The sequence below is a fragment of the Spirosoma areae genome (assembly GCF_054781775.1).
Window position 1 is genome coordinate 1 of sequence record NZ_BAAGTT010000034.1, and the last position, 57,671, is coordinate 57,671.

Here is a 57,671-nt window from a genome sequence, read left to right on the forward strand (position 1 = left end):
CGGTCCCGCGCAACGGCGGACCGTCCGCGTTACATGTAAATTGTTTTATTTACTTGCCGTCAATGCCGACTGAAATTCTTTATAGGTACCCGTTTTATACTGGTCGAATGGTTCTTTCTGGTGGTAGTTTTTACCGAAATAGGTAATAATCTGGTGAAAAGTGCGCGGTTCCAGATAGCCGGCAATGGGTTGAATCAGATTAAATTTCTCATCCAGAAACACCGTTGTGGGGTAACTCATCTGGTTTTTTAACAGGGCTGCGGCCAGTTCATGAACGCCCCGGCTACCCCCGCTGATGTATTTAAAGGTCTGCTTACCGAGGGTTACGTCCTGAGTTTGCTCGGCATTGAATCGAACAGCGTAGTAATTCTCGTTGACATAATCGACAATCGCGGGTTTGGAGAAAGTTTCGCGGTCCATCACCTTACACCAGCCGCACCAGTCGGTGTAAACATCGACCACAAATTTTTTCGGCTTTTTCTGAGTCAGGGCGTATGCTTCCTGAACGGTTAGCCAGTTGATGTGTTTACGCTCGCCAACGGTTTTAGGCGGACCAGAAGTTACGCTGAACTGTTTAGTGGGCAGCGTTGTGCGAAAGGCACTAATCGTCAGGAGGACGAAGGCGGCAAAAAAGAGGAGCAGACGGTTCATAGAGGTTGTTATTTTGATTGATAACGTTCGGTGGCGTATAAAATTAGCAAAATCGCGCTCGTTTAAACATAAGGGATTCAGCGGAACAGGCAGAGAACGCAGCGTTTTTTTGCCTGTATATTCTTGCATTTAGCTGGCTTTGACTGCCCGCAGGATGTCACGTTTGTGCAGAGGACCGGGATGTTTCTCGACAATCAGGCCAGCCGCCCGCATGTTTCTCTGCACGTAACTCCTTGAACAATAAGTGGTCAATATACCTCCCGGTAACAACAATTGGGCCATTTGTGCAACTATTTCAGGTTCCCAAAGTTCGGGTTGAGCCGTTGGTGCAAAGGCATCATAATAGATTAGGTGAAATCTGTCGTCGGTTTCAAAATCCTGCAAACGACGTTCTATCTTGGTCAGGCTAAAATAGGGATTGATGTCCACGGATTCGTTCCAGGGCGATTCGTGTAGTTTGGCCAAACAGTTGGTTTTAAGCAGTTCATCGAAGTTAAGCTGATGCGCGTCTCCTACGGCTATCGGATAAGCATCCAATGCTGTGTAGCACACCCAGCGTTGGTACGTAGTGGCCTCGCGGGCAGTCAGCAGTGCGTTTAGTCCCGTGCCGAACCCCATTTCAAAGATTCGCAACTTAGTATCAGCGAATTTCTCAAAGGCGGCAAACAAGCCTAATTCGATATAGACTCGCTGCGATTCCTGATACGCGCCATGAATAGAGTGATACGTTTTCTCGAGCATCTGATTGATGACCGTATGTGACCCGTCGGCAGTTATCATCAAACGAACGTTTGCCGTCATAAACTATCAGTTTTTGGATTATTTTTGTCATCAATTAGTGTATAGTGACACTGCACAACAACAAATGGTACAATTCCATTATTCATTATACATTTACCGATACACATTAGTTTATTAACAACAATGATTCAACGCATTCAGACATTATTTTTGTTTCTTATTGCCGTTGCTATGGGCATTGCCCTGGCAAATCCACTCTGGGAAAAAGTTGGTATTAACTCGTCCGAAATGGCGCATTTGACGGCTTTAGAATATAGTCAGCAGGAGGCTGTTATTCAGCAACCAGGACTTCCAGCACAGACTATTCCCACAACCGTTGTAACGTCGGTCTGGTATCTGGGTCTTCTGTTGGCTTTAGTAGCTTTGTCATCGCTCTATGCCCTTTTTCAATACCGCAACCGACTGACCCAAACGGCTTTATGTGCTGTTAATGCCATTATGCTTACGGCTATTATGGGTATTGTGCTGTATCGGACGCTCTACGCGGGCAAAGCATTCGGTAATCCGGCTGACCAGGGCACATTTCTAACGGGTTTCTACGCCATCATTGCCGCGCTGGTTTTCAACGCGCTGGCGAATCGATTCATTCGGAAGGATGAAAAATTAGTGCGCGGCTCAGACCGGCTTCGGTAGTTAATTTAGTAGTGAAGAATGTCGAATGAAGCGTGAAGAATAGGTGTCGTGTCAGCTTATTCTTCACGTTTCATTCGACATTCTTCATTCTTATTAAGTATCTTGAACATCAACGATAACCTCACTCAAGATGCAAAAACGTTTATTCTTCTTTCTTTGCCTATCTTCATCCATTGCGGGCCAACTTTTCGCTCAATCAACTACGGGAACCAGCGCGTCAAGTAGCATTGCCGCCTTTACGGCGGGTATGGAACGCAATGCCGGTTTCCTGACGTATTACTGGGATGCCAAAAAAGGCAAAATCTGGCTTGAGATCTCATCATTCGATACGGAGTTTCTATACTACCCGACCCTGGCGCAGGGCATCGGCTCCAACGACATTGGTCTCGACCGGGGTCGGCTGGGACAGGAGCATGTCGTGAAATTTCAGCGCAGCGGCAACAAGGTTTTGCTGATTGAACCAAACTATGCTTACCGTGCCCTTAGCAGCGACCCGCTCGAACGCCGGGCGGTAGATGAGTCATTTGCAAAGTCGGTTCATGCCGGATTCGAGATTGCGGCTGAAGAAACGGACGGTCCGACGGGTCGGAAAGTTATTGTTGAGCTGACACCGTTTTTGATGCAGGATGCCGTTGGGGCAGTGCAGGCCATAGCCCAAACTAAACAGGGTAGCTACAAATTCGACCCGGTGCGGAGCGCGATGTACCTGCCCCGCACGAAAGCCTTTCCGCAAAATACGGAGTTCGAGACGATGATTACCCTCACCGGCGAGGGAGCCGGGCCATACCTGCGTGAGGTGGTGCCTACACCCGCAGCCGTGACCATGCACCAGCATCATTCGTTTGTGCAACTGCCGGATGCCGACTATAAACCCCGGCTGTTCGACCCGCGCATTGGCTATGGCGGCATCGAGTTTTTCGACTATGCCTCGCCCGTTAGCCAGCCCATCAGGAAACGCTACATTTCGCGGCATCGGCTGGCCAAAAAAGACCCGTCGGCGGCTGTTAGCGAGGCCGTTAAGCCCATTGTGTATTACCTCGACCCCGGCACGCCCGAACCCATCCGCTCGGCCCTGATGGAAGGCACAGCCTGGTGGAATCAGGCGTTTGAAGCGGCTGGCTACAAAAACGCGTTTCAGGTAAAACTGCTGCCACCCGATGCCGACCCAATGGATGTCCGCTACAATCTGGTGCAATGGGTGCATCGGTCCACGCGGGGCTGGTCGTATGGAGCGAGCATCATCGACCCGCGTACCGGTGAAATCATCAAGGGCAAAGTCACACTCGGCTCCCTGCGCGTTCGGCAGGATTACCTGATTGCACAGGGCTTAATCGGTACTTTTGACGGGACCTCGCGCGATAGCTCTCAGACCGACCCGATGCTCGCTATGTCGCTCGACCGGCTACGGCAATTAGCTGCTCATGAAGTAGGGCATACGCTCGGATTACCACACAACTACATCGCCAGCATGCAGAACCGGGCGTCCGTCATGGACTACCCAACGATGGTGGCGAAGGTAAAGGGGGCGAGTATAGACCTGTCGGATGCGTATGCCAAAGGCATTGGCGAGTATGACAAATGGAGCATTCGCTATGGCTATGAGCAATTTCCAGCCCGGCCTGGATTGGCAGGCACAAACGAAAAACAGGAATTAGAGAAGTTAGTGAAGCAGATGCACGCGGCTGGCCTGACGTTTCTGACCGACCAGGATGCCCGGCCCGAAGGTTCCGTTCACCCCGGCACGCACTTGTGGGACAATGGCGCGAATGCCGTAGATGAACTTCGGCGCGTGATGGACGTTCGGCGGGTGGCGCTGGCAAATTTTACGGAAAAGAAAATTCCGGTCGGAACGCCGATGGCCACGCTCGAAGAGGTATTTGTGCCAATGTACATGTTTCATCGCTATCAGGTCGAGGCAGCCGCTAAAGTGCTGGGCGGGCAAACCTACACAAACGCGCTCCGGGGCGACGGGCAGGCCGTTCTATCGGCGGTTCCGGCAGCCGAGCAAAAACGGGCGTTGGATGCTTTGCTGGCTACCCTCGATCCGGCTTTTCTGACTGTTCCGTCCCCGGTTCTGGCTATGATTCCACCCCGCCCCTTCCGGTTCGATCCGAATCCCCGCGAGGTATTCAAACGTCGGACGGGCTTAACCTTCGACCCAATGGGACCACCCGAAGCAGCGGCAGGTATGACCCTGCGCTTATTGCTGCACCCGGAGCGATGTGCCCGGTTATCGCATCAACGGTGGACCATCAACGGGTTGCTGCCAAGTCTTGATCAAGTGATTGAGCAGTTGATTACGTCGACTTATGGCACCTCAAAAGACTATCGACAGGTCAAAAAAGACATTACTTATACGGGCGCCATTCGGCGTATGCTCCACCAGAAAGTGCTGGAACGGCTGATGCAATTAGCTATCGACAAAGACGTAGATGGTGCTGTCCGGGCCTCAGCGCATGAGGGCATTATGCGGATAAAAAGCCAATATGCTGTTGAACCAACCATTAATATACCAACGGGAAGAACGCTTAATAACGAAGCATCGCCGGGCGCAACCTCCGATTATCTATATTGGCTAATCAGCCAATATGAGACGAATCCCATGTCAATTCCTCTGACTACTCCTTCTTCCCCGCCCGATGGTGCGCCCATCGACCCCGGCCAGGAATGGCTTTCGCCCGATTGTGACTGGCGATAGCTACCCTGACCCTTCATAAAAAAGCGCCCCAATCATCTGGGGCGCTTTTTTTGTGCTACACATTAGCGCTACTTTTCCGTCGTTTCCTGGCAGGCATCGACGGTCATACCGGTCATATCGCGTTTGGCTGTACTTTCTGTCACTTCCGACAACTCCAGACGGGTGCGGGTAATACTCGATTTCTGGTCACCCTTCACGTAGTACTTCTTCCCGGCTTCGACATCCATATCAAGGCCGGTTTCTTTCTTGAAGATTTCTACGCCCCCACGGTGTGCGGTTAAGGATAATTTACCGGGTTTGGCTTTGTATTCGATGTAGCGGTTATTGCTGAGTTTACAAATTCGCTCCCCATTAGCGAAGATAGCATAGTTCAGTCCCGACCCAAAAAACTGGCCACCCCGGTAAATATAGACCGTTGCAAAATCGGCATGAACACGCGTACCGGGTAAATCAGAACGAAAAGCTGTCGACAAAAGGAACAGACAGAGGGCAAAAAGGTAGGTTGTTTTTTTCATTTCGATTAGAATAGCTTGGTTTTCAGTCGGCTAAACTAAAAGGCAGATTAATCCCCCGCAACAGACCAGAAATAAATCATACAAATGCAGGATGCTGAAGCTACCGATTCGAGATAAAATTCTCGAAATCCCCGAAAAATCATGCAAATGGATAAGAGGCTGCTATGATGTTCCATGTTTCAGTAAACTCACCATCGTATTAACTGGAATATGGAACTTGAAACATGGAACATTTTAACAACTACACCCCAATATTCAACGTACTCAGCACCCCGTTCATGTTCCGAACGGCATCCGCCGATTTGCTGAAAGCAGCCTGCTCGTCGTCGTTTAGTTTGTAGTCGATGATTTCTTCCCAGCCCGTGCGGCCCAAAACGACCGGTACGCCGAGGCAAATGTCTGACTGTCCATATTCCCCTTCCAGCAACACGCAGGATGGAATTACACGCTTCTGGTCGCGCAGGATGCTCTCGACCATGTAAGCCCCGGCGGCCCCCGGCGCGTACCAGGCCGATGTACCAATCAGGCCCGTCAGTGTAGCGCCACCCACCATTGTGTCGGCGGCCACTTTTTTCAGCGTTTCGGCGTCTAAAAACTGACTTACGGGCACCCCGGCTTTGGTAGCTAAGCGCGTGAGGGGAATCATGGTCGTGTCGCCATGACCACCGATAACCGATGCCTGTAAATCGTTCGGTGAGCAGTTCAGCGCCAGCGACAGGTAGGTTTTAAACCGGGCCGAATCCAAGGCTCCACCTAAGCCGATAACCCGGTTTTTGGGCAACCCCGACGATTTCAGCGCGAGGTACGTCATCGTGTCCATCGGGTTGGAGATAATAACAAAAATCGCGTCGGGCGAGTGTTTCAGAATGTTTTCTGTTACGCCTTTCACGATGCCCGCGTTGATACCAATGAGGTCTTCGCGGGTCATGCCCGGCTTACGCGGTATCCCCGATGTGATAACAACGACATCGGAGCCCGCCGTTTTTTCATAATCATTGGTAGCGCCCGTCAGTTTCACGTCGCAGTCGAGCAGCGTCGACGCCTGTAGCATATCGAGCGATTTCCCTTCGCTAAGACCTTCTTTAATGTCTAACAGAACGACTTCGTGGGCGATTTCACGGCGGGCGATGTTGTCGGCACAGGTGGCCCCAACGGCCCCGGCACCTACTACGGTAACTTTCATACAGTATTCGGAATTAAAGGGTTAACAAGCGAGCGCAAAAGTAAGGCCCCGGTTCAAGACAAACCAATAGGGTTCGGAATAAAACTTCTGATGCTGTTTCTCGTTAATAGACTATTCAGCACAATTTTTTGTTAGATCGTCACCACAACTTGCTTTGCTGTTCCGGCCCTGATTGGAATGGCGTACAAACGAATGACAAACCAACGTCTCATAACGCGGATTTTATCCTCCATTTTCTTTAAACGGGCGAATATCGGTGCCGTTCGCTATGCCCGAAATACCCGAAGTTTATTAGAGTTGATCCGGGAAGCACTCAACAAAAGCGGAGGATTATCAGGAGCGAACATTTCCGCTTTTCGGGAGCAGTTGAGCATTGTTACGCGGCTGCTGAAGGCTTACGCATCGGGCGAGTACCGTCAGTTGCCCTGGAAAACCCTGATTCGGATCATTGCGGTGCTGATTTATTTTGTGTCACCCATCGACATCCTGCCCGATTTTCTGCCCATCATTGGTTTATCAGACGATATTGCGCTGATGCTCTGGCTGTTTAGCGGTATTCGGGATGATATTGAGAAATTCCGGCAGTGGGAATTCACGGCGACGAAGCCGCGCGAGGAAGCCCCCCACCGGACGGAAACGATTAAAATTGGATGAAAAATTGTTCCAGGATTCATATTTTAGGTTCCAGGTTTTCATGCGTTAATCAGAAACTTTGAACCTGGCACCTAAAACATGAAACCGAATTAACTGTTGGTGCGTAAGTTTCATTTAGTTTTAATAGATTGTACGAGAGAGTTTTGTTAATTTTGCATACATTCAAATCCTCAGAATCATGATTTCAGCGAGCATTTTTGCAATTATGGGTTTGGGCGGTCAGGAAATGATTTTTATCTTCCTGGCATTGCTCCTGTTGTTCGGCGCGAAGAAAATTCCAGAACTCGCACGGGGTCTTGGCAAAGGCATCAAAGAGTTCAAAGACGCTACGAAAGACGTTCGCGAGAACATCGAAGAAGGTCTGAAACAACCCGAAAAATAAGTAAATGGTATAACCAGCAGACAATCAGGCGGTCCCAATCTGGAGCCGCTTGATTGTCTGTTTTTATTGGTTTACAGCCCCCTAACCCCCAAAGGGGGAAGTGCTGCCGCATAGTTGCTGTCGCATCTTTTAATGTTGCGGCAGCACTTCCCCCTTTGGGGGTTAGGGGGCTGTAAATCGTAAACTGTTCTCTGTGAACCCTTACCGTAGCTTTTCTTCCGTTCAGGCCGACCTCCAGGCCGGAGCCATTACCTGCCGCCAATTGGTGGAGCAGTATCTCGCCCGCATTGCCGAGCATCAGCATCTTAACGTTTTCACTGAAGTATATGCCGATGAGGCCCGGCAACAGGCTGATGTCGTCGACCTGAAAATAGCATCCGGCACGGCGGGGCGACTGGCTGGCATGGTCATTGGCATTAAAGATGTGCTCAGCTATGCTGGTCATAGCGTTCGGGCTGGAAGCCGGATTCTGGAAAATTTCACGGCGCAGTTTACAGCTACGGCCGTGCAGCGGCTATTGGATGAAGACGTTATTATCATTGGTCGGCAAAACTGCGATGAGTTTGCCATGGGGTCCTCGAATGAAAATTCGGCGTTTGGCCCCGTCCGCAATGCCGCCGACACGAGCCGGGTGCCGGGCGGGTCGAGTGGCGGGTCGGCGGTAGCGGTGCAGGCTGGGCTTTGTTTAGCCAGTATCGGCTCCGATACGGGCGGATCGGTTCGGCAGCCAGCCGCCTTTTGTGGCGTGGTGGGCCTGAAACCAACCTATGGGCGCATCAGCCGCTGGGGTCTCATTGCTTATGCCTCTTCCTTCGATTGCGTCGGTCCCATTGCTAACACGGTTGATGATGCAGCCCTTTTGCTCGAAATTATGGCAGGGCCTGATGAGTTCGACAGCACCGTGTCGAGTCAGCCCGTTTCGACTTATTCAAAGGCAACGTTACCCAGTCATACCAACGGACTGCGTCCCCTTCGCGTTGCCTATTTGCGTGATGGTGTAGAGAGTGCGGGTGTCGATGTGAGCATCCGGGAAGCTACGCTCGCTAAAATCAACGCCCTGAAAGACGCGGGCCATACGGTAGAACCCGTCGACATTTCGCTTCTAAAGTATCTGCTGCCCACGTATTACATCTTAACCACCGCCGAAGCCTCGTCGAATCTGTCGCGCTTTGATGGTGTACGGTATGGATACAGAAGTCAACCGACCGGGACATCTGTTTTGGACCTTTTGTCGTTGTACAAAAAAAGTCGGACAGAAGGGTTTGGCGCAGAAGTACGACGGCGGATTTTACTCGGCACCTTTGCGCTAAGTGCCAGCTATTATGATGCTTATTACACAAAAGCGCAGCAGGTTCGGCGGCTGATTCGGCAGGAAACCGAACGGCTGTTTGAGGAGTATGATTTTTTACTATCGCCTACCACGCCAACGACGGCGTTTCGGCTGGGCGAAAAAACCGGTGATTCGCTGCAAATGTACCTCGCCGATATTTTCACAGTGCAGGCCAACGTGGTAGGTTATCCGGCCATATCCATTCCTAACGGCACTAATGCCGATGGCTTGCCAATTGGTTTGCAACTGATGGCTCCGCCCTTTGCCGAAGGGAAATTGGTGGCGCTTGGGAACTATGTAATGCGGCTTTCCAGCCGCATTGTTTAACCAAAGAGTAGCGGTTCTCCAGCCGCATTACGTAACGATAACAAGACCTATATGAACTACCTGAACCGTAGCCTGTTGAGACTGGGGCTGTTGAGTGCGGTAGTGGGACTGACAACAGCAGCCCGCGCCGAAACTACGATTCAATTAGACAGTACAATCGTCAGAAAAGATACCGTTGCGGCCGTGCCGACAGTGCCTGACAGTTTGCTGCGGGAACGATTAGCTACGTTGCAGAAGGCTATTCCACTGAATTACCACAAGGCGGTTCAGGCGTATGTGGATTACTTCACCTTTCGCAGGGCGAGCTACACACGGACTATGCTGGAGAAGATGCCGCTCTTCTTTCCCCTGTATGAACGAATGCTGGCGCAGTATGGCCTGCCCGATGAACTGAAATACCTCTCGATTGTGGAGTCGGCACTGAACCCACGCGCTATTTCACGCGCTGGGGCGGGCGGGCTTTGGCAAATTATGCCCGGCACAGGCCGTGACCTGAAACTTTATCAGGACGATTATGTAGACGAGCGGATGGATCCCGTTAAAGCCACCGAAGCGGCCTGCAAATACCTCCGCGATTTGTACAACATCTTCGGCGACTGGGAGTTGGCAATGGCGGGTTATAACTGCGGGCCAGGTGCCGTAAAACGGGCCATGCGTCGGTCAGGTGGAGATTCGTTCTATTCCATTTATGACGCGCTGCCAAAAGAAACCCGTGGCTATGTGCCACAGTTTGTTGCCTTCATGTATCTGATGAATCATGCCGGTGACCATGGTATCGTTGCGGAGAAGTACGAGTATCCCATTCCGCACGATACCATTCAAATCAGCGGTTATTTTAACCTCGAAAGCTTCGCCAAACATAGCACCATGCCGCTGGCCGATTTGCAGAAAATGAACCCGGCTATCACGACAACAATTCTGCCCGACTATACAAACCGGTATCCCCTGCGAATTCCCCGCGAACAATATGCTTATTTTTCGAGCCGACGTCGGACCATCCTGGATTCGTCCAGTCAACGGCCCGGCGTTATGGACCATATTCTGCTGGCCAATGCCGAAGATGTTCGGTACGGAAGCGACTCGGCGGGTGTCTGGACTGACTTGGGACGCAACCCACTGGCGCACATACGTTTAGAGGAAAACCCTGCTGAGACTGCCCAGGTTGCCGTAGCTGAACCCGACGATGAACCCGAAGAAGATTTAGAAACGGTGGTTCTGCGAAAGCCCCGCAAACAAACCTATGTGGTCAGAAAAGGCGATAACTTAGGCGACATTGCCGACCGCTATAACGTTGAACTCTACGACCTCAAACGCTGGAACCACCTGCGGTCAACCCGGATCCAGCGGGGGCAAAAGCTGGTGATTCTGAAAGAAGTCGCCGAAACGCGCGCCGAACGGCTGGCCAGTCAGGGAACTGCCAAAGGCCGCCAAAAAGCCGAGAGTATTGCCAAAACGAAGCGCTACAAGCCCCGTTATCATCGGGTGCAGGATGGCGATACCCTCTGGAACATTGCCCAACGCTACGACGGCCTGACCATCGACCGGCTTAAGAAACTAAACCACATCCGAACCAATGCGCTACGGCCCGGCCAGAAGTTGATTGTTGGCTAACATTGTTTCAGGTTTCATGTTCCAGCCGGGTCGTCGGTGTAGCTCTATAAGGGTCCACACGGTTCTGCAACTTGAAGCATCGAACGTGAAGCAGAACCCACGATTTAACTAAGAAAAGTCGTGGGTTTTTCGTATCTTTAGGTACACATAATAAGCTCAGAAACAGGCTTTTCCAAATTAAGAATGATTGCTTATTTAGACGGAATTCTGTCCTATAAAGAACCTACCTACGCCATCATCGACGTTCATGGCGTGGGCTATGCTGTACACATATCCCTGCAAACCTATTCCGTTTTGCCGGGCGGTGGCGACCGGATAAAGCTATTTATTCACCACCTGTTCCGCGAAGACAATCAGGCCCTATACGGCTTTGCCAACGCCGACGAAAAGTCGCTCTTTCTTGATTTAATTGGTGTTTCGGGCGTTGGGCCGAATACCGCGCTCGGTATGCTGTCGGCCATGCAGCCGGGCGATTTGCGGCTGGCTATCCTGGGCGAAAACGTGCGTGCTGTGCAGGCCATCAAAGGGATTGGCGCTAAAACGGCCCAACGAATCATTCTCGAACTACGCGATAAAATGAAGCGGTCGGGTGTCGTATCCAATGGGCCGACTTACCGCCAACAGACTGCGGATCCCGTTCGGGAAGAGTCACTGGCGGCATTGGTAGCGTTAGGTTTTCCTAAAGCGACTGCCGAAAAAAGTGTGGACGATGCCCTGAAAGCCGAACCAAACCTGACTGTTGAAGAGGTGATTCGGCGGGCGTTGCGATAAAACAGATATGGTGTCAGATTGGAACCGCTCAGGCGGCCCCACTGACACCATGTCTGTTTTATCCAGTTTATTTGGCGTTAGTCAACTCCGGCAGCCTTCTTTTTTTTGTTTTTAGCCATCGCTTTCAGTTCCTTGGCATCGCTTTTCATTACTTTCTTTTCGGCCTTCTCCATTTTTCGATCAGCCTTGGCCATTCTCGTTTTAGGGTCAGAAACGCCTTTCACTTCCAGGCCTTTGTGTGTTCTGGCTTCCATTTTATACTCATGGGCCTTCGCCACTTTTTTCTCGGCCTTCATTTCCTTTTTGGCTGCTTTTGCTTCCTGAACGGCCTGTGCGAAACTGGATTGCGCTACTACCAATAAGGCGCAGGCAGTAGCAGCAATAATTAGCTTTTTCATAACAATTGGTGGTTTAATGACCTGCTCACCGTTTAGCGAGCCTTTCAATCCTATCTAACCAACTACAAAACCTTTTGTTTAATTAACTGGTAATCAAGGGTATATTCCATTAAACCCATAGGACTATGGTCATTATTGACTATAGTCCTGGTTACCATGAATGAAAAGTAAAGACGCTTAACAGCGAAATCCCTAACCGATTGAATGTCGGTTAGGGATTTCGCTGTTAATTTACCGGACTGCCTTTCAGGTAAGTTTCCAGATAATTTGTGTACTGCTGATACAACAGCAACTGCGTAGCGGCACTGTAGGCAACCCCGTGTGCACCAGGCGGATAAATCCGCAAATCAGCATCTTTGCCTGCATCTTCCAGGGCATTCATCAGTTGAAATGTGTTGCGAACGTGTACGTTCTCGTCCATGGTGGAGTGAGCAATGAACATTTTCCCGACCAGGTTTTTCGCATAAGGCGACACCGCGCTGATTTTGTATTTCTCTTCGTTTTCGGGTAGCAGCCCCATGTAGCGCTCGGTATAAATAGCGTCGTAGAGCCGCCAGTCGGTGACGGGTGCGCCAACGAGCGAAAGTTTAAATACACCAGGGTGAGTCAGCATGGTGTAGCTGCTCGTATAGCCACCATAGCTATGGCCCCGGATGGCCATTCGGTTGGCATCTATCCAGGGTTGCCTGGCTAAGTAGGCGGCTGTTTCGGCAAAATCCTGGCTTTCATATTTACCTAATTTTTCATAAACGATTTTCTCAAAAGCACTGCCATAGCCTCCGCTGCCCCGGTTGTTCACGCTCACAACTACGTAGCCCGTCTGCGCCAGCCATTGATGCCAACCCGTTGTGGCCCATTCATTATAAACCGACTGTGCGCCCGGCCCGCCGTAAACATCCAGCACAACGGGATATTTCTTAGTTCCGTCAAAGCCAAGTGGTTTACTAATCGAAATGTCTAAATACTGCCCATCGGAGGTTGTGAAAGAAGCCAGTTCCTTCGGCGCGTAATCGTGGCCCGCCACATAATCGGATACTTTTTTGTTGGTTTCCAGCGCCTTAATCAGTTGACCTTTTGTATCGCGCAGTTCGACCTGGGCTGGCAACGAAACGCTGGAATATTTATCAATGAAATACTGACCACCGGGCGAGAAATTGACCGTATGCTTGCCCGGCACCGTTGTCAGCCGGCGTTTGTTTTTGCCATCCACATCGGCCACAAACAGTTGCCGCTCCAACGGCGAGGCTTCCGTCGAGGAGAAATATACTTTCTTCGTTTTCGGGTCGATGTGATGCACAAACGTGACTTCCCACTTGCCACTCGTGACCGCATTAAGCAGCTTGCCCGCATAATCGTAGCGATAGAGGTGCGAATAGCCATCGCGGTCCGACACCCAGTAAAACTCCTCTACACCCGTCGGAAAGTAGATGAGGTGGTTGATTCCCGCAAAGAAATCAAAAATGTCAATCCAGGTGTTCGACTTCTCCTCCATAATCTGTTTAGCCATGCCGGTGCGGACGTTGGTCATGAACAGCCGCAGGTGATTTTGTTTGCGGTTGAGGTGAACGAGCGCGAGTTGGCCTTCCTGCGTGGTCCAGTAGATGCGCGGAATATAGCCATCCTCTAAATCAACCTTCATCCACTGTTTTGACTTACTGGCAATTTCGATGACCCCAATGCGAACGGTCGGGTTTTGGTCGCCAACGCGCGGATAAGGCAGCGAATCGAATTTTTCGTCAAACCCTTTGTAATCAGTCAGTTTATACATGGGAACCTGCCGCTCATCGGACTGCCAGAAAGCAATGAACTTGCTGTCGGGCGACCAGTCCCATGCCTGCGCCAAACCGAATTCTTCTTCATAGGCCCAGCCGAAGCGACCATTGTAGAACGACGGTTTGGCATCATCGGTGAGTTGGGTTTCTTTCTGGTTTGCGAAATCAAAGACAAACAGATTACCACCCCGCTCGTAGCCAATTTTCTGCCCATCGGGGGATAGCTCGGCGGTTTGGGCATCTTTGGCCACGAGTTTCAGGCTTTTATCGGCTACCGAATAGACATAATAATCCGACACGCCGGAATGCCGGTAAACAGGCCGGAAATTGCTCTGAAACAGAATGTTCTTTGAGTCTTTCGACCATTGAAACGACCCATAGGCAAACGGCTTGTCGGTGCCGGGAAATTTCAACTGGCTCCCGTCAAAAACGACGGCTTCTTTCTGGTCTTTTGGCGACAGGGTTTTAATCGTATTCTGCCCGTCGATGAAGGAGAATTTGCTGCCTCCCTCAATCCAGTTGACCGAGCGCGGCCCCGGCGAACCAGCCAATTGCCCACCCGAAAAGATGGCTTCCTGAAGGTTAGCATACCGTTGTTTGGATTGAGCGTCGGCAGTTTGGGCAATCAGCCCCCAATTGAGGAGAACCAGGACGCCGGTGAGCCATCCGGTTTTAAGACGAGTTGTCATGTACGAAGTGCTTGATTAAAACACCAAATTTACTAAAAATACCTGCCTATAACTACCCTAAGAAGCTGTTGGAGCTATTGATTTGAGACTGAGAATAGTGGATTTCGGTCTTATACTTCGTTACTTTTTCGGTCCTTAGCTTTGGCTGCGCCCCTTAAAAGTGCCTCGTCTAAAACCGAAATCCACTGTTTTCAGACCAAAGAAATTAATTCCAACAGCTTCTGAACAATAAGCGCTTCGTTGCACGGGTGCATCTATTCTAAAAAATGATTGTCATTAAACCATTTGCAGTTCCTGTTTATGCCTATATTTAATTTTCAGGCCATTTTTCAGTTATCAACTTTATCAATTCTCATCACCTATGACCAATTATTACCCATCTCCCGACCGATGTATCCGCCATCTTTGGCTACTCGGTTTAACGCTCCTTGTCTGCGCCAATGCGTTGGCGCAAGGCACGCGCTACACCCTCAAAGGCCGTGTTATTGACCCTGATAAGCAGGCACTGCCCGGCACAACCGTAGTACTCGTTGGCACAACCCTCGGCACCACCACCGATGCCGAAGGCAACTACACGCTTCCTATAACGCTGAAGCCCGGCCCGGCAACCGTAGCCTTTACAGCCATCGGCTACGAAACCCTGCGCCAACCCATAACGCTGGGAAATACCGAAGAGGTTACGGTGAATGCGGAACTGGCAGCCGCTACAACCAACCTCGACGAAGTGGTTGTGACCGGCTCCACCCTGTCGGCGCCCAAGCGCGAATTGGGGAACGCCATCAGCACCATCAAAGCCGCCGATTTGCAGCAAACGGGTTCAGGAAATCTGATCAACTCGTTGCAGGGCAAAGTTCCGGGCGCACAGATCACGCAAAACTCCGGCGATCCGGCAGGCGGAATCAGCATTCGGTTGCGGGGCATCAAGTCACTGGTTGGCTCATCAGACCCCTTGTATGTTGTCGATGGCGTGATTGTAAGTAACGCGAGCACAAACGTATCGCAGATCGCCCTGGCAAACGACGTGGGAAATGCCAACGTTGGCCAAAATCGCCTGTCCGATATTAATCCTGACGACATCGCTACGCTGAACGTAATCAATGGCGCGGCTGCGGCTGCTCAATATGGATCGCGGGCGGCCAATGGGGTGGTTATTATTACGACCAAACGCGGGCAGACCGGCAAAGCGCAGGTAACCTTTTCGACATCGTTTAATATCAATGAGTTACGGCAGGGCGTACCGGTCAATACCTACGGCAAGCAATTTGGGTTTGCCGCCTTACGGCTCTATACCATCGGGGGCGTTTCAGCGGCTCAGATTGCGGCCAATCCCGGCACCACGACCATGAATATTTACCGCGATGGGGCCAATACCGCCTTAGCCACCAATCTGGTCGATGTGCAGCGCTATAACTATTTCGACCAGATTTTTCGGACTGGCTACGGCACCGATAATAACCTCTCTGTTTCGGGCGGGCGCGACAACACGCAGTATTATTTCTCGTTCGGGTATCTCAAGAATCAGGGCATTATCAAGGATACCGATTTCACCCGCTACAACCTCCGCGCCCGCGTCGATCAGCGGCTGACCAATTGGGCCAAAGTGTCGGTGGGACTAAGTTATGCCAACAGCTTTTCCAATGAGAAAGCGAATGGCAACGTGTTTTATAGCCCGATCAACTCGGTCAATATCACCAATAATATCTACGACATCACCATCCGCGATGCTGCCGGGAATCTACAGGCCGTTGAGCCAACGCGCGTTAATCCCCTCTCGACCATCGAAGACATGAAGTTTTCGCAGGCTGTGAGCCGCACCATCAGCAGCCTTCAGTTGAACCTAACTCCGCTGAAGGGCCTGACGATTGACTACATTGCCGGAGTCGATGCGTATGGACAGTTTGGCAAAAACTACATCCGTCCCTATCCGTACCAGGCCATTGCCGGTCTGCCAGCCGCCCGTTATCCGGGCGGGTTTGCCGCTACGGCCACCAATCAGGTACTTCAATTCAACAATGACCTGAACGCACAGTATGAGCGGCAGTTTAGCGACAAGTTTAAGCTGAACGCGGCTATTGGCTATAGCTACCAGTTTTTTCAGTCCGATTATTCGTCTAATAGCGGGCAGAATCTGGCACCGTTTATCGAAACAGTCAACGGAGCCAGCAACACGACCTATCAGGTTCGTTACGATCTGGACCGATATAGCCTGAGTGGGTTGTTTGCCCAGGCAACGATTGGCTACCGGAATCTGGCGTTTATTACCGGGGCCGTCCGTCGCGATCAGTCGTCGAAATTCTCGCCCAGCCAGACCAATCAGTATTACCCCAAAGTGAGCGGCTCGTTTATCATTTCGGATTTTGATTTCTGGAAAAACCTGTCGTTCAACAATTCCTTCAATAGCCTGAAACTGCGGGCCAGCTACGGCGAAGCGGGCAACCTGTCGGGCATTGGCTCCTATGCCCGTTTCTACCAGTTCAGCCCGGTGGGCCTTCTCGGCAAAAACACCGTAACACCCGGCACCCAGTTGGCCAACCCCGACGTACAGCCCGAGCGAATGGCCGAACTGGAAGGTGGCGTCGATTTGGCGTTCCTGAGCGGCCGGATTGGGCTGGGCATAACCGCTTATAATCAGAAAATCAGCAGCTTAGTGGTCAACCGAACGGTAGCGCCAACGTCTGGTGGTACGAGCATCGTCAACAATGTGGGGTCGATGGAAAACAAAGGGTTTGAGATTACACTGGACGTAACTCCCATCAAAACCAAAAACCTGACCTGGGATTTCACCGTTATCTACAACCATAACCGCAATAAGATCCTGGACCTGGGCGGCCAGCCAATCATTAACCCCGATGCCTCATCGGCGTCGGGAACGCCGGTTTCCCTGATTGTCAATCAGCCGGTTGGCGTTTTTTATGGCACGGGGTACGCACGCAATACGGACGGCTCACTGATTCTGTCGCCTTCCGGCTTTCCGCAGTCAGAACGAGCTTCTTCGCAGGCAAACGGGGCCATTGATTTTGTACCCGCCCGCAATACAGACGGCACCTTCGATGTCTCGAAGCCTCTTGCTAACGTCATCATTGGCAATCCCAATCCGAAGTGGACCGGCTCGTTCAGCACCAATCTATCCTACAGAAAGCTGAACCTACATGTTCTCTTAGACGCTGTGCAGGGCGTTGACGTATTCAACGCCGACAAGCGGACGCGGCAGGGCGTGGGCTTAGGCGACTTTGCCGAACAGGAATTGCGCGGGACGCTGCAACGGGGTTATATTTTTGGAGTCTACAACACGCAGGAATTCCGTGTCGATCCGGGTTCATACACCAAATTGCGCGAGGTAGCTATTAGCTATACACTGCCCACACTGATTAAAGCCATTAGCCGGCTGAACCTGTCCGTCATTGGTCGTAATCTGTATTCCTGGGATAACTACACGGGCTTCGACCCGGAAACCAACGCTGGCGGCAACAACGACCTGTTGCGGGGCATTGACTTCGGTAACGTCCCTATTCCCCGCACCTATCAACTCAAACTGACGGCAACGTTTTAACCTTAGCGGGTAAGTCTGTAAGCCACTTACCAACTGAATAACTTATACATCATGAAAAAACTTCGCCTACTTAGTCTCCTGACGGGCCTGCTGCTGACGCAGATAGCCTGCAATAAGGAATACCTGAACCCCAGCACCATCAATCAGTCGCAGGCTGTTAGCTCGCCCGATGGCCTGATGACACTTTGTAATGGGTTGCAATACCGCTACACCACCGGCGGGGCCTTGAGCGTGCTTTATGCCAGCACGGCAGGCGCAGGTCTCACTACCCGCGAACAGTTCGTGTTGAATGTGGGCAATATTGACGAAGCCAACCTTGCCTTGGGGGGTGGCAACGTTGGCAATGGCAACAGCATTGTGCGTAACCTCTGGACACAGAGCCATTTAGTTCGCTCAAATGCTGAATTGATTCTGGCAAATACAGGGGTGGTGAGCGATGCCGGTACGAAGAGTGGCATTGTTGGTTATGCGTCTATTTTCCGGGCTTTATCACTCGGTACGCTGGGGTTGTTTTTCGAGCAGTCGCCCATCACGACCGGAACCAATGTGCCATTCGTGCCCAGGGCGCAGGTGTTCAAAGAAGCAGTCTCCACGCTCGAGGCAGCCGCTACCCAGGTAGCCTCCGCGCCTGTATCGGCTGACTTTACAGGGAAAATTGTACCGGGCATCGACATTTCGAACACCATTCAGGCGCTGATTGCCCGGTATTCCCTGTTTTCGGGCGATTATGACAAAGCTATTGCGGCTGCGGCCAAAGTTGATTTGACGAAAAGATCGGTCTTCAATTTTGACGATAACACGCGAAATCCTTTGTTTGAAGCCACGTTTGGCAACCTGAACGTCTTTCAGCCCACCAATGCCAACCTCGGCCTGACGGGTGCGTTAGTCCCCACTGCCAACGATAAGCGAATCGCGTTCCTGACGAAGCCCAGCACCAACACCGCCGTGGCGCCCGTTATTGCAACCGCTTTTTATACAGCAAACAACGCGGCTGTTCCGGTTTATCTGCCGGGCGAGATGATACTGATTCAGGCGGAAGCCTACGCCCGCAAAAACGATCTTGTCAACGCCGTCACGCAACTCAATCGGGTGCTGACCAAGACGACCGATGTCTTTAGTCTTGGAGCGGGTTTGCCTGCTTATGCCGGACCGCAGACTGCTGAAGCGATTCTGACCGAGATTTACCGAAACCGTCAGATTGAACTGGCCTACCAGGGTTTCCGGCTGGAAGACAGCCGCCGGTTCAATCGGCCAGGGCCGGGCGTGACTGGAGCAGAGCGTAACCGTAATTTTTTCCCCTATCCGCTCACGGAGCGAAATAATAACACCAGTACGCCCGCCGACCCGGCAAATTAAGCGAATAAAACAGAACGCAGATTTTTAGGATATGTATGGTTGAACCGGATCATCATAACCGTCCTAAAAATCTGCGTTCTGTTTTTTGTTTTTTACATCTTCACGGGCAATCCCGTTCGGGTAGATTCGTAAATCGCCTGGAACAGGGCCACCACGTTGCGGCCATCGTTGCCCGTGACCAAAGGCGGGCGGTTGTCGCGGATGGCATCGCGGAAGTCGGCAATCTGTACACCGAAATAATAGACCGTTGCGTCGATAGTGTTAAAAAAGGCGGTGTCTTCGGCGATAAACTGAGCTAACTGATCTTCTTCCGGTCCGTCGCTACGGCCAGCTACTGACCAGAGGTCGTTGACGGGCGGGTCGGTAATGGTTGTCATCCCCGCAATAAACAACGAACCGCCATCCGTTTGTACGCCGACCGATGCGCCATTTTCGCCATGAACGTGGACTTTCCCATAAATGCCCGGCTTCTGTGAATTACTCACGATGATGTTGCCCAGACCACCATTTTTGAACTTGACGATGGCTAAGGCCGTGTCATCGACCTCAATATAAGGGTGGTTCAGATTGCGCCAGACACCGAATACTTCGTCGATTTCGCCCATGTACCACAGCAGCAGATCCAATTGGTGGGGCGACTGATTGACCAGCACACCCCCGCCCTCGTCGGCCCAGGTACCACGCCAGGCATCGCTTTTGTAGTATTTTTCGTCGCGCCAGCCGAGCATCTGTATGGTGCCGAGTATGGGTTTCCCAATTTTTCCTGAATCAATAGCCTCCCGGATACGCATAGAAGGTGCATAAAACCGCCGTTGGCTGATGACGCCGAGATAGCGTCCATTGCGCGTGGCCGCTTCGATCATGACATCGCAGTCTTCGAGAGTTGATGCCAGTGGTTTTTCGACCAGTACGTGAGACCCCGCGTTGAGCGCGGCAACGGTTGGCTCACGGTGGGCGGGGTGCGTGGTGCAAACAAGGCAAAGGTCCACGTTCTCGCGGTCGACCATGTCATACACGTCACTGTAGGCCCGAATGCCATACTGATTGGCGAAATCTTCGGCTTTCTGGTAGGTGCGGCCATAAACGGCCACTAACTGGGTATCGGGTGTTTGTAAAACGGCTTTGGCGTGCAGATGAGCCACTTTGCCGGGGCCAATAACGGCAATACGAAGAGGAGTAGGCATAATTAGGATATTGTTTCAGCAAAGAATCGGTCAAAACCACGCAGGCGAAGACCATTTTTTAACGCTTCGTCCCGCGTCCATAGTTCACCGTCTAATTCGAGCGTTAGCGCAATGTAAGCGGTATCGTTTTCGTCTATGCCTTTGCAAAGGTGGTAAGCCGTGAAAAAGTTTTCGAGACTAATCAGTTCTTCATTGAAGAAATGGACCTTTTGGATAACCTGATTAAGGTAACTCAACACTTCCTCTTCAGTTGCTTTCGATTTGTTAACTATGCGTTGTCGATGCTTAAATAATTCAACAATCAGGTAGTTTGGTGTATAGAAAACAAATGAGCTATCCAGCAGCTTTCGTCGTGTATAAGACGATTTAGTATAAACAGCGGCAAACAGAATATTATGGTCAATAATAATTTTTCTCACGGTTATTCTTTAATGAACCGATGCTTATTTTGTTGCCACCAGTTGGCATTTATTTCTTCACCAAGTGCTAAAATCGACTCATCAAAATCGACTTTTTGGGCCAACTGTTCCAACTGAAGACGTTCCAGCAATTCAAGCATAAACTCCTGACTAACCCCTTTTTTATCAATGCTAATCACGTAGCGATCAGGTTGATTCTGTATGTTGATAGCATTCATATAATTGATATTTCTTTTAAGATGCAAAATACGCATACTCGTTTAAAGACACTTTGCCGGGGCCAATAACGGCAATACGAAGAGGAGTAGGCATAATTTGTTAAACGTATTTCAACGAAATGCTTAATTCGGGACTTATCTACTCGAAAATAAGTGCCAAATTCAAGGCTTGAGTACCACCTTAATCAGCCCTTTTTCCTTAGCGTACAACCGACGAAACCAGTCGGCCCCTTCTTCCAGCGGCACTTCAGCGCTTAGAATGGCTTCCACATTCATTCGCCCCGATGAAATCAGGGCCAGCGCAGCTTCGTATTCGCCATTGATCGAACATGACCCCTGCAGCCGCAACTCCCTTGTCACCACAGCCTGCAACGGCATTTCAACCGTTGGAGCGAGGTTGCCCACCAACGTGACGGTCGCGCCTTTCCGAACACAGTCGATGGCCGTTTTGACGGTTGGCCCCGCACCCACGACTTCAAACGACACATCGGCCCCGCGCCCGTGGGTCAGCGCCTGAACCTGCTTCGCTACGTCGCCTGTTCCGGCGTTAAGTGTGTGGGTTGCGCCGAGGGTTTGCGCCAGGGCAAGCCGGTCATCATCCAGGTCAATGGCGATAATGACACCACAGCCAGCTAATTTCAGCGCCTGAATCACGAACAAACCAATCATACCAGCTCCCACGACCACCGCCGAATCGTTGACCTGAATGGGGGTCAGGCTCAACGCATGAAGAGCCACCGCGACCGGCTCAACCAGGGCGGCCTGCGTGAAGGTAACGTTGTCGGGAATGGCGTACAGGATGTGCTGCGGCACGGCCACAAACTCGGCAAAGGCGCCCTGTCGTTTGAAATCGGGCGTTGAAACGCCTACCACTTCACGGCCGTCGCTGAGGTTATAATGGCCCCGGCGGCTGTACCAGTCATCGAGCACGTAGACGGTCGAGTCAAACGTAACTCGGTCGCCGGCAGACCAGTTACGCACGTCAGTTCCTACCTCGGCAATAATACCGGAGGCTTCGTGGCCCATCACAATGGGCGGAATGCGCCGGCCACTGCTGCCATCCATGCCGTGAACGTCGGAGCCGCAGATGCCGACGGCCTGCACCCGCACCAGCACCTCATTGGGCCGAATGGTCGGCTTGGGCAGGTCCTGCAGGTCGAACTGATTGTATTCGGTTAATACGAGTGCTTTCATAAAAGTAGCTTGGTGATACGGCACTCCGGCGGCCACGTCCGGATGTTATAATATGATATTTTCACACCCGGACGTGGCCGTCCAAGCTACATCATTTCTGATAAATCCTGACAAACGCTTCGGCGGGCACCTGCTCATAATCAGCCCGTTGCAGATTCGGGTTAACTTCGTAAGTTACAACCTCATCCATTGAGTCAGGCAGTTCGCCAAACAATTTGGTAGCGGCATTAGCGGTATACTTCTTTCTCGTCCAGACTAACCGCTGAGCCGGTTCTTTTCCCCAGGCCTGATTATCGCCTAAAACCAGTTGGATTTTCGCCCAGTCGTTGAAAAAATACTCTTGCAGGAGCGGAATAATCCGGTCGCGGAAAGCAGTGCAAAGATCGGTATGCGTTTCCACGCTGGTCAGATAAGCATGGCCAATCTGGTGATCGCGGTCGAGCAGGTATTCGATTCGTTCATTTAGTGTCTGCAACAGTTGAGCCAAATCAACGTCGCCAACTATGCTCAGAATTGTTGGATCAGGCAGCATCTCACGAAACGAAAACCGCCGACGTAACGCAATATCCAGCAGCGCAATCGAGCGGTCGGTGGTGTTCATCGTTCCGACCACGAACAGATTAATAGGCACGCCAAATCGCTCCTGCGAATACGGCAGGGTTAGCCAGAGTTCGTTCACGGCCCCAAGACGTTTGTCGGTTTCGAGCAGCGTAATCAGCTCGCCAAACACACTGGCAACATTAGCGCGGTTGACTTCGTCGATGAGCAGATACTGTGCCGGGGCTTTTTTTAGTTTCTGGCTACGGTTCTCAGCCGAATCGTTCAGGCAGTCGGCCAGCGTGCCATACCCTGCCTGCTGAATCGCTGACAGGCAGGCTTTATAAAAAATACCCTTCCGAATCTTGTAACTAATTTGCCCGCTAACCACTTCGGGCCGGATGCCTTCCACAAATTCTTCGTAACTATACGACGGGTGGAATGTAATCAAGCTTGCATTTTCACCCCGCAAATAAGGTTGCAAAGCAAATGTTTTGCCCGTACCCGGCGGCCCAAACAAAATCAGGTTATGCGGCTGATTGGGGCGGTGAGATTCTAATTCATAACCCGTTTCCGGCTCCTCAACGTTATGGCCGTTGAGAACGCGGTCACCCAGAGTCGGGTCGTCGGCAAGCCGGAGTAAGTCAGTCAAAAAGCTTTCGTCCTCGGCGGCCCGGTACACATCAGCATTGTGCCGGGCGAGGTGTGGGCCGCGTTTGTTACTCTCTACCAGTTCGAGCAGGCAGTCTTCCCAACAGGTACGTAACACAGGCTGATAGAGTCGATGCACGTTCGACTGTCCAATAATGACCGCTACGTAATCCGACTTTTCGGTCAGCGGCTCAAAGGCTAACTCTTCGATACTTTTCAGCCGGTCGTAGCACGACTTTTTGACCGTTAAATGATACTCAACTTCCCCACGACGCGGCTTCTGAATCCGTAGTGCCTGAAAAAAATTAATATTGGCGGTAATGGATGCTTTATCGGGCTTTACGACAAAGGCCAGCCGGGCGTCGCCGTTGGGTAGATTGATAATGTCGATGAGTTCTTTCAGCAACCCAAAAAACCGCCGGACAGCCTCAGGATGGCCGATGTCACGAATGCGTTCGATGAGGGGTTGCTGGTAGTCGGCGATCACGGAGAAAGGCAAATTTTCGTTTGCGAAAATACGATTTTTTGAGTGTTTTGCAGCAGATTAACCTTTACATTTAGCCAGGTAAAGTTGGATTAAGAATAGACAGCAAACTTACGAATACCGTCAAAATTGTTTTCTGGGAAGACAATGGCTCCTGGCTGGGCTATTTGCAGGACTATCCAGATTATTGGACACAAGGCGAAACGCTTGACGATTTAAAAGAACATTTAAAAGATATGTATCAGGATATTACGAGCGGCCTTATTGCTGGTATTGGTATAGCCCGACAGATTATCAAAATGCTTGGGAATGAGACGAAGTGATATGCCGTTTTTACTTCAACAACCCGCTTCTATAAAGTAAACATGGCAGTTGCTTTAGCTTCTACTCCTATTTTCTTAAAAATCCCACTTTTATTACCCTGTGGTTGAAAGATGCCTATCAATAACTGCTCAAAAATCAAAGCTTTGTTTTCTTTTGAGAGGTCATTTGTGGAGAAACTAATAAGTTGATCAATTTCATCCAGATCAAAACACACTGTTCTTATTTGATGCGTCTGTTCCTCAAGCATTCGATATAGGCCGCTTGCCTGAGAAGATGTTTCCTGAAACTCTCTTCTTAGGCGTTCGCTAAAAGTGCCCCACTTACCTTTCACTGTTTGACCAATATATAAGATTTCATTGTCGCTGTGGTGTATGTAAACTCCTCGTGAATTAGCGTAACTCCCTAAACAATCTTTTGTCCAACGTCCCCCTTTTCGTGAAACATACATTGAGCATCCTATTGCTAAAATGGCTTCTTTTTCGGGGATATCAATAGAGATTTTTATAAGAGATTTGTAAAGGTCTGCTTCGTTTATACCGCTCTTTTAAATCCTCCTGTGTGTATAAAAATTTATTAATTTGTTCGTAACGAAGATAACAATTCTTACGCCTAACTAACTCCCGATACTCACCACATCGGCAAATGCACTCATAATCAATCTTAGAAGGGCCGTAAATAAATGACTGGGTCAAACACCAACAATTCGCCATCGTCTCTTACCAGCACATTCCGATGATGCAAATCGCTGACAATAATCCCAAAATTTGAATTAATATAATCGTTATTCTGGAAAGCAACGAAATCGAACGGAAGCATATAGGTCGCTACTTCATCAGATGTGGCTCCTCTCACTCCACGTAAGGCTTTTTGACTGACAACTGAATGCAACGAATCATCTACCTCCATTAGCCCCAGAAATGTATAGCCCGTTTCGGGAAAGAGCCAGTTGTGCAACAGCAGGTTATGAAAATAACTCAGCCAGGTGCTGTAATAATTTAAATTATTCCGCTTGTAATAAACACCCAACTGAACATAAACCTGGTGTTCTGCGCCACCTTCTCCTCCCTGTGACTGCCAGGCATCGGTGAATGGCTCGGCAGGTAGCATCTTATTTGTAGAAATAGCCCATCTGCGAAGCAGTTTTTCTTCGCCTACACGTAAGGCCCGGTCCAGAGCTATTTTTTCGGCACGGTTTTGAGGGGTTGGTCCTTGAGCCGCTTTGCTTGATCGATGCACTCCTGCAATGACATCAAGGGCTGCTCGGAGACTTTCCTGATCATTTTTTTGCTCTGCTGCCGGTGGTACTCGTTTAGGTATGTAACGCTCTCCTCCATCTTGTGCTGACTCTATTTCTTTATTAACGGACATATAACCTAACAAGTTCTTCTTCAGCTTACGCCAAATAACTCCCGATGCTCACCACATCCGCGAACACACCCGAGGCTGTCACCTCCGCCCCCGCGCCGGGGCCTTTCACCACAAGGGGCCGCTCTTTGTAGCGTTCGGTCGTGAACGAGACTATGTTGTCGGCGCCGGTGAGTTGATAGAACGGATGCTCCACATTCACCGACCGCAGGCCGATGCTGGCTTTGTTATTCTCAAAACTGGCCACAAATCGCAGTTTCTCGCCCTTTGCCTGGGCTTCGTTCAGCAGATTTTCAAAGTAGGCGTTGTTGCGCTCCAGTTCCTCAAAAAAGGCTGGGATTGTGGGAGCCGCCAAACACGATTCGGGCAGCAGATTGGTGATGGTGACGTCTTCTGGTTCCAGCGGGAAACCGGCCTCGCGGGCCAGGATCAGGATTTTTCGGGCTACGTCCTGCCCACTCAAATCATCGCGTGGGTCGGGTTCGGTGTAGCCTTTTTCTTTGGCCTCGCGGACAACCTCAGCAAAGGATTTACCGGGTCCGAAAGTGTTGAAAATGAACGACAACGTACCGGATAGAATCGCTTCGATTTTCAGAAAACGGTCGCCGGCGGTCATTAGCCCCTGCACGGTATTGATAATGGGCAGACCGGCGCCCACGTTGGTCTCATAAAGGAATTTGACACCCCGATTCAGGGCCGTTCGCTGCAGCCGCCGGTATTCGCTATACGGCCCGGAGTTGGCCACTTTATTCGGCGTCACGACCGAGATGTTGGCATCTAACAACGACTCGTAGAATTGCACGATGTCTTTATCCGACGTGCAGTCGATAAACACCGAGTTGGGCAGGTTGTACTCTTTGATTTTCTCGACAAAAGCCGGTAATGATGTCGTGACGCCTTCGGTCAGCAGCCGTTCGCGCCAATCGTCCAAAGAAACGCCTTTTGTATCGAGCAGCATCTTTTTGGTATTGCTCATGCCCACCACGCACACCTTCAGCAACTTCTCCGAACGCAGAAATTCCGATTGGTCGAAAATCTGTTTCAGCAGTGTTTTGCCAATCAGCCCCGTGCCCACCAGATACAGATTCAGCACCCGCGCTTCGGACTGGAAAAAGATGTTATGCAGCGAGTTAAGGGCTTTGGAGAGGTTATTTTTGTTGATAACCACCGAGATATTTATCTCCGACGACCCCTGCGCTACGGCCACAATATTGACCCCGTTTTTACCCAGCACGGAGAACAGTTTCCCGGCAATACCGGAGCTTTTCTTCATGCCCTCGCCCACCGTTGCAATGACTGATAAATCGCGTTCGATGGCGATGTTGTCGATGTGGCCATGTTCGATTTCCTGGGCAAATTCAGCGTCCAGAATGGCCTTCACATTCTCGGCCCCGCGCGGGTCGATGGCGAAGCAGATGGAGTGTTCCGACGATGCCTGCGAAATGAGAATCACGCTGATTTTGTGGGCAGCCAGTACGCCAAATAACTTCGCCGACACGCCTGCTACGCCAATCATACCCGACCCCTGCACGTTCACAAGGGCAATGTCGTCGATGCTCGAAATACCCGTTATGGTATACTGTCGGCGGTCAGCGGTGCGGCTAACCACCGTTCCCTCGTGCGTTGGGTTAAAGGTGTTTAACACGCGAACGGGAATATTGCGGGCAAAGGCCGGTTGCAGACTCGGCGGGTAAATCACTTTGGCGCCAAAGTGACTGAGTTCCATCGCTTCGGCGTAGGTGATGGTCGGGATGTTGAAGGCGTTGGGCACCTTGCGCGGGTCGGCGGTCATCATGCCGTTGACGTCGGTCCAGATGTCGATGATGTCGGCATTGAGAGCCGCGCCGATAATACTCGCCGTATAATCGGAACCACCCCGACCGAGGGTGGTCGTTTCGTTTTTCTCTGTGGAGCCAATAAAGCCCGTAATCATCTGCAAGTCAGTTGACTTAGCAAAATATTCCTGAACCAATTGGTTTGTCAGCGTATAGTTGACTTCGGCCTGCCCGAACTGCGTGTCGGTTTTGATAATCCGGCGGGCGTCGCAGTATTGGGCTGGGATACCCCGGCTTTTTACGCATTCGGTAATGACGGTGGTAGACAGGCGTTCGCCGAAGCTGGTAATGAGGTCGTGAGTACGGAGAGTAAGTTCGCGGATGAGCGAGACGCCCCGCAGTAAATCTTCGAGTTCATTGATAATTCCCCGAATGTGAGCAAATACTTTGCTCTGCTCCTTCACCGGAATCAGGGCTTTGACGACGTTGAAATGCCGGTCTTCAATCCGCCGGACGAGTTCCATGTAATCTGTTTCGCCGGTGATGGCCATGCGCCCAATTTCAATAAGCTGGTTGGTAACGCCCCCCATCGCCGAGAAAACAACGGCTATTTGATCACCGTTTTGGCGGTGACTATCAATGATTTGGATAACTTGTTTGATGCTCTCGACCGAGCCAACCGATGTACCACCGAATTTAAGAACCTGCATTTGTAAGGGCGAATGAGTGAATGAGTGAATGAGCGAATAAATATGCCGCTCTTCACTTTGTTTCCAGAAGTCGTTGATGAGGGTAGTTTTGGGTTGGCAAAGATAAGGCAAAACAACAGCTTGGTCGATACGCCCCTGGTTTTGGGCAAGCAAAAACCCGGCCTGTTTTGACAGAGCCGGGTTGGAGATGCATCGCAACTTCTTCAATTTGTTTACTTACCAGTTGGATGCAAGTTGGTACGAAGAGAAGAAGACAGCCGGATCAATAAAATCCCCCTCTGCTCTTGAAACACTTCCATAGCCCCAATTTCCTGATGGTAAGCTTCCCTTCTTTGGCTTAAAAACCCCAAGATGAAGATGAGGAGCATACTTGCCCGAGTTATAAAACGGAGCCGTTTTAGCTATAACCTGACCAGCATTTACCCAGTCTCCGCTTCTAAGATTTACGGTATAGGTCAATGTCGGGTAATTATCTTTCCAAGTGTCTGCATTATGTCCATATAAAACATATACAGGGCTACCATTTGTTAGACGATACTCTATCCACAGACATGGACCATTTTTTGTAGGATTAAGTGCACCAAAACCGCCAAAAGAAGGACCTGAGTATGAGTGTACACGTCCTCTTCCTACACTTTTAATACTTGTACCTACATCACTTTTATAGTCAATCCCTACATGTGTGCCATTATTAGCATAAACATTAAAGCCCAATACTTGAGTCATCTCGTTCAAAGGTTTAGAAGGAAGATTATTAACCGCCGTCACCCGAACTGGATTACTGAATAACTTTTTCCCACTTTTTGGCAGGTAGATAACGGGCCATAAGTCATAAGAACCGCCTGGGAAGGTGGCTGTGATGGCAACGTCGATATACCAATAGCTGCTTTGTGTTATTTGCGCCTTACCCCATTCTGAGCCGCATATACCTCCCGAACGAACATAGGCCACGCCCACTTCGCCAAAAATCGCCTGGTTCTGGCACCGTTCAATTCGTATCGTAATCTGACCACCGTTTTGATTGATAACTTTAGCGCGAAGGCCCGGCATAAAAACATCAGGCGAACAGTAGCCGTTGCTACTCGGGCACCCTGTGTAAACACCTTTGGCCGGACTGACGGTGTAGCTAACGGCGGCTGCACGGGCCGCGCTGGCTGGAGACGCACTCCTAATCGGGACACTTGGCGGCAGAGGACTGTCCTGACGTTCACAGGCTGGCAGTGAGAGCAGCATAAACCAGCAGACAACGGCCGAAAATGGCCAAAACGTGGATGAAAACGTTACTTTTTTCATTGAATTAAGATTGGTTTAAAGTTGGTTTAATTAGAAATAGCTTCCCGTGCTTCCCCGCTGTGTTGCAACTCACGCCAAAGGGTCTTGGTGGCCGTTTGCGCTGGCAGCAAATTCAGGTGTCGGCAGGCCAGCAGTACGGCCTCGGTTAGTTGAGCATGACCAAATGAGTTCAGGTGGCAGCCGTCGGGCAACAGCACCGAGTCGAGCAGGTTTAGCGACCGGAACGAATCGATGACCGTCGCATCGGCAGCCTGCGCCTGTTTCACAAACATCGCGCTTGCCATTCGACGCAGTTGGTTCATCAGCTTGTCCTGAACGGGCATGGGCGTTACCAGAATAACCCGTTTTCGGTAGGGATTCAGATACATCAGCATTTCGGTGAGCATCCGCTCCATGTAGGCCAGCCGCTCGATTCGCCCAAACCGGTGGGCCAGTTTCAGGGTTGCCTGTTTGCCCCACCGACGCAGACGGGCAACATACCCGTTGGGTTCACAATAGGGCTGGTGCACGTAGTCCGCCGTTTTCAACTTCTCGTGAAACCAATGCACCGATGCAGGCCTGGTTTGGTGGTTGAGTACGATATGCCCGGCATACACTTCCAAACTCTGGTCGGCCGGAAGGGGCTGAAACAACTCCCTGAAATAGCTGTGAATAACCTCATAATGACCTAACTGCAACAGGATCAGGTCATACTCGCCCAATTGTGTGCCCAAGTGAGCCAGCAGCGGCCCAATTCGGCTCATTTTGGCCGGTGCGTAATACTCAAGGGTTATCTCTGTAGTGGATTTGCCCAGTTCCTGGGCCACTTGCTGCACAAAGCCCTTCCCAAAGTCAACCCCAAAACCATAGGTGTGGCAGCCACCGATAACAAGTAGTTTCATTTTAGGTCCGTGAATAACAGTTGAAATAAGAATCGAACCGGTCCGAGCGGCTGCCCGTCTTGTGGTTTGTTCGTTAAGCTGGCCGAAATAGCTCGCCCCTGGTTCCGCAGAATGATGAAAGCGATAAGCGAACGGGATCGATTACTCTTCATAGGGAGATGTGTCATAGGAATATGCGGTTTATAGTGAGAATTAGTGCGTTAAAGAAGGAGTAGCCAGGACATTATGGGCACAGCAATGCCCGGCCATCCTGTTTTGGGTGGATAAAAGTTTGGAAATGCAGGAACTTTGATTGGAAACTTTAGGGAGTTACGTGGCTATTTTCTCAATAACACTTTAGTGCTGAGGACCTTATTTTGGGTTCGGTTAATTACCCGCACATACACAAAGCCAATGATCTGTTTATCAGGCAGTTCAAAACTTTTTTCCTGAAATTCAGCCACGCTGCCGGTATGGGTTTGGAGTGGGGTTCGACTGGTCTCATCAGTTAAAAACTGTATAGCTACCTCGTCAGTATCCGGGAAACCCGTGAACCGGAGGGAAATCTGGCCGTCATTGCTGGGGTTTGGATAAACGCTAAAGCTGGGTTCAGCTTCGATTGGTTCAGAAGCGGCTTCGCGGGCGGAGGAGTTGTTGCCGCTTTTTACGCCAATTGCGTGAGGAATTTCTCGCCACCGGTCTACTATAAATTCCTTGTTGATTGAATAATACTTACCCAAGATATATTCTTTATCGCCCTTGTTTTCATCATAGCCCATGAATTTAGTGGAACCTCCACCATCCAGTATTATCATTTCTGAGGCACCAAAGCCTTCCAATACCTTTTGAGATTCATCGGCTGTAAGGCTCTCAGCAGTCAATATTAAAATAATTTCATTTCCATCCTTACCGTCATAATCGGCAACGCCTAAGTAGGTACGTCCCTGTGATTCGTCACGTTGCACTTGAGCCGTCTTATCGTACCCAACTATTTGCAAAGGAGGGAAATAAGACTGATTATTACTCAAGTAAGGCATTTTTTTATTCAGACATTCATAGAAGCATTCTATAGTTGCTGTTTTATTGTCTGTTTTGAAAATACTCAACTTAAACGTATTTCCTTGACCTATTTTTTCTCTTTCTGCTCCTGTAGAAATTAATTTTTCGTCAACTAAAGGAAAAGATAAAGCTGTGGGCTCTGTATAAGATTTAAAGTAGGCGCCATTGACTACAGAAAAAGCAGACGCGTTATTTTTTTTAAAATCTTTCCAATGGTTCTGAATAGATTCCCTATAAAAATAGAAGTTATCTTCACCAAAAACACCATCTTTACTAACCCATAGTTCTTTATCGCCGTAGAGAAATTTGACACTTCCCCCTCTACTTAAATCCACAACCTGAACATAACTATTTTGTGAACTATGTTTATAAAGCTTCACGCCAGGCTTTGATAAGGTTTCTTTATATGCCGATGGCACCCATGATTTTGGTAATGTGACCTGTACAGCACCTGACCAATCGCTGTAGGAGTTTCCACACTTAGTTCGTACAAGAACCGAATAAGCTGTGCCCTGAGTTAGCCCCGTAAACGTTGTATTAACCAATGCAACACTATTAGTAGGTTGTGTAACAGATTGGGTTGATAGTATTTGCCCGTTCGCATTTTTTACTTGAAACTCATAGCCATTTGCTCCGGCTACACTATTACCCGATGCTACGAATGATGAAATCTTGACATTCGATACCGTTAAATTGGCGGGAAAGAGGCATACAACCGGCGCGGACTCAGCCACGCTAAACGTATATACTCCGCTCTCGGCATTGGTCGAACCGCTACGTTCTACCCGCACAACCCAACGGTAGGTATGCCCATTCTGAAGGTTCTGTACAACAGTTTCGTTTACGTTGCTCTTATTGGCATAATCCCAGATTGTGGTGTTTGTGGTCAGGTCTACTAATCGAACAGCATAGGTCGCCACACCGTCAGTATTATTTTTGTTCCAGCGCAGGGTCGTACTGGTAGTGCCAGCCGGTAAAATCAGAGCGTTGGTGGGCGCGGTCGGAGTAGGTGCAACAAGGGCCGCTACCGGTGGGGGCGTTGGTGGAGCGATGCCTCCTACCTTAAACGTAAATGCCCCGCTTTTAACGCTGGTCGAGCCAGCACGTACTGCCTGTACTATCCAGCGGTAGGTTTGCCCCGGCTGAATGCCCGTCACAAAGGCATAAGCCTGATCGCCAACAGATTTATAATTCCAGTCGCCTAAAACGGTTCCCGTAGCATTATTGACAATCTCAACCGCATACGTGGCGGAACCGGTTTCGTTGTTCTTACGCCACGATAGGCTAACTGAAGGCATTTGTGCCAGACTTTCTCCATTGCCGGGGTACGTGAGGGTTGGGGTGTTGAGCGTAACGGTGGCAGGGGCCTGTATGCTAAAGGTCCATTTTTCAGACTGTTTGGTTATCGCGCCCGGCGCTGATACCGACACCTGCCATTCATACGTTTTGCCCGCCATTACCGAAATGTTAGCGATGTTAACCAAATCAGCAGGTTCGCTGTCTAAGCTACCTAGGTCTTTATTGACAATTAAAGCCCCGCCTTTTTCCCACATTTTGAGGTTATAGTTTTTACCCGTTATGCCTGGATTAGCTCTAAAAAACGATAAGCTTGTGGTTGCATTGGTCGAGACAAATGAACTCGGGAAAACCTTATTATTTGTTGGATAGCTCAAAACAGGCGTTTCTAAGTTGGCAGCTACACCACCCACGCTAAACGTTTGAGGGGCCGTTTCGGCATTTACATCACCAAATACGGCAACACCGTCCCGAATCAAAACGGCACCCACCACAAACCGGCAACTATGGCCCGGTTGTAGGTTCCTGACCGTATAATTAGTCATTTCGCCTAAGTCAAGATAAGGCTGAAGCGTTTGATTGCTGGTTATATCCACTGCTTTTACGTAGTAGTGCGTACCGGCAATATTTCCATTGGCATTCCATTGGAGCACGACGCTCTGGGTAGTAGAGGGAAACGGCTGGCCCGGTGTAGGAGCCGTGACGACGGGCATTCTGACGGGCGAAGTTGTAACAACAAACGGCGAGGCCCAGGACCGGGCAGTAGAAATTGTAGTGCCATAGAGTGACCTACTACCCGTAGAGAACGTCAACTTAACGGATAGACCTACGGCTTTCTGGCCCGCCTGATACGCTTGTTCGGCTATCGTAGTTCCGCAAACACCATCTACTTTGATATAGGCAGTACCGGGTTGGCTAAAGGCAGTGCCATCGGCTTTTTTAATACTAACAGAAAGTCTGTCGCCCAGCAGACTTGACATTTCAACGACGATAATACCACTCTGGTGTTTGGATGTGCCACATACATCACCCGCAGATGTGCCTGTGGAGGAAGGTGTGGTTTGCCCTTTACCCAACGACGTCTGATAAGCATACGGTTGAGCAACAGCTACCTGTATCAACAGCAGCAGGGCGGCAAGTAGGCGTATGAAGCGATTGCCTGTAATAGGTTTCATAAAGCGAATTTGTTTATACACTGTAGTCTAAACTTCGCTTCAAAGAAAATACATTTTATCCGGGGAAATCCAAAAAGGAGGTAAATCAGGATTTGCAAATGTATTTTGTCCACTGTCGGCTTAAAAAGATTATATAAAATGTACACGGAACATTCATCCCATGCGAAAGAGACATCCATTCAGGAGTTATGGCAACAGTCTAAACGGAAGATTAAAGAAGCTTACTGGAAGAAAATTTATGTGCCCCGTGAGCAGAGTGGCGAGAAAGGATACGGGATTAATTTTGAAAAAGACCTGGTCACAACCACCTTTATAGATGCCTTTGCGGTGGCCTTCGAGGAAGAAATAAAGAACAATGTCGAACGTCTTGAAGCGGAGGGCAAACCCTTACCTAAAGTAAGGCAATGGTCGATAGATGTAACGTCGTTATCGAAACACTTTAATCCCGCCAGTCCGCTAAGGAATGTAAAGGATGGAACCCTGCACTTATATTGTTTATACCTCGGCTATGATAGCTGGGAGGATTTTCAGGTGAAAAACCACTATCAGCTATGGCTGCAGTCGCTGCCTGCCCATCGTCGCTGGTGGATAACTAACAAAGCGCTTGTTATTGGCAGCCTCGTTTTATGCCTTAGTGCCATAGGCGGGTACATCTACCTTCAATCGCAGAAACCTACTGATGCCGAACTATTTGAACTGATTCAAAAAGCTAATCAGGCAGAATATGGGGCTTATAAAACACTTCCCGTAATCGACAGTTCATCCATCGACCAATGCTTTTTTCCTGGAATCGCGAAAAGAAGAATTACGAAGATTTTGAAGAAACATGCTCAGATAGGCAGGATTTTAATCGACACGCTAAATGCCTCTGGCGCACGCATCGTTGATTTTCAGGTTATTAAGTCTAACCGCAACCGGGCTACCGTAAGAACGGAAGAATACTGGCACCTGAAGTGGTATAATGTTAACCAAAAAACATTTGAAAAAGAATACGAACGCGTAGACGAACAGGAATATGAATTAGTGAAACAAGATAATCATTGGAAAATAATTGATAATCCCCACATCAAAAAACCCATAAATGTGCCAATAGATAAGTTGGCAAAACGGATATAGCATTTACTGATTCACGACCCACCAGCCCGCGCCGATGGCCAGGGCATCTTCGGCTATGGCAACCAATGGATCGGGCAGGTTTTTCTCGTGGGTTAGCCAGTGGCGTAGCTGAAAAAAGGCAAATGTTCCGGCAACGGCGCCCAATGCGCTCACAATTGCTCCGTAGGCAAGCGGTTGCCCATCGGCTTCCGTAAGCGCGGCTCCACATAAGGCTCCCGATGCAATCCGGCCCGACACCTGCGGGAAAGCCGTGCGGTTGGGGGTTTGGGGTAGTTTATCGCCAACCAGTTCGCCAGCAGCCAGCACCGCAAAGATGGTTGCTGTTTTGGCCGAGGTCATGAACTGAAGGGGTGAATCGGGCAGTTGGTTCGGCGTTGTGTGCGCCAGTTTATGGCTCACCAATGCGGGGGCCATCATGCTCCGCATTCCGGCAATGACGCCAATCCCGAAAGCGTTGAGGTACGTTTTACTCATTGGAAGTTTTGGTTAATAGTGATTATCAGGCCTCAGCGGCTTTGGCTTTCTGGGGTTCTTCGGCCTGTCGTTGAGCCGTATTTTTATCGGTGTATTTCCGGGCTTCTTCGGGCAGGCGCAGCGTCCACCACACCACAAAGACCGAAGACAGGGCGCAGAAAATAAACGGAGCCATCATGCTCACGCCCGACAGCAGCGTATTGGCTAAGGCCGTCACGAAACTGGCCAGCCCGCCCAGCGCCTGAATGTTACCGAACGTTTCGCCCTGCCCTCCTCCTTCCTGGGTTACTTCGGTCAGAATACCGCCAATCAGTCCACCAACCAGCGAAACCGTCAGCGCGTCGATGCCCGCCACAACATACAGCAGTGTAACCGACGACTCCGAAAAACAGTAGCCTATTTGCAGCGCGATACTCAGCAGAACGATGCCGATAATGGTTTTCCGTTTGTTGATATGACTGATAATGTACCGAAAGAACACGCTGTTGGCCAGAAACGATAAACCGCCGAAATACAGAAAGAAGTAGGCCGTGTCTAACGGCTCCATTGCCAGATCGCTCTGGGTCAGGAAAGCCACAAAAAAAGCATAATACCCAAATCCAAGCGTGGCCAGCATGTTCAGGATAAAGATTGGCTTAATCCCCGGTAACTCTTCGTCAGACTTGGCTAACTGATCCCATAGTGTCTTGATTTTCAGCGCGCTAATGGCTTTATCTTTCAACTCACTGAATTTGGGCTTTTCTTTCGGCTTATCATTCGTCTCCCTGAAAAGAAGAGCCAGCCCACTATTCAACCCGCCCAGAACGAGAATCAGAATCACCAACGGCAGGGCGTCGTGGCGGGCATTGTTTGAGGCCAGCAACAGCAGTGCGCCAAACATGGGGCCAATGAAGGCGCCACCCCCAGCGATGAAACTCATCATACCCGAATATTTAACAAGTTCCTCGCCTTTTTTTATGTCTGCAAGGGACGAACGCAGGACGGCATAGAGACCGTTCGTAGCCCCTTTGGAAATCCGGTTCGACACGTAGCCCCAAGCCTGAACCGGCAGCAACAGAAACGACGACAGCAGCGAGAAAATGGTAGCAGCGATAGCGGCCGGCCGGCGGCCAACTTTATCGGACCAGTGGCCAATGGCGGGCGAAAACGCCAACTGAACGGCCAGCATCAGGGCGGTTCCGCCGGTAAGCCAAACGGATTTGGCGGGCAAATCTCCTACGAACTTAATCAATAAAGCACCTAAGGCACCAGCCGCAACAACATCTATCAGGGCAATGGCAAAAATCAGGAGTAACCGTCGGTCTTTAAGCATAACGTTGAGCGACAAACCATCAGAACTTGCGTCAATAGTTTAGAAGCTGTTTGAATTAATTTCTTTGGGCTGAAAACGCGGATTTCGGCCTTATACTTCGTTACTTTTTCGGTCCGTAGCTTTGGCTACGCCCCTTAAAAGTGCCTCGTCTAAGCCCGGAATCCACTGTTCTCAGTCTCAAATCAATAACTCAAACAGCTTCTTATACTACCCGTTGTTGCCTAAAAATGATTTGCCCGGACGGCCAAAAAAGCTAAGGATGTTCATAATCAGGCTAAATCTATTTGAATAGTCATATTCTGACTATTCTATGCCATAAACCCACTAAAATGGTAGCCCCATTCCCTTTCTACTGTTTCTCATTGCCTCCGCAGTCGCATGACCTGCCCGCCACCCGATGCCAGTTTCAGCGTCAGCACGTCTGTCCGGCCGACGGTGCGCGTTTGCTGCGTCAGGTGGTTAGGATTCAGGGCAACGTCGGGGGCGTCGGCATACAGTTCGGCGGAGTAGGTACCTTCGGGCAGAAAGTCCAGTTTGATAGACAGGTCGCGGGCGGTTGAGTTGGTGATGCTGCCCACAAACCAGTCGGTGCCCCTGCGCCGGGCAATAGTTATGTGCTGGTCTACCTCCGCTGTCAGTACGCGCGTTTCGTCCCAAATGGTTGGCACCTGAGTCAGAAAGGAAAATCCCGGCTGACCTTTGTAGGCATCGGGATAGTCGGCCACCATGCCGAGGTAACTTTCCAGCACCACATACATCGCCATGTGGTGGCAGCGGGTGCCGTGCATGAGCGGGCGGGTGTACTGAATTTTGTACTGGCTATCGGGAACTGCCCGGAAACCGCCGAGGTGCATATCCATCGGTCCGGCCAGCAACCGCGTAAACGGAAACGAAAGGTCATGGTCGGGCGTGGCCAGGCCGCTCCATTTGCAGGTTTCGTAGTTGAGCGTTGCCTCGCGGGTTAACTCATTTGGGTAGGTACGGTGCATTCCGGTTGGTTTGTAGGCTCCATGAAACTGAATGTGCAGTTTATGCCGGGCCGCCGAGCGCAGAATCTCGTTTTGAATGTTAACCATTTCCTGATCATCGCGGTCCATAAAGTCCACCATCAGGCCGCTAAGCCCCCATTTTTCATACTGCGTGAAAACCTCTTCCAGTTTCGGGTAAAGGGCCGTCCAGAACACCCATACCCGAATGCCCACGCCCCGTTTGTGGGCGTAGTCGCACACCTGCTGCATATCCAGCCCCGGCACAGTCTTCGCGGCATTAACGTTCGGTCCCGGTACAAACCCGGCCCCGTCGTTAACATACCACTCGTGCAACCCATACTCAACCACCGAATGGTACTCGATGTGGTTGTCGGCGCAGAAATCAATGTAGTATTTCTGGGTCTCAAAGTTGTTGCCGGGGGCAAAACTTGTGTCGGGCGTGACGTTCCCATTCCACCAGGGGAAGGTCGTTTTGCCGGGTTTTAGCCAGGACAGGTCCTTAATTTGGCACGGCTCGTTAAGACTTGTGAGGATATTCGACTCGATGAGGGTACCAACGCGGTCGCCAATGAGCAGCACCCGCCAGGGTGTTTGGTGGGGTAGAACGGCCTTTACCTTAGTCTCTTTCTGATTGGGCAACGGCGAAAGCTGACTCATCAAAACGCCCTTCTTTTTCGTCAGATACATCCCGGCATAATCGCTCAGGGCAGCTTCGGTGATGGCCAGATACGTTTTGTCGGGAAACTCGAAGAGAGCGGGCATGTCCATCAGCGTATCGTTTTTAATACTGCCGAGTGGAATGGTCGTGTACAATCCTTCGTGTGAGGTAGTGAAGTTGGGCAGAAACAGGGCGCGAACAGTAGGGTTCTGCGCCAGCCGGAAAGTCGTATTCTCGTCGGTCAGCGTATAGGACGACCAGTTTGGCTGCTTCGGAAACTGGTACCGAAACGCGACGCCATCATCGAAAACCCGAACGACCAGATTGATTTGCCGCCCCGGCTGCGTCTTTTCACGTAAGGGAATAACGACCTCCCGGCAATGGTTCCGCACCGATTTCGCCTTCCCGACAACCAATTCATACGTCTCGTCAATTTCCCGGACAATAGGCTTTTGCGTCATCAGATTTGGCCCGAACAAGCCACTTCCCTGAAAGGCTATTGTTAGTTCAGATGGCTCGATGAGGGTCTTTTTATCGAAGGTGATGGTATAAGCCGGAGCCGCTTTCGCCTGGGTGAGCACAAACACAATTCGTCCATTGGGCGATGCCAAACGCAGAACTTTCTGGGCCAGAACGGGGCTTGTCATTAACGCACAAATCAATACACACCAACGCAGTGAGTTCATAAGTAAGGTGGTTTGAGAACGCTATTTTGTAAAAATAGCCATTTATGCAAAGTCAGCTATAAATCCAAATTTAACCAGTTGTCGTACATGCAGTAAGTCGTCCAGAAAAAGACGGCCTTTTTCGACACTTAATAACTCGACGTTTATGAGTAAGCAACAGCATTCATCGGGATTACCTATGCTGCCCGGTCAGTTAGAGCCGGTTAGAGTGGGGCGCCGATTGTTTCTGCGGTATGCAGGAGCCTTTGCAGCAGGCGGAGCCATTCTGGCTTCGTGCAAAGAAGGCGAAGAAAACCCGACTACCGTGATGGCACCGGTTGATTTAGGCACCGGCGACTTCGGTATCCTGAACTACGCCTACGCGCTGGAACAGTTAGAGGCCGCTTTCTATACACAAGTTATCGCCACACCCTATAGTGGCATGTCGGATGCCGAGAAAACAATCCTCACCGACATTCGGAATCACGAAATTATTCACCGTGAGTTTTTCAAGGCTGCTCTCGGCACGAATGCCATTGGTGCCCTCACCCCTAATTTCGGTGGCATCAATTTTGGCGACCGGGCCAGTGTTCTGGGTACGGCCAAAGCGTTTGAAGATTTAGGCGTATCAGCCTATAATGGCGCAGGACCCCTTATTAAAGATATGGGTTATCTGGGCCTGGCCGGAAAGATTGTCTCGGTCGAAGCGCGGCACGCAGCCGCCATTCGCGACTTGCTGAACCCAAAATCAGCCGATTTTGCCGGCGACGATGTGGTAGCACCCACGTCGGGGCTTGATAAAGCTGATTCGCCAGCGGTGGTACTGCCCATCGCGCAGACGTTCGTGAAAACGCAGATTACGGCCACCAATCTTCCCAAGTAAACCTGACAAATCACCATGAATCTCGTTAAAATAATTTCTGACATTGAGCAGACGGACCCCGAAGTTAGTGAGCGGTATAGCTTCTACTCGCGCCGGAACCTGCTCAAATTTGGCTCAAACTTAGTGGCAGCGGGTATTCCAACTCTTGTGGCTGCCAGCCTCAACAAAGCCCTTGCCCAGGCGGGTACGCCCTCACCGGCGGCTATCGAGGTACTTAATTATGCCCTCACGCTTGAATATTTGGAAGACGAGTTTTATCGCCTGGGTCTGAACTCGGCTGGCCTGATTCCGACCGGCGACCGAACCATTCTGGCGCAAATCGGCAAACACGAAGCGGCTCACGTAGCCCTGCTGAAAGGCGCTTTAGGCGCGGGTGCGGTGGCAAAACCGACTTTCAAGTTTGCGGCCGGAACGTTTACCAACTACATGACATTTCTGGCCACTGCCCGCGCTTTGGAAGATACAGGCGTAGCGGCCTACAAAGGGCAGGCAGGTGTGCTGATTAATGATAAGGGTGTGCTCCAGACGGCGTTACAAATTCACTCGGTCGAAGCCCGGCACGCATCCGAAATCCGGCGGCTCATTGGCCTGAAAGGTTGGGTATCCAATCCGATGCAGACTACGTTTACGCAGGGGATGGTCAATCTGAAAACGTTGCCGAATACAACGGGCTTTACAGACGACTCCTTCCGCGAAGCATTCGATGAACCGCTTACGAAAACAGAGGTATTAGTTATTGCATCGCAGTTTATGTGATAAGAACCTTTAATAGGGAGGCCGGGAAACCGGTAGGGTGACGGAAGGCATCGGAGATTTTCTCTGGTGCCTTTTTTATGTAGAATGGACAATGAATAATTGAACTATTACAAGCAACTTACGGTCTTCATTATCCATTCTACAGTATTCATTATCCATATTTGGGGCATGAAATTCCTACGCCTTCTTCTGAAAATTCTATTAGGCCTTGTTGGCTTCATCCTCCTGTTTCTGGCTGTTAGTCTGGCGCCGGTCGATGACACGCCCTACCGGCAGATGCCGTACTACGCCCAAACCAAACAGCGATTAGCGCAACTTCCTCCTCCGCCCGTAGCCCAAACACCCATCCGGGCGGGTTGGGCCAAAACGAACATTACGCCCCCCTACACTACACCCACGGGCGGCTATGGGGCGCGTCGCGGAAAACACTGGCAGATTGTGAGCGACTCGATTTTCGCACGGGCGATTGTACTCGATAACGGCGGCACAAACGTGGCCATTGTTGGTTTAGACCTGCTCATTACGCCCCCAACCGTAACCGAAGCCCTGAAAAAACGGTTGCCGGAAGTTGGGTTGCACTGGGAGAATGTGTACATGGGAGCCATTCATTCTCACAATAGCGTGGGCGGCTGGGCACCGGGGCTGGTTGGTCAGTTGATTGCGGGCGGCTACGACGAAAAACTTGTAACGCGCATTACGGATGGCGTATTGATGGCCCTTCGCAACGCTCAGACACATATGGCTCCCGTGACGGTGGGCTATGGTCAGACGGATGCCACCGACCATATCTATAACCGAATTGGGTTTTCTGGCCCAACGCAGCCCCTCGATGGTGCGATTCGCCTGCTGAAACTGAAGAAAACGAATGGCGAATCGGCTTTGCTCTGCTCCTTTGCCGGTCATCCAACTCTCTTTGAGGATGATATGGAGGAGTATCTGAGCCGCGATTATCCGGGGTCGCTGGTTGACCGGCTGGAGAAAAAGTCGGCAGATTTTGCGGTGTTTCTGGCGGGAGCAGTTGGCAGTACCGGCCCACAGGCGCGGGGCAAAACCGACTTTCAGGAGATTCGTAATTATGCGGGTGATTTAGCCCTTCGCATTGAACGCATCGTGCCCCAAATTCAGATGCAGTCCGACAGCACGCTGGCCATGCTGACCCTTCCGCTAAGTCTGCGCGAACCTCACCCGCGCGTGATTGGCAACTGGCGCGTTCGCCCGTGGCTGTTCTACGCCGTTTATGGCGACTACCCTTCCGACCTCAAAGCCCTGCGTATTGGCAAAACGGTATTGCTGGGCACACCCTGCGATTTTTCGGGCGAGTTCGTTGCTGACTTCATGCCATTAGCTACGCAAAAAGGGGTTAACCTGATGATTACCAGCTTCGATGGCGGCTACATCGGTTACGTGACCCCGGACCGCTACTACAACCGGCAGACCTACGAGACCCGCGACATGAACTGGTTTGGACCCTACAACGGGGCTTATTTTGAGGAGATGATGATGGGGTTACTGAAAAAAATGTGAGAAGCTATGCTTGTTCGCTTAACGATAGTACTTGCTCTGCTAATCAGTTTTCCTGCCATCGAAGCTGTTCGCCGACGTGTGTTTCCCAATGAATCATCCGCCGTTATCCGGATAAACCTGCTTGGCTACCGTCCCGGCAGTCCCAAAATTGCCATTTGGGGGAGCCTGACCGAGCAAACCATCACTCACTTCCAGCTCGTTGCTGAACAGACCAACCAGCCCATTCAGCAACTGTCGGCAGGGCGGGCGTTTGGCGGGTACGGACCGTTTCAGCAAACCTACCGGCTCGATTTTTCGGCTATCCAAAAACCGGGCCGTTACTACCTCCAAACCGACGATGGTACGCGTTCACCTGGTTTTCGTATTGCCGAGAATGTGTATGACGGCGCGGCTGACTTTTGTCTGCGCTACATGCGTCAGCAGCGAAGTGGCTACAATCCATTTCTACGCGATTCCTGCCATACCCACGATGGCTACACGATGTACGGCCCCATGCCCGACAGTACCCACATCGACGTATCGGGCGGCTGGCACGATGCGTCCGATTATTTGCAGTATGTAACAACCTCAGCCAACGCAACCTATCACTTATTGGCCGCCCTACGCGATTTCCCGGCGGCTTTCGGTGATAAACATCTGGCGAATGGGCTGGCGGGAGCAAATGACCAGCCCGACGTGCTCGACGAAGCCCGCTGGGGACTCGACTGGCTTCTGAAAATGCACCCTACCGACGACTGGCTCTTCAATCAACTCGCCGACGACCGCGACCATGCCGGGTTTCGGATACCCAACGAAGACGCCCTTTATGGCAAAGGTTTTGAACGCCCGGTTTACTTTGCCACCGGTCGGCCACAGGGTCTATTCAAGTACAAAAATCGGGCAACGGGTGTAGCGTCCACGGCGGGCAAAGTCAGCAGTGCGCTGTCGCTGGGGTATCAATTGATGCGTAATCGGTTGACCAACAATGCCGGACGGGATTACGCCAATAAGTTATGGCAACGGTCGCGCTCGGCTTACCAACTTGGCCTGAGTAAACCCGGCAATTGCCAGACGGCACCAGGCCGGGCACCGTATTTCTACGAAGAAGACAACTTCGCCGATGACATGGAACTGGCTGCCGTTGAGCAACTTAACGGTCTCGGTGCACCGGGCAAACAAGCAGTCGACTTACAGAAGACGGCGTTGGAATTTGCCCGGAGAGAACCCGTTACACCCTGGATTCTGAACGATACAGCCCGGCATTATCAGTGGTATCCCTTCGTAAATCCTGGTCATGCCGAACTTGCCAAACGGCTACCAGCCCATCAGCGAAAAACCGTCCTGAATTTTTATAAGCAGGGTATCGACATCATCTGGCAACGGGCGCGGCAAAATGCCTTTTACCGGGGCGTACCGTTTATCTGGTGCAGCAACAACCTCACCACTTCCTTTGCCACCCAGTGTTTGTGGTATCGGCAACTCTCCGGCGACCGTCAGTTTGCCGCTCTCGAGCAAGCCAGTTTCGACTGGCTGTTTGGCTGTAATTTGTGGGGAACAAGTTTTGTGTATGGTCTGCCTGCCAACGCCGATACGCCCGCCGACCCGCACTCGGCGTTTACGCGCCTGAAAAACTACCCGATTGATGGCGGCCTGGTCGATGGGCCGGTGCGGGGCAGCATCTACAACAAGTTGATTGGTATCACACTGTACCAACCCGACGAATACGCGCCTTTTCAGAGTGAAGCAGCCGTGTATCACGACGATTATGGCGACTATAGCACCAACGAACCCACGATGGATGGCACGGCCTCGCTGATTTATTTGCTGGCTGCTAAACAGGCTGAACGGCAAAAACCTGTCCGAACCGGCACTACGTTAAAAAAAACAAATCAACCCGTTCAAAAGCTGAATCAGAAACTACGCACCGACCCGAAGGCAACCTATTTTAAGGGGGCTAAAATTCGGGGTGATACAACCGTTCGCCGACTGGCGCTGGTGTTTACCGGCGATGAATTTGCCGATGGCGGCCCATCCATTGCCCGGACGTTGCAGAAGCATACCATCCGGGCTTCTTTTTTTCTGACCGGGCGGTTTTTACGAAACCCCGACTTTGCACTCTTAATAAAGCAATTGAGCCGGGACGGGCATTTCCTCGGTCCTCATTCCGACCAGCACCTGTTGTACTGCGACTGGACCAACCGCGATAGCCTGCTTATCACGCATAACCAATTTGAGGCTGATTTACAGGCCAACTATGCAGCTCTGGCACCCTTTAGCAAACCCACAAACCGGCTCTTTTTGCCGCCTTACGAATGGTATAACGATACCATTGCCGCCTGGACAAAGGCCGAAGGCATTCAACTTATCAATTACACCCCCGGCACACTGAGTCATGCCGATTACACCACGCCCGATGCCCGCAATTACCGTAGCAGCGCAGCCATTCTGCAATCCATTCGCGGGTATGAACAGAAAAATCGTAGTGGTTTAAACGGGTTTATTCTCCTGATGCACATCGGCGCGGCCCCCGCCCGGACGGATAAACTCTACGCGCATCTGGATGAACTGCTAACCGAACTTCAGCAAAAATCGTATCAGTTTGTGCGGGTCGATGAGTTGTGAGAACGGCTCAACTCGTTGGCTTGTCGGGCACGGGGGCCGATGCGTGGAACTCCTGATAAATCCGGTGCATGTACTGCTCTAACAGCGTCAGGATACGCGTCCGGTCGTCGGATTGAACAATAACGCCAACGTGGTACTCCTTCTTCATTCGCCACCAGATTTCCGGCTCAGTAAAAACCGCTAAATCAGGCCATTGATGCCGCGCTAAAGACACAATTAGTCCGGCATGTCCTGCCTTGTCGGCGGGCGGAACGTAATGCTCTTTTCGGGCCATGGCCACTTCGAGTTTAGCCCATTCGCGCCAGAGATTCACACCCGACGCGGCTTCGACCATCTCGGCAATGTGTGCTCCGCCCACCCGCGAGGCTGTTTCCAGAAAATACAACTCCCCGTCGTGGTCGCCCCGGATGTATTCAGAATGGGAAGCACTGTAGCGCATCCCAAAGGCTTCCAGAACCTGGTCGTTAATCTGGCCCAAAGCCGCCGTTTCGGGCGTATCGAGCGGCAGTGTGCCGGTGCGGAAGACCCCACCCCCATGCGCCACTTCCATCGGCGTAGCCAGGTACTGACTTACCCGCGTAAAGACTGCTTTGCCCTCTACCGACAGCGAATCGACATGATAGACCTTGCCCGGTTTAAACTCTTCGATGAGGTAATGATGCCGGTTTTCGCCCAGCAAATGAATAGCCGACCAGGCTTCGTCTAACGAATGTACCTTGCGAATGCCCGTCGCGGAGGCTTCCGAGCGGGGTTTGATTAGCCAGGGCGCTTCTGTTGTTTGCAGAAAGGCCGTTACGGTTTCGTCATGAAAAAGCGGACTGAAGTTCGGTACGCGAATACCAGCGGCAAAAGCCCGCGTCCGCATGGCTAATTTATCCCGGAAATAGCGGGCTGTTGTCTGTCCCATTCCGTCGATGCGGAATGTCTCGCGAATGAGCGCGCCTTTCTCCACGTCGAAGTCATCCAATGCCACCACCCGGTCAATCCGGCGGGAGCGCATGGCGTGCGACAGGCCCAGAATCATCTGTTCCAGGTCGTCGGGGGCATTGCTGGGCGAGGGCAGGAAGAAGAACTCGTCGATGGCATCGCGCGGCCAGTCGTCATGGGCAAGTTTCTGGTCGGTGAGCAGATAAACGGTGTTACCCAACTCCTTGCAGGCCCGCATAAAATCCTGCCCTTTCAAAAAAGTGGCAATGCATAGAAAAGACAACTGACTCATGGTATACGCTGGTGTTTTGCCAAAAAAGATACGGCCAACTAATTAAACAACGAAATTTTCTTACTGATTTCCGCCAGCTAACCGCCGTAAGTAAGCGATTAACAGGCGAATACCAAAGCCGGTCGCGTTTTTCTGCGAACCAAATTCTGTATCGGCAAAGGCGGTTCCGGCAATGTCCAGATGCGCCCAGGTGGGGTGTTTTCCCGTGAACACTTCTAAAAATTTGGCCGCGCTGATGGCCCCGGCAATGGGTTTGCCGCTAAAGTTTTTCAAATCAGCCACATCCGATTTTATATCCTCGCGGTAGTCGTCCCAGAGCGGTAATCGCCACAGACGTTCGCCGGTCTGGTTCGCGGCCTGAGTAAGTTGGGCGGCCAATTCATCATTCTGCGTGAATAGCCCGGCGGCATGGTAGCCTAAGGTCGAAATCACACTGCCCGTCAGCGTAGCTAAGTCAATCAACACATCGGGCTGGTAGTTGCGAACTATGTAGCCCAGCCCGTCGGCCAGAATAACGCGTCCTTCAGCGTCAGTATCAATGATTTCGATGGTTTTTCCGATGTAGGACGTAATCACGTCGCCGGGTTTGGTGGAGCGGCCATCTACGGCATTTTCAGTTGCGGGCACAATGCCAATGACATGAATGAGTAGTTTCAGTTTTGCCGCCACCTCAACTGTTCCAAGCACAGCCGCAGCCCCGCCCATGTCACTTTTCATGAGGTGCATATTGGCCGACGTTTTAATGGAAATGCCACCCGTATCGAACGTTACACCTTTTCCCACCAATCCCACTTTCTTAGGGTTTTCGATGCCAACGGGTTTATATTCAGCCACAATCAGCACCGGGGGCACATCGCTCCCCTGGCTCACGCTGAGCAACGCGCCCAACCCCTGTTGTTCGAGTTCGGCTTTGTTAAGTACGGTTACCTGATACTTGTACTGACTTCCCGACGCAACGGCCCAATCGGCTAAGGTTTGTGGGTTTTTGTAGTTGGCCGGGGCATTCATCAGGTCCAGCATTTGCCGATGGGTTTGGGCAATTGCTTCGGCGCGGGTCAGTGCGTCCTGTGCGGCTGATTGCTGGTCAGTGTCCACGTAAAGCGTCAACTGGCCCGCATCCGAAAAGAAAACCGGGGTTTCGGGTTTATCCGTCTGGTAGAGTTTAAGGTCATACCCGCCCCAGCGAACACCCAGCACAACGGCTTCGACAACGTCAGAGCCGAACGTGGTTAAATCAATACCGAGGTGACCTGGAAGTTTAGCTTTCTGCTCAAAAAAGAATTTCCGGAAGGCCTTCAGCCAGTCTATTTGTTGCGGGTCGGCACCAATACCAAGTAAATAAGTTTTTGTTCCGTCCGGGCTATAGAGCACCAGTGTCTCGTTGGCATCGGCCTTAAAATCGCGCTGAAGCACGGATGCTGGCATACCCAATTTGCCAGCCATTCCAGTAAGCTGGTCGGCCAGTGCGTCGGTTTGCACAATTGAACTAATGACGTCGCCCATAGCGGCAGACTGGGTAAGCAGGGTGATGTGCACGAGGGTCAATTTAGGTTGATGTTAATAAAATAACCATTCCACTGCTTTTGGAAATTCGCGGCTCCAGTGGGCTTCCTGATGCGTTCCGGTCGGGTCGACAGAGAGGTGCATATCAATGGAATTACCGCCATACTGCTGGCGGGCTAACGCTTCGTTGAAGCGCTGAATATTCGGCACCATATAGCTTGATTCTTTTTCGCCACCGTAGGCATAGACTTTCATCGGCACCGGTGCCTGAAACCGAATGGCGTCGAAGTAAATTTTAGGTGAAATCCAGAGTGAAGGCGAAAAAACCATCATCCGACCGAACACATCGGGGTGCATTAAGCCAGCGTAAATGCTAATCAGCCCACCCAGCGAACTCCCGCCAATACCCGTATGGGCCGCATCGGGCAAGGTGCGAAACGTCTGGTCGACAATGGGTTTTAACGTATCCCGAATAAACTCTAAATAGTACTGTCCCCGTCCCTTTCCGGCGCGGGTGCGATGAAGTGTAAATTCCTGAATGCGCTCGTCGTAGGCATGATCAATTGAGATCAGAATGACTTCGTGGTGATGCCGGGCGGCCAACAGGGCCATCTTCTGGTCAACTTCCCAACTTCCATACCCAACGCCCCCGCCAAACAAATTCTGGCCGTCGTGCAGATACAGCACCGGGTAGCGTTTATCGGTATGGTCATAATCGTGGGGTAACAGGGCATGAACCCTACGCTCCTGGCTAATACCGGGGACCTGAAACGAATCACCCAGGAGCTCTATTTTGGGCAGCAACTCCGGGTTGAAGGGCATGCCAAACCACCGCCAGTGGGGCACATAATCCTGTTTGGCAATAGCAGTGGATGCCAGTGTCCGGTTAGCAACCGACTCACCCGATGCGTCCAGTTCAACATGGTCCCAACCGCCACGGTTGTATTTGTATTCCAGTTTTTCGGGCAGCAATATGTCGTTGGGAAACTCATACACAAACTGACCCGGCCCGACGGGCTGCATCCGAAAGGTATCTAAATCTGAGAGCCAGTCGCAAAAATTGCCCGATATAAATACCGGGCGGTCGTCGCTGATGGTTGTCGTTAATTCTAAACGTATTGATGAAGACATACGTACAGAATCTGATACCGGGGCCAGTTGGTTCAGAAACTCTCCAAAAAAATGAGGAAGCCGGTGTACTACCCTACGCCAGCGCCCACTGTTCGGTTAATTGGTTGACCAGCGAAACTAACTGCTCGTATCTGGCGGGTTTTGTCAGGCATTGATTAGCCCCCAACGCTAAGCTACGCTGCCGGTCGGTGATTTCAGTTGAGGTCGTCAGCATCACAACGGGCAGATGAGCAAAATCCGTTGAGTTGCGAAGTTGGGCAAGTGTATCGAACCCATTCTGACGCGCCATGTTTATGTCCAGCAAAATAAGGCGGGGCAGTTCATCGGCCTTAGCCAGATTAGGCAGCAGCATCTCCCCATCACTCAGGGTCCTGACGCCTATGGATCGCTGCGTGTCTTCAAAAGCAGCACAGATGAAAAGCCGGTCGTCTTCGTCGTCGTCAACGACCCAAACGGCAGGTGAAGTTGGCACTGTAGCGTTCGTTGAGAAGTGGAAAGCCATGGCGAGCACGGGTTAATCAGGATACGCAGTTTATTGACCAGAGATTTTTCTGGTTGGCAGAAGTTTGCCAACACAACGTTAAATGAGCAGAAGCGGTGATGCAGAGAGAGCAGAAGCGGAATTAAATATACTATACCAACCGCAAATATGCTATTGTTCCATAACTTATTTAATGGTTATTTAATGCAGGTTTGCAACACTATTCAGGTTACTTTATAATTAATCTCGAAATTCAACTGTCTGATAATTAATGATTTATGGCTTATTTTAAAAAATTCTAAATAGTATATTAGAATTAGTCTAATTAGCGTATAACTTTGCAGCAGATTTTACACAAGCTGTTAATACCATGCTACAACCTGCTTTACTCACGCGCTTTCTACTTCTTTTAGTTTCTATCGTTATTCTGGTGTCCTGCACAACAGGCGAAGAAAACCCCACAACCGTTCGGCCGCAACTTCGCAAATCCCTTGATTACGCGAAACTGACCGATACCACCAACTACGCCAATTTCTTTGTCGATGAAACCGGTGCCAAAACCGTTGACCTAACCACGGGCGCGGCTCGGTTGCTGATATTCCGGGCCATCAATACCTATTCCGGCACGGCCGTTAGCACAGGTGCTACGCTGGATGCGGCTGTGCTGAAAAATATGTTTGCCAACACGGGTAGTCCGTTTTCGGGTACGGCCAATGCCGGGCTGAACACGTCGGGCGTACAGTTGCGGAGCGTGACGGCTTCATCTTTGTCGGCGGCTGATGCCGAGAAAGAACGCCAAACCATTGAGGCTGGTTTTACGGCTATTGCTACGGCCAGCAAATCGGTGTCGGCGGTGGCTGCGGAAGGTAAAGCCGGTAAGCTGGGCACGTATCTGGTCGATGAGAAAGGCATCGAATATGGTCAGATTATTCAGAAGGGCCTGATTGGTGCGTTCCAGCTCGATTATATCAGCAATGTTCTCCTGAGCGATAAAGGGCTGATGGCCGACAATCTGACGCTGGTTTCGGGCAAAAAATACACCCAGCTTGAGCAGAACTGGGACGAGATGTATGGCATCCTGACGGCTAACCCAATTTACGGCCAAAAAGCAACGGCCACGTCGTCGGGTGAGAGTTTCATTGGGTCCTACATCTGGGAATACAACAAAGAGGATTTCCCCAAAATTTATCCGGCTCTGCTGAAAGGCCGGGCGGCCATTGTTAACAACGACATGACCGTGCTGAAACAACAGGTAGCTATTCTGCGCCCGGCGATGGAAAAAGCCATTGCGCTGGCGGCTCTTGGCTACCTAAGCAAATGGAAAACCGGCACCACCGATGCGGCCCGCGCCCACGCCATTGGCGAAGGTTTAGGCTTTATTTATTCGCTCCGGTATGCAAAACTGAGCAATGTCGATGCTGCTTTTTCGGAGGCTGTTCTGGCGGGGTTGCTCTCGTCGCCCACCGGGTTCTGGGGCCTGACAAATGCGAAGATTGACGCGGCTTCTACAGCCATAAAAACGAAGTTCAATTTGCTTTGAAAATAGAACGCAGATAACGCAGATAGTTATGATTTACGCAGCTACAAATCTCTTTAAATCATAACCATCTGCGTCATCTGCGTTCCATCCTATTATACGTATGAAAAGGTGGAAACAAATCGGGTTTGCCTGCGCGTTTGTGGGCGCACTTTGGGCGTGTGGGGGTAGTGGAACGGATAATCCGGCACCGGGCAACACCACAACCCCAACAGACCAGGCCAGCAGCGACCGAAAAGCGATGCTGGCCAACATAGCAGACAACCTTATTCTGCCCAGCTATGCAAATTTCAAAACGAAGCTTGACCTGATGCTGGCCAAATCCGACGCGTTTGCGGCCAAACCGGACAAAGCTTCGCTGACCGATTTCCGGCAAGCCTGGGTCGATGCGTATATCGAATGGCAAAAGGTCGAACTGTTCGATGTTGGTCCGGCGGAGCAATACACCCTTCGCAACTTTTTCAATATTTACCCGGCCAATACCACCGGAATCGAAGACTACATTGCCGCCGGTTCGGGTACGTTTGAGGTGCCTGCTTCCTACCCCAAACAGGGCTTTCCGGCTTTAGATTACCTGATTAATGGCCTCGGCACTACTGACGACGCCATTCTGTTGCGGTACACCACAGCCGCTGATGCGGCTAAACGCATAGCCTACCTCAAGCGGCTGACGATCCAGATGAACACGATGTTTACAACGGTCTATTCGGCCTGGAACACCGGCTATCGCGACACGTTCATCAATTGCACGGCCCTGAACGCGGGCTGTTCGACCTCGAAATTAGTCAACGGCTATGTGCTCAACTATGAGCGCTACATCCGATCGGGCAAATTCGGGATTCCGTCGGGGGCGATGACCAACGGCACTGTTTCGGCCGAGACCGTCGAGGGTTTTTACAAAAAAGACATTTCGCTAATACTGGCCAAAACAGCGCACCAGGCTTCGGTCGATTTCTTCAACGGAAAAAGCGTGAAAACGGGTGAACAGGGGCCGGGCTTTAAAACGTATCTGAACGCTTTGGGCACCAAAGACAGCAGCACGGGCACGTTGTTAACCGACATTATCAACAACCAATTTAATGCCATCACGCAGCAACTCAACACGCTGAAACCCAATTTGTATGAGGAAGTTAAGACCAATAACACGGCTATGGTGGCAACCTACACCCAAATGCAGAAAGTTATCCGAATGCTCAAAGTAGACATGACCACCGCCATGAGCATTACCATCACCTACACGGATAACGATGGGGATTAAACGAGTTCAACGTTCAACGTTTCAGGTGCCAGAGGCAATCCGAAACATTGAACGTTTAACGTTGAACATAGACTCTAAAACTAGCAACAAATGTGTCAGCTTATTTTCGCAGAACCACTTCAGCGGCACCGTTAGCCGTTTTCAGACTCCTGTTTGGTGCAATGCTCTTCGGGAGCATTATTCGTTTCTGGGCTAAGGGCTGGATTTCGGAGTTATACATTCAGCCGCGCTACTTTTTCCCCTTCTATGGCTTCGAGTTTGTGAAGCCGCTGGGTCAGTACACCTACCTGCTGTTTGCCATTTGTGGCCTGTCGGCACTGTTGGTGGCGATTGGGTTATTGTATCGAGTAGCGATTATCGCTCTATTTTTGAGCTTTACCTACATTGAACTAATTGACAAAAGCACCTACCTGAACCATTACTATTTTACGAGTATGGTTTGCTGGCTGCTGATTTTCCTGCCCGCTCATACCTATTTTTCGGTTGATGCGTATCGTCGGCCCCGGTTGCTCGCCGGCCAGATTCCGGCCTGGTGCATCGACTCTTTGAAGCTATTTGTGGCCCTGCTGTATGTGTTTGCGGGTCTGGCCAAACTCAACAGCGACTGGCTGCTGAATGCCCTGCCCCTCCGCATCTGGTTACCCGCGCACAACGACCTGCCCTTAGTTGGCTTTCTGTTCAATTACCGCTGGATAGCGTTTATTTTCAGTTGGTTTGGGTGTGTATATGATTTGACTATTCCGTTTCTGCTTTGGCACCGCGCGTCACGGCCCTGGGCCTACGCGGCAGTGGTGGTTTTTCACGGGCTGACAGCCCTGCTGTTTCCCATTGGCATGTTCCCATACATCATGATTATAACGGCCCTGATTTTCTTTTCGGCCAATTTTCATCTTACCATCATCCGGCAACTGAGCCGATGGTTAGCCATTCCGGCAACGTTTCTTCTGGCTCACCGCACATATACGTATCGCCCCGTTATAACCAGAACTGTGCTGAGTATTTTTGCCCTTTTCTTTACGGTTCAGTTGCTATTCCCTTTTCGGTACCTGCTCTATCCGGGGGAGTTGTTCTGGACCGAACAGGGTTACCGGTTTTCATGGCGGGTGATGCTGATGGAAAAAGCGGGGTACGCTCAGTTTACGATTAAAGACGATTCGGGCAGGCAAACGGTCGTCAACAACTCAAATTTCCTGACACCTTTGCAGGAAAAAATGATGTCGACCCAGCCCGATATGCTGCTTCAGTACGCGCATATTCTACGGAATTACTACGCGCAGCACGGCTTTCAGAACCCCGAAGTTTATGCTGATTCATACGTAGCTCTGAACGGTCGTTTAGGCAAACCCCTGATTGACCCGGCTACTAATCTGGCCATCGAACAGGAATCATTCAAACACAAAGCGTGGATTACCCCTTTCAATGATAAAATTTACGGGTTTTAGGTGTGCCGTCAGGTTCTCAAACCTGACGAGGGCGGTTTCTCAAAACCGAACCTATTTTTTGCACTCGGTTTTAAGAAACCTCACTATGCCGGGTTTAAGAACCCGACAGCACAAACTAACACTTTTTACTTTTCTTATTTTCTGCCTTTTCGCAACCTCCGCGTTTGGCCAACACCAGCTTTCGGGAACGGTGCGGGCGCGAAACGACAGCGTAGCGGTGCGGGGCTGCACGGTCTATCTGAACAATGGAAAACGCAGCACCGAGGCCGATAGCGCAGGCCGGTTTTCGTTTGCTGATCTTCCTGATGGTCAATACGTTCTGCACACGAGTTGCCCCGATTTCAAGGCGACCAAACAGATAACCACTATTGCCGGGCGCGACCAGCACGTACTGATTCAGGTTGTTAGCCGGCTCGAAACGCTGGCCGAAGTGACCGTTACCGACAAGCAATCGGATTTTGGTTTCACCCGGATGCGCGGGGTTGAGGGCTTAGGGATTTACGAGGGCAAAAAGTCGGAGGTGATCATTCCTGAACAGTTGGTCGCCAATCTGGCCACCAACAACGCCCGCCAGATTTATGCCCGCGTGGCGGGTTTGAACATCTGGGAAAACGAAGGGGCAGGGCTGCAATTGAGCATTGGCGGCCGCGGTCTCGACCCCAACCGGACGTCTAATTTCAACGTGCGGCAGAACGGCTACGACATCAGTGCCGACGCACTGGGCTACCCCGAAAGTTATTACACCCCGCCCATTGAGGCCGTTGGCCGGATTCAGATTGTGCGGGGGGCGGCTTCGCTGCAATACGGGACGCAGTTTGGCGGCTTGCTCAACTTCGTGATGAAGAAGCCTGTAGCCGACCGAAAATTAGAGTTGGTGGCCCGGCAAACCATCGGGTCATTCGGGTTCTACAATGCCTTTACCAGCGCCAGTGGAACGGTCGGCAAATTGAGTTATTACACCTTCTTTCAGTACAAAAAAGGCGACGGCTGGCGGCCCAATTCGCATTTCACCAACTACACCGCTTTCGCGGATGTTGACTACCATGTTTCGGAGAGAACGACGCTGGGTTTCGACATCACGCAGATGCATTATGTAGCCCAGCAACCGGGTGGCCTGACCGATGGCCTGTTTGCCGAAAACGCCCGCCAAAGCAATCGGGAGCGCAACTGGTTTACCGTAAACTGGACCATGCCCGCGCTGCATTTCGACCATAAACTTAACGGCAATAACGAGTTCAATGTCAGGCTTTTCGGCCTGTCGGCGCACCGGTATTCGTTAGGTTTTCGGCCCAACCGCGTGGCCAGCGTGGATGATAACAGTGAACGCGATTTAATAAAAGGGGAGTTCAGCAACTGGGGAGCCGAAGCCCGGTATCTGAAACGCTACGAGCTGGCTAAACAACAGGCCGTTTTGCTGGTCGGAAGCCGGTATTATCACGGCTTCAATCATAGCGTGCAGGGGCTGGGCAGCGCGGGTAAAGACGCCGATTTCTCGTACATCAGCGACGCAAACGCTATTTCCTCTGATTACCGGTTTCCCAACCGAAATGTATCGCTGTTTGCCGAAAACATTCTCTATATTGGCGATAAACTGTCCATCACACCCGGCCTTCGTTACGAGTACATTCACACCACCGCCGACGGTTTCTACGGCACCACCATCCGCGATTTAGCGGGTAATATTATCAGTTCGAGCCGCACCAGCGAGTTCCGCACCAACGGGCGGCAGTTTGTGCTGGGTGGGCTGGGAGTCAGCTATAAACCAACACCTTCGCTGGATATATACGGCAATATTTCGCAGAATTACCGGTCGATTACCTTCAGTGATATGCGGATTGCCAACCCCTCGCAGGTGATCGACCCGAACCTGCAGGACGAAAAGGGCTACTCCCTTGATTTGGGAATTCGCAGCACGCAAACCACATTATATAACTTTGATGTCAGCGCATTTTACCTCAACTATAACAACCGCATCGGCGAAGTGCAGTTCTACGACCAGAACGACCGCGTGCTGCGCCGTCGGGGGAATATTGGCCGGGCCATCATTATGGGCCTGGAATCCTATGCCGAAGGTGATTTTTTACGCTTAGCCAATCCACAGAACCCAAATCTGAGCGGGGTTGTGTTCGCCAATGTGGCCCTGATTCATTCGACCTATAACGCCAGCGAGGTGGCCGGGGTTACGGGCAATCAGGTAGAGTTTGTGCCGAAGCTAAACCTGAAAAGCGGCCTTCGGCTGGGTTACAAAAACCTGAAAGCTTCGTTTCAGTACACCCACCTCTCCGACCAGTTTACCGACGCTACCAATGCCCGCGAAGGGGGCGTATCGGCAGTTATCGGCCTGATTCCGGCTTATACCATCCTGGATGCCAGCTTATCGTATCAGTTCAGTAAGTTTCGTGTGGAGGGCAGTGTGAACAACCTCGCCGACCGGGTATATTTCACCCGCCGGGCAACGGGCTACCCTGGGCCGGGTATTTTACCATCCGATGGCCGAAGTGTGTATATGACGGTGCAGGTGAAATTGTGATCACTGCTTGCCCGCTGCTCCTGCTTAGCGAACGCTAACCGACTCCTCAACGGAGACCTCCTGCTCGAAGGCAATAAAGTTGACGACTTGCTTTTGGCGGTTAACGATTGGCCGAATGATAATTTGGCACCAATAGGGCGTTTGGTCTTTTCGATAATTGAGCATCCGTTCGCTCACAGATCGTCGCTGCTCAATGGCCTGCCTGATACGCTGACGGGTTTGCAGGTCGGTTCCCTCACCCTGCAAAAAATTCGGTCGGCGGCCCACTGCGTCCTGAGGAGTGTAGCCAGTCATTTGCTCAAAGCCGGGATTTACGTACTGAATAATCTGATCGGTATCGGTGATAACAACCACCCAGGCATCACTCAGCAAATCATGACGAATTGGGGCAGTTAATTTCCAGTCCTGCGCTTTTGCCAACGGTAGCCAGCCTACCCTCCCGGTTAACAGGTCTGGCTTTTGTCTGAACTCCCAGCCTGCCAGTAAAGGAGTAAGCAGAAATGGCTGGTGTAGGGCAGCAAGTTGTTTGTCGTAGGGTCCGCAGAAGTCCATTGTGGCGAAGGTAAAGAAATCCTGTCAATAGTTGGCAGGGAAGATTGATAAGACTACATAGGTTCCATAACGAATTTGCGGGCAGTTTGGGCAGCGGGAACGCTGTTTTTTTTAGGATTTTTCGATTATTGTTGACCGCAGGCGCGTTTCAGACCATCGCCAATGCGTTTTTGACTACCGGTTGCATTCCCCTCCGTTCTACCTTTGCGGGCATGAAAGCGGTGGTTTATCTTTTTTCGCTGTGGTTGCTGATGTTATCGGGCCTCCCCTGCCCAGACACCGATTGCTGCCGTGCTGAAAAAAACCATCCAATTAACCCATCGGCTTCCGCCGACGATGAACACGGCCACAAAGCTCCCTGTAGCCCGTTTTGCTCCTGTGCGACCTGCGCCGGTTTTGCCGTTCCGCAACCCTTCCGTTACGCGCTCCCGGCTGAACCAGTAGGCGTTATTTCCGCCCCAAAAGCATTTGCCTACCAATCCTCTGGTTACGGCGATATAGCCCGTTCGGTCTGGCAACCCCCAAAAGTTTGACGCGTTTTTTGTGGATTTCTTCCCAGCCGCTCATCACTACGGCTGCTATCTCCCATTGTATTTCCTGTACAACATGAAAAACGGTATTTTATACTTTTTACTATCCATAACAGTGCTCACAAATCTGGCCTCCGGTCAGGATACGCTGCGGGTTTCGGTACGTCATGCGCTTACCAACCAACCCATTCCTGGTGCCACAATTCTGCTGATTGGTACGACAACGGGTGCAGTAACTGATTCTGTCGGCTATGCTCGGCTTCGTTTCCCACCCATCGGTCCACAGCGGCTTCAGGTATCGGCAGTCGGTTTTCAGACCCTTACGCAGGCCCTAAACCAGTCCCTAACCGATACCCTTCGGATTCGGCTCGAACCGTCGGAAGAAGAACTCGACGAAGTAACCGTATCGACTACCCGAATGGGCCGAAGCGTAGCCGACGAACCGATACGCGTTGAGGTGATCGACGGGGAAGAATTAGACGAAAAAGCGAATATGCAACCTGCCAACATCTCCATGATTCTGCGCGAAAGTCCAGGCATTCAGGTGCAGCAAACGTCGGTTACGTCGGCCAATGCTACCTTCAGGATTCAGGGATTAGATGGCCGATACACGCAATTGCTGCAGGATGGCCTGCCGCTGTATAG

General features: G+C 51.0%; 45 protein-coding genes (1 of these 45 running past the window's edge). 20 read left to right on the forward strand and 25 right to left on the reverse strand.

Annotated elements, in window-relative coordinates; genetic code table 11:
* Positions 1-45: 45 nt before the first annotated feature.
* Both ACYVI1_RS19125 and mnmC2 read right to left on the reverse strand, forming a co-directional pair.
* On the reverse strand, positions 46-651 hold the full coding sequence (locus tag ACYVI1_RS19125) for a thioredoxin family protein (protein ID WP_460912349.1): 606 nt from the start codon (positions 649-651) through the stop codon (positions 46-48).
* 129 nt (positions 652-780) lie between these two features.
* Positions 781-1,452 carry a tRNA (5-methylaminomethyl-2-thiouridine)(34)-methyltransferase MnmC2 gene (gene mnmC2, locus ACYVI1_RS19130; RefSeq protein ID WP_460912350.1) on the reverse strand — a complete coding sequence of 224 codons (672 nt, stop codon included), beginning with the start codon at positions 1,450-1,452 and terminating at the stop codon, positions 781-783.
* 123 nt (positions 1,453-1,575) lie between these two features.
* On the opposite strand from mnmC2, the gene ACYVI1_RS19135 reads away from it, so the two are divergent.
* The gene (locus ACYVI1_RS19135; RefSeq protein WP_460912351.1) at positions 1,576-2,085 is read left to right on the forward strand and encodes a DUF4293 domain-containing protein; all 510 of its coding nucleotides are present in this window, start codon (positions 1,576-1,578) and stop codon (positions 2,083-2,085) included.
* A gap of 130 nt (positions 2,086-2,215) precedes the next feature.
* On the forward strand, positions 2,216-4,783 hold the full coding sequence (locus ACYVI1_RS19140; protein WP_460912352.1) for a zinc-dependent metalloprotease: 2,568 nt from the start codon (positions 2,216-2,218) through the stop codon (positions 4,781-4,783).
* A 68-nt stretch (positions 4,784-4,851) separates the two neighbouring features.
* Here the strand turns inward: ACYVI1_RS19140 and ACYVI1_RS19145 are convergent, their stop codons facing one another.
* Entirely contained in the window at positions 4,852-5,298 is a 447-nt protein-coding gene (locus ACYVI1_RS19145) for a DUF2846 domain-containing protein (RefSeq protein WP_460912353.1), read from the reverse strand.
* A 241-nt stretch (positions 5,299-5,539) separates the two neighbouring features.
* Entirely contained in the window at positions 5,540-6,481 is a 942-nt protein-coding gene (gene mdh / locus ACYVI1_RS19150) for a malate dehydrogenase (RefSeq protein ID WP_460912354.1), read from the reverse strand.
* A gap of 192 nt (positions 6,482-6,673) precedes the next feature.
* Between mdh and ACYVI1_RS19155 the strand changes: the two genes are divergently transcribed.
* From ACYVI1_RS19155 to ruvA, 5 genes are all read left to right on the forward strand, one after another.
* Positions 6,674-7,135, forward strand: coding sequence for a YkvA family protein (locus ACYVI1_RS19155; RefSeq protein WP_460912355.1), 462 nt, complete (start codon positions 6,674-6,676; stop codon positions 7,133-7,135).
* 178 nt (positions 7,136-7,313) lie between these two features.
* The gene (locus ACYVI1_RS19160) at positions 7,314-7,517 is read left to right on the forward strand and encodes a Sec-independent protein translocase subunit TatA/TatB (RefSeq protein ID WP_460912356.1); all 204 of its coding nucleotides are present in this window, start codon (positions 7,314-7,316) and stop codon (positions 7,515-7,517) included.
* Positions 7,518-7,710: 193 nt separating this feature from the next.
* Positions 7,711-9,174 (forward strand): Asp-tRNA(Asn)/Glu-tRNA(Gln) amidotransferase subunit GatA, encoded by a 1,464-nt coding sequence (gene gatA / locus ACYVI1_RS19165; protein ID WP_460912357.1) that lies wholly within the window; start codon positions 7,711-7,713, stop codon positions 9,172-9,174.
* Between the two features lie 51 nt (positions 9,175-9,225).
* Complete coding sequence (locus tag ACYVI1_RS19170) at positions 9,226-10,785, forward strand: lytic transglycosylase domain-containing protein (protein ID WP_460912358.1); 1,560 nt, start codon at positions 9,226-9,228, stop codon at positions 10,783-10,785.
* Positions 10,786-10,968: 183 nt separating this feature from the next.
* Entirely contained in the window at positions 10,969-11,556 is a 588-nt protein-coding gene (ruvA, locus tag ACYVI1_RS19175; protein WP_460912359.1) for a Holliday junction branch migration protein RuvA, read from the forward strand.
* A gap of 77 nt (positions 11,557-11,633) precedes the next feature.
* Here the strand turns inward: ruvA and ACYVI1_RS19180 are convergent, their stop codons facing one another.
* Positions 11,634-11,954, reverse strand: coding sequence for a hypothetical protein (locus ACYVI1_RS19180; RefSeq protein ID WP_460912360.1), 321 nt, complete (start codon positions 11,952-11,954; stop codon positions 11,634-11,636).
* Positions 11,955-12,180: 226 nt separating this feature from the next.
* The gene (locus tag ACYVI1_RS19185; protein ID WP_460912361.1) at positions 12,181-14,415 is read right to left on the reverse strand and encodes a S9 family peptidase; all 2,235 of its coding nucleotides are present in this window, start codon (positions 14,413-14,415) and stop codon (positions 12,181-12,183) included.
* Between the two features lie 361 nt (positions 14,416-14,776).
* Between ACYVI1_RS19185 and ACYVI1_RS19190 the strand changes: the two genes are divergently transcribed.
* Positions 14,777-17,965: a SusC/RagA family TonB-linked outer membrane protein gene (locus ACYVI1_RS19190; protein WP_460912362.1), complete on the forward strand. Its 3,189-nt coding sequence runs from the start codon at positions 14,777-14,779 to the stop codon at positions 17,963-17,965.
* A 51-nt stretch (positions 17,966-18,016) separates the two neighbouring features.
* Positions 18,017-19,321, forward strand: coding sequence for a RagB/SusD family nutrient uptake outer membrane protein (locus ACYVI1_RS19195; protein WP_460912363.1), 1,305 nt, complete (start codon positions 18,017-18,019; stop codon positions 19,319-19,321).
* A gap of 92 nt (positions 19,322-19,413) precedes the next feature.
* Here the strand turns inward: ACYVI1_RS19195 and ACYVI1_RS19200 are convergent, their stop codons facing one another.
* From ACYVI1_RS19200 to ACYVI1_RS19250, 11 genes are all read right to left on the reverse strand, one after another.
* Entirely contained in the window at positions 19,414-20,505 is a 1,092-nt protein-coding gene (locus ACYVI1_RS19200; RefSeq protein ID WP_460912364.1) for a Gfo/Idh/MocA family protein, read from the reverse strand.
* A 2-nt stretch (positions 20,506-20,507) separates the two neighbouring features.
* A complete protein-coding gene (locus ACYVI1_RS19205; protein ID WP_460912365.1) occupies positions 20,508-20,924 on the reverse strand; it encodes a PIN domain-containing protein in 417 nt (138 codons plus the stop codon).
* Positions 20,925-20,926: 2 nt separating this feature from the next.
* Complete coding sequence (locus ACYVI1_RS19210) at positions 20,927-21,142, reverse strand: hypothetical protein (protein WP_460912366.1); 216 nt, start codon at positions 21,140-21,142, stop codon at positions 20,927-20,929.
* Between the two features lie 162 nt (positions 21,143-21,304).
* Positions 21,305-22,336: a galactitol-1-phosphate 5-dehydrogenase gene (locus tag ACYVI1_RS19215; protein ID WP_460912367.1), complete on the reverse strand. Its 1,032-nt coding sequence runs from the start codon at positions 22,334-22,336 to the stop codon at positions 21,305-21,307.
* A gap of 91 nt (positions 22,337-22,427) precedes the next feature.
* The gene (locus tag ACYVI1_RS19220) at positions 22,428-24,023 is read right to left on the reverse strand and encodes an McrB family protein (protein WP_460912368.1); all 1,596 of its coding nucleotides are present in this window, start codon (positions 24,021-24,023) and stop codon (positions 22,428-22,430) included.
* A 337-nt stretch (positions 24,024-24,360) separates the two neighbouring features.
* The gene (locus ACYVI1_RS19225) at positions 24,361-24,780 is read right to left on the reverse strand and encodes a hypothetical protein (RefSeq protein WP_460912369.1); all 420 of its coding nucleotides are present in this window, start codon (positions 24,778-24,780) and stop codon (positions 24,361-24,363) included.
* A gap of 212 nt (positions 24,781-24,992) precedes the next feature.
* Positions 24,993-25,700, reverse strand: coding sequence for a putative polyvalent protein kinase domain-containing protein (locus ACYVI1_RS19230; protein ID WP_460912370.1), 708 nt, complete (start codon positions 25,698-25,700; stop codon positions 24,993-24,995).
* A gap of 25 nt (positions 25,701-25,725) precedes the next feature.
* Positions 25,726-28,182, reverse strand: a complete 2,457-nt coding sequence (gene thrA, locus ACYVI1_RS19235) for a bifunctional aspartate kinase/homoserine dehydrogenase I (RefSeq protein WP_460912681.1) — start codon at positions 28,180-28,182, stop codon at positions 25,726-25,728.
* Positions 28,183-28,398: 216 nt separating this feature from the next.
* Positions 28,399-29,475, reverse strand: coding sequence for a M23 family metallopeptidase (locus ACYVI1_RS19240; protein ID WP_460912371.1), 1,077 nt, complete (start codon positions 29,473-29,475; stop codon positions 28,399-28,401).
* A gap of 26 nt (positions 29,476-29,501) precedes the next feature.
* On the reverse strand, positions 29,502-30,356 hold the full coding sequence (locus ACYVI1_RS19245) for an SGNH/GDSL hydrolase family protein (RefSeq protein WP_460912372.1): 855 nt from the start codon (positions 30,354-30,356) through the stop codon (positions 29,502-29,504).
* 317 nt (positions 30,357-30,673) lie between these two features.
* Entirely contained in the window at positions 30,674-33,886 is a 3,213-nt protein-coding gene (locus tag ACYVI1_RS19250; RefSeq protein ID WP_460912373.1) for a phosphodiester glycosidase family protein, read from the reverse strand.
* A gap of 117 nt (positions 33,887-34,003) precedes the next feature.
* Here ACYVI1_RS19250 and ACYVI1_RS19255 point away from each other — a divergent pair, with 117 nt between their 5' ends.
* Positions 34,004-34,981 carry a hypothetical protein gene (locus tag ACYVI1_RS19255; protein ID WP_460912374.1) on the forward strand — a complete coding sequence of 326 codons (978 nt, stop codon included), beginning with the start codon at positions 34,004-34,006 and terminating at the stop codon, positions 34,979-34,981.
* Positions 34,982-34,984: 3 nt separating this feature from the next.
* Here ACYVI1_RS19255 and ACYVI1_RS19260 read toward each other — a convergent pair whose 3' ends face one another.
* The 3 genes from ACYVI1_RS19260 to ACYVI1_RS19270 all read right to left on the reverse strand — a co-directional run bounded on the left by ACYVI1_RS19260 (position 34,985) and on the right by ACYVI1_RS19270 (position 39,100).
* A complete protein-coding gene (locus tag ACYVI1_RS19260; protein ID WP_460912375.1) occupies positions 34,985-35,455 on the reverse strand; it encodes a DUF4126 family protein in 471 nt (156 codons plus the stop codon).
* A 25-nt stretch (positions 35,456-35,480) separates the two neighbouring features.
* On the reverse strand, positions 35,481-36,767 hold the full coding sequence (locus ACYVI1_RS19265) for an MFS transporter (protein ID WP_460912376.1): 1,287 nt from the start codon (positions 36,765-36,767) through the stop codon (positions 35,481-35,483).
* A 359-nt stretch (positions 36,768-37,126) separates the two neighbouring features.
* Positions 37,127-39,100, reverse strand: coding sequence for a glycoside hydrolase family 97 protein (locus ACYVI1_RS19270; RefSeq protein WP_460912377.1), 1,974 nt, complete (start codon positions 39,098-39,100; stop codon positions 37,127-37,129).
* Positions 39,101-39,245: 145 nt separating this feature from the next.
* On the opposite strand from ACYVI1_RS19270, the gene ACYVI1_RS19275 reads away from it, so the two are divergent.
* The 4 genes from ACYVI1_RS19275 to ACYVI1_RS19290 all read left to right on the forward strand — a co-directional run bounded on the left by ACYVI1_RS19275 (position 39,246) and on the right by ACYVI1_RS19290 (position 44,843).
* Positions 39,246-39,962, forward strand: coding sequence for a ferritin-like domain-containing protein (locus ACYVI1_RS19275; RefSeq protein WP_460912378.1), 717 nt, complete (start codon positions 39,246-39,248; stop codon positions 39,960-39,962).
* A gap of 15 nt (positions 39,963-39,977) precedes the next feature.
* Positions 39,978-40,718, forward strand: coding sequence for a ferritin-like domain-containing protein (locus tag ACYVI1_RS19280; protein ID WP_460912379.1), 741 nt, complete (start codon positions 39,978-39,980; stop codon positions 40,716-40,718).
* 168 nt (positions 40,719-40,886) lie between these two features.
* The gene (locus ACYVI1_RS19285; RefSeq protein ID WP_460912380.1) at positions 40,887-42,242 is read left to right on the forward strand and encodes a neutral/alkaline non-lysosomal ceramidase N-terminal domain-containing protein; all 1,356 of its coding nucleotides are present in this window, start codon (positions 40,887-40,889) and stop codon (positions 42,240-42,242) included.
* A gap of 6 nt (positions 42,243-42,248) precedes the next feature.
* Entirely contained in the window at positions 42,249-44,843 is a 2,595-nt protein-coding gene (locus ACYVI1_RS19290; RefSeq protein ID WP_460912381.1) for a glycoside hydrolase family 9 protein, read from the forward strand.
* A 7-nt stretch (positions 44,844-44,850) separates the two neighbouring features.
* Here ACYVI1_RS19290 and ACYVI1_RS19295 read toward each other — a convergent pair whose 3' ends face one another.
* The 4 genes from ACYVI1_RS19295 to ACYVI1_RS19310 all read right to left on the reverse strand — a co-directional run bounded on the left by ACYVI1_RS19295 (position 44,851) and on the right by ACYVI1_RS19310 (position 49,198).
* The gene (locus ACYVI1_RS19295; protein ID WP_460912382.1) at positions 44,851-46,062 is read right to left on the reverse strand and encodes an ATP-grasp domain-containing protein; all 1,212 of its coding nucleotides are present in this window, start codon (positions 46,060-46,062) and stop codon (positions 44,851-44,853) included.
* Positions 46,063-46,122: 60 nt separating this feature from the next.
* Positions 46,123-47,598, reverse strand: a complete 1,476-nt coding sequence (locus tag ACYVI1_RS19300; protein ID WP_460912682.1) for a leucyl aminopeptidase family protein — start codon at positions 47,596-47,598, stop codon at positions 46,123-46,125.
* A gap of 21 nt (positions 47,599-47,619) precedes the next feature.
* Entirely contained in the window at positions 47,620-48,696 is a 1,077-nt protein-coding gene (locus ACYVI1_RS19305) for an alpha/beta hydrolase (protein ID WP_460912383.1), read from the reverse strand.
* 73 nt (positions 48,697-48,769) lie between these two features.
* A complete protein-coding gene (locus tag ACYVI1_RS19310) occupies positions 48,770-49,198 on the reverse strand; it encodes a response regulator (RefSeq protein ID WP_460912384.1) in 429 nt (142 codons plus the stop codon).
* A 349-nt stretch (positions 49,199-49,547) separates the two neighbouring features.
* Between ACYVI1_RS19310 and ACYVI1_RS19315 the strand changes: the two genes are divergently transcribed.
* The 4 genes from ACYVI1_RS19315 (at position 49,548) to ACYVI1_RS19330 (ending at position 55,944) form a co-directional block, all read left to right on the forward strand.
* Positions 49,548-50,717, forward strand: a complete 1,170-nt coding sequence (locus ACYVI1_RS19315) for a DUF4856 domain-containing protein (RefSeq protein ID WP_460912385.1) — start codon at positions 49,548-49,550, stop codon at positions 50,715-50,717.
* 100 nt (positions 50,718-50,817) lie between these two features.
* Entirely contained in the window at positions 50,818-51,972 is a 1,155-nt protein-coding gene (locus ACYVI1_RS19320) for an imelysin family protein (RefSeq protein WP_460912386.1), read from the forward strand.
* A 92-nt stretch (positions 51,973-52,064) separates the two neighbouring features.
* Positions 52,065-53,414 (forward strand): HTTM domain-containing protein, encoded by a 1,350-nt coding sequence (locus ACYVI1_RS19325; protein ID WP_460912387.1) that lies wholly within the window; start codon positions 52,065-52,067, stop codon positions 53,412-53,414.
* A gap of 85 nt (positions 53,415-53,499) precedes the next feature.
* A complete protein-coding gene (locus ACYVI1_RS19330) occupies positions 53,500-55,944 on the forward strand; it encodes a TonB-dependent receptor domain-containing protein (RefSeq protein WP_460912388.1) in 2,445 nt (814 codons plus the stop codon).
* A gap of 24 nt (positions 55,945-55,968) precedes the next feature.
* Here ACYVI1_RS19330 and ACYVI1_RS19335 read toward each other — a convergent pair whose 3' ends face one another.
* Entirely contained in the window at positions 55,969-56,496 is a 528-nt protein-coding gene (locus ACYVI1_RS19335) for a PAS domain-containing protein (RefSeq protein WP_460912389.1), read from the reverse strand.
* 251 nt (positions 56,497-56,747) lie between these two features.
* Between ACYVI1_RS19335 and ACYVI1_RS19340 the strand changes: the two genes are divergently transcribed.
* Both ACYVI1_RS19340 and ACYVI1_RS19345 read left to right on the forward strand, forming a co-directional pair.
* Positions 56,748-57,029, forward strand: coding sequence for a hypothetical protein (locus ACYVI1_RS19340; RefSeq protein ID WP_460912683.1), 282 nt, complete (start codon positions 56,748-56,750; stop codon positions 57,027-57,029).
* Positions 57,030-57,102: 73 nt separating this feature from the next.
* On the forward strand, positions 57,103-57,671 hold the beginning of the coding sequence (locus tag ACYVI1_RS19345; RefSeq protein ID WP_460912390.1) for a TonB-dependent receptor. It continues 1,627 nt past the right edge of the window; only the first 569 of its 2,196 coding nucleotides appear in the window; the start codon lies at positions 57,103-57,105; the stop codon falls past the right edge of the window.

Coding starts and splice junctions, on each gene's coding strand:
- ruvA (WP_460912359.1), top strand. CDS start 10,969: ATGATTGCTTATTTAGACGGAATTCTGTCCTATAAAGAACCTACCTAC.
- ACYVI1_RS19185 (WP_460912361.1), bottom strand. CDS start 14,415: ATGACAACTCGTCTTAAAACCGGATGGCTCACCGGCGTCCTGGTTCTC.
- ACYVI1_RS19200 (WP_460912364.1), bottom strand. CDS start 20,505: ATGCCTACTCCTCTTCGTATTGCCGTTATTGGCCCCGGCAAAGTGGCT.
- ACYVI1_RS19140 (WP_460912352.1), top strand. CDS start 2,216: ATGCAAAAACGTTTATTCTTCTTTCTTTGCCTATCTTCATCCATTGCG.
- ACYVI1_RS19275 (WP_460912378.1), top strand. CDS start 39,246: ATGAGTAAGCAACAGCATTCATCGGGATTACCTATGCTGCCCGGTCAG.
- ACYVI1_RS19265 (WP_460912376.1), bottom strand. CDS start 36,767: ATGCTTAAAGACCGACGGTTACTCCTGATTTTTGCCATTGCCCTGATA.
- ACYVI1_RS19320 (WP_460912386.1), top strand. CDS start 50,818: ATGAAAAGGTGGAAACAAATCGGGTTTGCCTGCGCGTTTGTGGGCGCA.
- ACYVI1_RS19230 (WP_460912370.1), bottom strand. CDS start 25,700: ATGTCCGTTAATAAAGAAATAGAGTCAGCACAAGATGGAGGAGAGCGT.
- ACYVI1_RS19335 (WP_460912389.1), bottom strand. CDS start 56,496: ATGGACTTCTGCGGACCCTACGACAAACAACTTGCTGCCCTACACCAG.
- ACYVI1_RS19240 (WP_460912371.1), bottom strand. CDS start 29,475: ATGAAAAAAGTAACGTTTTCATCCACGTTTTGGCCATTTTCGGCCGTT.
- ACYVI1_RS19310 (WP_460912384.1), bottom strand. CDS start 49,198: ATGGCTTTCCACTTCTCAACGAACGCTACAGTGCCAACTTCACCTGCC.
- ACYVI1_RS19245 (WP_460912372.1), bottom strand. CDS start 30,356: ATGAAACTACTTGTTATCGGTGGCTGCCACACCTATGGTTTTGGGGTT.
- ACYVI1_RS19295 (WP_460912382.1), bottom strand. CDS start 46,062: ATGAGTCAGTTGTCTTTTCTATGCATTGCCACTTTTTTGAAAGGGCAG.
- ACYVI1_RS19195 (WP_460912363.1), top strand. CDS start 18,017: ATGAAAAAACTTCGCCTACTTAGTCTCCTGACGGGCCTGCTGCTGACG.
- thrA (WP_460912681.1), bottom strand. CDS start 28,182: ATGCAGGTTCTTAAATTCGGTGGTACATCGGTTGGCTCGGTCGAGAGC.
- ACYVI1_RS19305 (WP_460912383.1), bottom strand. CDS start 48,696: ATGTCTTCATCAATACGTTTAGAATTAACGACAACCATCAGCGACGAC.
- ACYVI1_RS19155 (WP_460912355.1), top strand. CDS start 6,674: ATGACAAACCAACGTCTCATAACGCGGATTTTATCCTCCATTTTCTTT.
- ACYVI1_RS19260 (WP_460912375.1), bottom strand. CDS start 35,455: ATGAGTAAAACGTACCTCAACGCTTTCGGGATTGGCGTCATTGCCGGA.
- ACYVI1_RS19315 (WP_460912385.1), top strand. CDS start 49,548: ATGCTACAACCTGCTTTACTCACGCGCTTTCTACTTCTTTTAGTTTCT.
- mnmC2 (WP_460912350.1), bottom strand. CDS start 1,452: ATGACGGCAAACGTTCGTTTGATGATAACTGCCGACGGGTCACATACG.
- ACYVI1_RS19145 (WP_460912353.1), bottom strand. CDS start 5,298: ATGAAAAAAACAACCTACCTTTTTGCCCTCTGTCTGTTCCTTTTGTCG.
- ACYVI1_RS19215 (WP_460912367.1), bottom strand. CDS start 22,336: ATGAAAGCACTCGTATTAACCGAATACAATCAGTTCGACCTGCAGGAC.
- ACYVI1_RS19210 (WP_460912366.1), bottom strand. CDS start 21,142: ATGAATGCTATCAACATACAGAATCAACCTGATCGCTACGTGATTAGC.
- ACYVI1_RS19290 (WP_460912381.1), top strand. CDS start 42,249: ATGCTTGTTCGCTTAACGATAGTACTTGCTCTGCTAATCAGTTTTCCT.
- ACYVI1_RS19340 (WP_460912683.1), top strand. CDS start 56,748: ATGTTATCGGGCCTCCCCTGCCCAGACACCGATTGCTGCCGTGCTGAA.
- ACYVI1_RS19180 (WP_460912360.1), bottom strand. CDS start 11,954: ATGAAAAAGCTAATTATTGCTGCTACTGCCTGCGCCTTATTGGTAGTA.
- ACYVI1_RS19330 (WP_460912388.1), top strand. CDS start 53,500: ATGCCGGGTTTAAGAACCCGACAGCACAAACTAACACTTTTTACTTTT.
- ACYVI1_RS19190 (WP_460912362.1), top strand. CDS start 14,777: ATGACCAATTATTACCCATCTCCCGACCGATGTATCCGCCATCTTTGG.
- mdh (WP_460912354.1), bottom strand. CDS start 6,481: ATGAAAGTTACCGTAGTAGGTGCCGGGGCCGTTGGGGCCACCTGTGCC.
- ACYVI1_RS19135 (WP_460912351.1), top strand. CDS start 1,576: ATGATTCAACGCATTCAGACATTATTTTTGTTTCTTATTGCCGTTGCT.
- ACYVI1_RS19280 (WP_460912379.1), top strand. CDS start 39,978: ATGAATCTCGTTAAAATAATTTCTGACATTGAGCAGACGGACCCCGAA.
- ACYVI1_RS19285 (WP_460912380.1), top strand. CDS start 40,887: ATGAAATTCCTACGCCTTCTTCTGAAAATTCTATTAGGCCTTGTTGGC.
- ACYVI1_RS19225 (WP_460912369.1), bottom strand. CDS start 24,780: ATGTATGTTTCACGAAAAGGGGGACGTTGGACAAAAGATTGTTTAGGG.
- ACYVI1_RS19255 (WP_460912374.1), top strand. CDS start 34,004: ATGTACACGGAACATTCATCCCATGCGAAAGAGACATCCATTCAGGAG.
- ACYVI1_RS19160 (WP_460912356.1), top strand. CDS start 7,314: ATGATTTCAGCGAGCATTTTTGCAATTATGGGTTTGGGCGGTCAGGAA.
- ACYVI1_RS19125 (WP_460912349.1), bottom strand. CDS start 651: ATGAACCGTCTGCTCCTCTTTTTTGCCGCCTTCGTCCTCCTGACGATT.
- ACYVI1_RS19170 (WP_460912358.1), top strand. CDS start 9,226: ATGAACTACCTGAACCGTAGCCTGTTGAGACTGGGGCTGTTGAGTGCG.
- ACYVI1_RS19270 (WP_460912377.1), bottom strand. CDS start 39,100: ATGAACTCACTGCGTTGGTGTGTATTGATTTGTGCGTTAATGACAAGC.